53 protein-coding genes and 3 pseudogenes (2 of these 56 running past the window's edge) are annotated in these 55,985 nt (G+C 64.3%); 16 read left to right on the forward strand and 40 right to left on the reverse strand.

The annotated features are described in order from the left end of the window. The 8 genes from DEM25_RS15660 to DEM25_RS15695 form a co-directional block, all read right to left on the reverse strand. A protein-coding gene (locus DEM25_RS15660) for a TrkH family potassium uptake protein (RefSeq protein WP_196780407.1) crosses the window boundary here: on the reverse strand, window positions 1-935 show its 5' portion. It extends 412 nt beyond the left edge of the window; only the first 935 of its 1,347 coding nucleotides appear in the window; its start codon is at window positions 933-935; its stop codon lies off the left edge, out of view. A 9-nt stretch (window positions 936-944) separates the two neighbouring features. Further along, window positions 945-1,607 carry a potassium channel family protein gene (locus DEM25_RS15665; RefSeq protein ID WP_109767586.1) on the reverse strand — a complete coding sequence of 221 codons (663 nt, stop codon included), beginning with the start codon at window positions 1,605-1,607 and terminating at the stop codon, window positions 945-947. Between the two features lie 67 nt (window positions 1,608-1,674). Beyond that, entirely contained in the window at window positions 1,675-3,357 is a 1,683-nt protein-coding gene (locus DEM25_RS15670; RefSeq protein ID WP_109767518.1) for an L-lactate permease, read from the reverse strand. Between the two features lie 71 nt (window positions 3,358-3,428). Continuing rightward, window positions 3,429-4,286 carry an ABC transporter permease gene (locus DEM25_RS15675; RefSeq protein WP_109767519.1) on the reverse strand — a complete coding sequence of 286 codons (858 nt, stop codon included), beginning with the start codon at window positions 4,284-4,286 and terminating at the stop codon, window positions 3,429-3,431. Window positions 4,287-4,298: 12 nt separating this feature from the next. Continuing rightward, window positions 4,299-5,588 (reverse strand): ABC transporter permease, encoded by a 1,290-nt coding sequence (locus DEM25_RS15680; protein WP_109767520.1) that lies wholly within the window; start codon window positions 5,586-5,588, stop codon window positions 4,299-4,301. Between the two features lie 93 nt (window positions 5,589-5,681). After that, window positions 5,682-6,824, reverse strand: a complete 1,143-nt coding sequence (locus DEM25_RS15685; RefSeq protein ID WP_109767521.1) for an extracellular solute-binding protein — start codon at window positions 6,822-6,824, stop codon at window positions 5,682-5,684. A 101-nt stretch (window positions 6,825-6,925) separates the two neighbouring features. After that, window positions 6,926-8,062, reverse strand: coding sequence for an ABC transporter ATP-binding protein (locus DEM25_RS15690; RefSeq protein ID WP_109767522.1), 1,137 nt, complete (start codon window positions 8,060-8,062; stop codon window positions 6,926-6,928). Between the two features lie 110 nt (window positions 8,063-8,172). Then, window positions 8,173-8,538, reverse strand: coding sequence for a hypothetical protein (locus DEM25_RS15695; protein WP_147393342.1), 366 nt, complete (start codon window positions 8,536-8,538; stop codon window positions 8,173-8,175). A gap of 79 nt (window positions 8,539-8,617) precedes the next feature. Here DEM25_RS15695 and DEM25_RS15700 point away from each other — a divergent pair, with 79 nt between their 5' ends. Both DEM25_RS15700 and rpoH read left to right on the forward strand, forming a co-directional pair. Next, on the forward strand, window positions 8,618-9,610 hold the full coding sequence (locus tag DEM25_RS15700) for an RluA family pseudouridine synthase (protein WP_109767524.1): 993 nt from the start codon (window positions 8,618-8,620) through the stop codon (window positions 9,608-9,610). A 143-nt stretch (window positions 9,611-9,753) separates the two neighbouring features. Beyond that, window positions 9,754-10,662 carry an RNA polymerase sigma factor RpoH gene (gene rpoH, locus DEM25_RS15705; protein WP_109767525.1) on the forward strand — a complete coding sequence of 303 codons (909 nt, stop codon included), beginning with the start codon at window positions 9,754-9,756 and terminating at the stop codon, window positions 10,660-10,662. 102 nt (window positions 10,663-10,764) lie between these two features. On the opposite strand, the gene DEM25_RS15710 is transcribed toward rpoH, so the two are convergent. Both DEM25_RS15710 and DEM25_RS15715 read right to left on the reverse strand, forming a co-directional pair. After that, complete coding sequence (locus DEM25_RS15710; RefSeq protein WP_109767526.1) at window positions 10,765-12,726, reverse strand: hypothetical protein; 1,962 nt, start codon at window positions 12,724-12,726, stop codon at window positions 10,765-10,767. Between the two features lie 39 nt (window positions 12,727-12,765). Beyond that, window positions 12,766-14,064, reverse strand: coding sequence for an adenylosuccinate synthase (locus DEM25_RS15715; RefSeq protein WP_109767587.1), 1,299 nt, complete (start codon window positions 14,062-14,064; stop codon window positions 12,766-12,768). A 169-nt stretch (window positions 14,065-14,233) separates the two neighbouring features. Between DEM25_RS15715 and DEM25_RS15720 the strand changes: the two genes are divergently transcribed. Continuing rightward, window positions 14,234-15,151: a DMT family transporter gene (locus tag DEM25_RS15720; protein WP_109767527.1), complete on the forward strand. Its 918-nt coding sequence runs from the start codon at window positions 14,234-14,236 to the stop codon at window positions 15,149-15,151. Between the two features lie 24 nt (window positions 15,152-15,175). On the opposite strand, the gene serA is transcribed toward DEM25_RS15720, so the two are convergent. From serA to DEM25_RS15760, 8 genes are all read right to left on the reverse strand, one after another. Continuing rightward, window positions 15,176-16,771, reverse strand: coding sequence for a phosphoglycerate dehydrogenase (gene serA / locus DEM25_RS15725; RefSeq protein WP_245412938.1), 1,596 nt, complete (start codon window positions 16,769-16,771; stop codon window positions 15,176-15,178). Window positions 16,772-16,944: 173 nt separating this feature from the next. After that, window positions 16,945-18,123, reverse strand: a complete 1,179-nt coding sequence (locus tag DEM25_RS15730) for a phosphoserine transaminase (protein ID WP_109767529.1) — start codon at window positions 18,121-18,123, stop codon at window positions 16,945-16,947. Window positions 18,124-18,349: 226 nt separating this feature from the next. Then, window positions 18,350-18,607 carry a hypothetical protein gene (locus DEM25_RS15735; protein WP_147393343.1) on the reverse strand — a complete coding sequence of 86 codons (258 nt, stop codon included), beginning with the start codon at window positions 18,605-18,607 and terminating at the stop codon, window positions 18,350-18,352. A gap of 99 nt (window positions 18,608-18,706) precedes the next feature. Next, window positions 18,707-19,684, reverse strand: coding sequence for a hypothetical protein (locus DEM25_RS15740; RefSeq protein ID WP_109767531.1), 978 nt, complete (start codon window positions 19,682-19,684; stop codon window positions 18,707-18,709). A 272-nt stretch (window positions 19,685-19,956) separates the two neighbouring features. After that, window positions 19,957-20,805: an outer membrane protein gene (locus DEM25_RS15745; protein WP_245412939.1), complete on the reverse strand. Its 849-nt coding sequence runs from the start codon at window positions 20,803-20,805 to the stop codon at window positions 19,957-19,959. Between the two features lie 201 nt (window positions 20,806-21,006). Continuing rightward, window positions 21,007-22,359, reverse strand: coding sequence for a phosphoglucosamine mutase (glmM, locus tag DEM25_RS15750; RefSeq protein ID WP_109767533.1), 1,353 nt, complete (start codon window positions 22,357-22,359; stop codon window positions 21,007-21,009). A 123-nt stretch (window positions 22,360-22,482) separates the two neighbouring features. Next, window positions 22,483-22,998: a protease adaptor protein RcdA gene (gene rcdA / locus DEM25_RS15755; RefSeq protein WP_109767534.1), complete on the reverse strand. Its 516-nt coding sequence runs from the start codon at window positions 22,996-22,998 to the stop codon at window positions 22,483-22,485. A 316-nt stretch (window positions 22,999-23,314) separates the two neighbouring features. Continuing rightward, a complete protein-coding gene (locus DEM25_RS15760; RefSeq protein ID WP_109767535.1) occupies window positions 23,315-23,503 on the reverse strand; it encodes a DUF1192 domain-containing protein in 189 nt (62 codons plus the stop codon). Window positions 23,504-23,597: 94 nt separating this feature from the next. On the opposite strand from DEM25_RS15760, the gene DEM25_RS15765 reads away from it, so the two are divergent. Then, the gene (locus tag DEM25_RS15765; protein WP_109767536.1) at window positions 23,598-24,578 is read left to right on the forward strand and encodes an NAD(P)H-quinone oxidoreductase; all 981 of its coding nucleotides are present in this window, start codon (window positions 23,598-23,600) and stop codon (window positions 24,576-24,578) included. Window positions 24,579-24,648: 70 nt separating this feature from the next. On the opposite strand, the gene DEM25_RS15770 is transcribed toward DEM25_RS15765, so the two are convergent. Beyond that, window positions 24,649-26,835: an esterase-like activity of phytase family protein gene (locus tag DEM25_RS15770; protein WP_109767537.1), complete on the reverse strand. Its 2,187-nt coding sequence runs from the start codon at window positions 26,833-26,835 to the stop codon at window positions 24,649-24,651. A 230-nt stretch (window positions 26,836-27,065) separates the two neighbouring features. Between DEM25_RS15770 and DEM25_RS15775 the strand changes: the two genes are divergently transcribed. Next, entirely contained in the window at window positions 27,066-27,779 is a 714-nt protein-coding gene (locus tag DEM25_RS15775) for a DUF1013 domain-containing protein (RefSeq protein WP_109767538.1), read from the forward strand. Between the two features lie 30 nt (window positions 27,780-27,809). Here DEM25_RS15775 and DEM25_RS15780 read toward each other — a convergent pair whose 3' ends face one another. Continuing rightward, a complete protein-coding gene (locus tag DEM25_RS15780) occupies window positions 27,810-28,355 on the reverse strand; it encodes a GNAT family N-acetyltransferase (protein WP_109767539.1) in 546 nt (181 codons plus the stop codon). Between the two features lie 259 nt (window positions 28,356-28,614). Between DEM25_RS15780 and DEM25_RS15785 the strand changes: the two genes are divergently transcribed. After that, window positions 28,615-29,607: a glutathione S-transferase family protein gene (locus DEM25_RS15785; protein ID WP_109767540.1), complete on the forward strand. Its 993-nt coding sequence runs from the start codon at window positions 28,615-28,617 to the stop codon at window positions 29,605-29,607. A 6-nt stretch (window positions 29,608-29,613) separates the two neighbouring features. On the opposite strand, the gene DEM25_RS15790 is transcribed toward DEM25_RS15785, so the two are convergent. After that, window positions 29,614-30,066 (reverse strand): NUDIX domain-containing protein, encoded by a 453-nt coding sequence (locus tag DEM25_RS15790; protein ID WP_109767541.1) that lies wholly within the window; start codon window positions 30,064-30,066, stop codon window positions 29,614-29,616. 99 nt (window positions 30,067-30,165) lie between these two features. On the opposite strand from DEM25_RS15790, the gene DEM25_RS15795 reads away from it, so the two are divergent. Further along, entirely contained in the window at window positions 30,166-31,080 is a 915-nt protein-coding gene (locus DEM25_RS15795; RefSeq protein ID WP_109767542.1) for a metallophosphoesterase family protein, read from the forward strand. A 13-nt stretch (window positions 31,081-31,093) separates the two neighbouring features. On the opposite strand, the gene DEM25_RS17980 is transcribed toward DEM25_RS15795, so the two are convergent. The 10 genes and pseudogenes from DEM25_RS17980 to DEM25_RS15835 form a co-directional block, all read right to left on the reverse strand. Next, entirely contained in the window at window positions 31,094-31,756 is a 663-nt protein-coding gene (locus DEM25_RS17980) for a hypothetical protein (protein ID WP_196780408.1), read from the reverse strand. Between the two features lie 107 nt (window positions 31,757-31,863). Then, window positions 31,864-32,529: a hypothetical protein gene (locus DEM25_RS15805; protein ID WP_109767543.1), complete on the reverse strand. Its 666-nt coding sequence runs from the start codon at window positions 32,527-32,529 to the stop codon at window positions 31,864-31,866. Between the two features lie 139 nt (window positions 32,530-32,668). Then, window positions 32,669-34,345 (reverse strand): 2-isopropylmalate synthase, encoded by a 1,677-nt coding sequence (gene leuA / locus DEM25_RS15810; protein WP_196780423.1) that lies wholly within the window; start codon window positions 34,343-34,345, stop codon window positions 32,669-32,671. A gap of 193 nt (window positions 34,346-34,538) precedes the next feature. After that, the gene (locus DEM25_RS18315) at window positions 34,539-34,664 is read right to left on the reverse strand and encodes a hypothetical protein (RefSeq protein ID WP_281004550.1); all 126 of its coding nucleotides are present in this window, start codon (window positions 34,662-34,664) and stop codon (window positions 34,539-34,541) included. A gap of 44 nt (window positions 34,665-34,708) precedes the next feature. Further along, on the reverse strand, window positions 34,709-35,017 hold the full coding sequence (locus DEM25_RS15815) for a c-type cytochrome (RefSeq protein ID WP_109767545.1): 309 nt from the start codon (window positions 35,015-35,017) through the stop codon (window positions 34,709-34,711). Continuing rightward, window positions 35,014-37,141: pseudogene (locus DEM25_RS15820) on the reverse strand (anthranilate synthase). The gene DEM25_RS15815 and the pseudogene DEM25_RS15820 overlap by 4 nt, the downstream one beginning before the upstream one ends. Before the next feature lie 285 nt (window positions 37,142-37,426). Next, a pseudogene (locus tag DEM25_RS18535) lies at window positions 37,427-37,732 on the reverse strand (formate--tetrahydrofolate ligase); the annotation flags it as partial. Window positions 37,733-37,736: 4 nt separating this feature from the next. After that, window positions 37,737-39,035: pseudogene (locus DEM25_RS15825) on the reverse strand (formate--tetrahydrofolate ligase); the annotation flags it as partial. A gap of 327 nt (window positions 39,036-39,362) precedes the next feature. Then, a complete protein-coding gene (locus DEM25_RS15830; RefSeq protein WP_109767547.1) occupies window positions 39,363-40,466 on the reverse strand; it encodes a DUF2333 family protein in 1,104 nt (367 codons plus the stop codon). A 21-nt stretch (window positions 40,467-40,487) separates the two neighbouring features. Then, entirely contained in the window at window positions 40,488-41,771 is a 1,284-nt protein-coding gene (locus DEM25_RS15835) for a DUF6638 family protein (RefSeq protein WP_109767589.1), read from the reverse strand. A gap of 66 nt (window positions 41,772-41,837) precedes the next feature. On the opposite strand from DEM25_RS15835, the gene DEM25_RS15840 reads away from it, so the two are divergent. Next, entirely contained in the window at window positions 41,838-42,035 is a 198-nt protein-coding gene (locus DEM25_RS15840) for a type II toxin-antitoxin system HicA family toxin (RefSeq protein ID WP_109767590.1), read from the forward strand. Continuing rightward, on the forward strand, window positions 42,032-42,427 hold the full coding sequence (locus DEM25_RS15845; protein WP_109767548.1) for a type II toxin-antitoxin system HicB family antitoxin: 396 nt from the start codon (window positions 42,032-42,034) through the stop codon (window positions 42,425-42,427). The genes DEM25_RS15840 and DEM25_RS15845 overlap by 4 nt, the downstream gene beginning before the upstream one ends. 51 nt (window positions 42,428-42,478) lie before the next feature. On the opposite strand, the gene DEM25_RS15850 is transcribed toward DEM25_RS15845, so the two are convergent. From DEM25_RS15850 to DEM25_RS15875, 6 genes are all read right to left on the reverse strand, one after another. Beyond that, a complete protein-coding gene (locus tag DEM25_RS15850) occupies window positions 42,479-42,901 on the reverse strand; it encodes a type II toxin-antitoxin system VapC family toxin (protein WP_109767549.1) in 423 nt (140 codons plus the stop codon). Beyond that, a complete protein-coding gene (locus tag DEM25_RS15855) occupies window positions 42,898-43,155 on the reverse strand; it encodes a type II toxin-antitoxin system Phd/YefM family antitoxin (RefSeq protein ID WP_109767550.1) in 258 nt (85 codons plus the stop codon). Before DEM25_RS15855 ends, DEM25_RS15850 begins: the two co-directional genes overlap by 4 nt. 72 nt (window positions 43,156-43,227) lie before the next feature. Then, a complete protein-coding gene (locus tag DEM25_RS15860; protein ID WP_109767551.1) occupies window positions 43,228-45,138 on the reverse strand; it encodes an AAA family ATPase in 1,911 nt (636 codons plus the stop codon). A gap of 138 nt (window positions 45,139-45,276) precedes the next feature. Then, a complete protein-coding gene (locus DEM25_RS15865) occupies window positions 45,277-46,434 on the reverse strand; it encodes a hypothetical protein (protein WP_109767552.1) in 1,158 nt (385 codons plus the stop codon). A gap of 18 nt (window positions 46,435-46,452) precedes the next feature. Then, complete coding sequence (locus tag DEM25_RS15870; RefSeq protein WP_109767553.1) at window positions 46,453-47,541, reverse strand: coiled-coil domain-containing protein; 1,089 nt, start codon at window positions 47,539-47,541, stop codon at window positions 46,453-46,455. 88 nt (window positions 47,542-47,629) lie between these two features. Next, window positions 47,630-48,244 (reverse strand): thymidine kinase, encoded by a 615-nt coding sequence (locus tag DEM25_RS15875; RefSeq protein WP_109767554.1) that lies wholly within the window; start codon window positions 48,242-48,244, stop codon window positions 47,630-47,632. Between the two features lie 110 nt (window positions 48,245-48,354). On the opposite strand from DEM25_RS15875, the gene DEM25_RS15880 reads away from it, so the two are divergent. Genes DEM25_RS15880 through DEM25_RS15890 form a run of 3 tightly spaced genes read left to right on the forward strand, consistent with a single transcriptional unit; the run spans window position 48,355 to window position 50,787 of the window. Beyond that, entirely contained in the window at window positions 48,355-49,122 is a 768-nt protein-coding gene (locus DEM25_RS15880; RefSeq protein WP_109767555.1) for a HugZ family pyridoxamine 5'-phosphate oxidase, read from the forward strand. Window positions 49,123-49,126: 4 nt separating this feature from the next. Next, entirely contained in the window at window positions 49,127-49,966 is an 840-nt protein-coding gene (locus tag DEM25_RS15885; RefSeq protein WP_109767556.1) for an isocitrate lyase/PEP mutase family protein, read from the forward strand. After that, window positions 49,963-50,787, forward strand: a complete 825-nt coding sequence (locus tag DEM25_RS15890) for a TrmH family RNA methyltransferase (protein ID WP_109767557.1) — start codon at window positions 49,963-49,965, stop codon at window positions 50,785-50,787. The genes DEM25_RS15885 and DEM25_RS15890 overlap by 4 nt, the downstream gene beginning before the upstream one ends. On the opposite strand, the gene DEM25_RS15895 is transcribed toward DEM25_RS15890, so the two are convergent. Then, a complete protein-coding gene (locus tag DEM25_RS15895; protein ID WP_109767558.1) occupies window positions 50,779-52,056 on the reverse strand; it encodes a coiled-coil domain-containing protein in 1,278 nt (425 codons plus the stop codon). The genes DEM25_RS15890 and DEM25_RS15895 overlap by 9 nt on opposite strands. Window positions 52,057-52,166: 110 nt before the next feature. Continuing rightward, the gene (locus DEM25_RS15900; RefSeq protein ID WP_109767591.1) at window positions 52,167-52,748 is read right to left on the reverse strand and encodes a DUF1134 domain-containing protein; all 582 of its coding nucleotides are present in this window, start codon (window positions 52,746-52,748) and stop codon (window positions 52,167-52,169) included. Window positions 52,749-53,030: 282 nt separating this feature from the next. Here DEM25_RS15900 and chpT point away from each other — a divergent pair, with 282 nt between their 5' ends. Continuing rightward, the gene (gene chpT, locus DEM25_RS15905; RefSeq protein WP_109767560.1) at window positions 53,031-53,660 is read left to right on the forward strand and encodes a histidine phosphotransferase ChpT; all 630 of its coding nucleotides are present in this window, start codon (window positions 53,031-53,033) and stop codon (window positions 53,658-53,660) included. A 137-nt stretch (window positions 53,661-53,797) separates the two neighbouring features. Beyond that, complete coding sequence (locus DEM25_RS15910) at window positions 53,798-54,157, forward strand: response regulator (protein WP_158585291.1); 360 nt, start codon at window positions 53,798-53,800, stop codon at window positions 54,155-54,157. Between the two features lie 75 nt (window positions 54,158-54,232). Here the strand turns inward: DEM25_RS15910 and ctrA are convergent, their stop codons facing one another. After that, window positions 54,233-54,934 (reverse strand): response regulator transcription factor CtrA, encoded by a 702-nt coding sequence (ctrA, locus tag DEM25_RS15915; RefSeq protein WP_109767562.1) that lies wholly within the window; start codon window positions 54,932-54,934, stop codon window positions 54,233-54,235. A gap of 411 nt (window positions 54,935-55,345) precedes the next feature. Here ctrA and DEM25_RS15920 point away from each other — a divergent pair, with 411 nt between their 5' ends. Together DEM25_RS15920 and DEM25_RS15925 are read left to right on the forward strand one after the other, a co-directional pair. Then, entirely contained in the window at window positions 55,346-55,741 is a 396-nt protein-coding gene (locus tag DEM25_RS15920; protein WP_109767563.1) for a flagellar export protein FliJ, read from the forward strand. A gap of 51 nt (window positions 55,742-55,792) precedes the next feature. Continuing rightward, on the forward strand, window positions 55,793-55,985 hold the beginning of the coding sequence (locus DEM25_RS15925; RefSeq protein WP_109767592.1) for a paraquat-inducible protein A. It continues 287 nt past the right edge of the window; 193 of the gene's 480 nt are visible here — the first part of the coding sequence; it begins with the start codon at window positions 55,793-55,795; its stop codon lies beyond the right edge, outside the window.

The following is a 55,985-nucleotide window of genomic DNA, read 5'->3' on the forward strand; positions in this document are numbered from 1 at the left end:
GAGGTCGATCCGCCGCCGATCAGCATCAGCGAGATGAACATGACGGACGTGGAATCGTGCAATGCGCCGATGTCGGTGGTGTTGAAGCCGGCGGTGCGCGTCGTCACCGCCTGAAACCAGGCGACCATGGCCCTGACACCGGCGGACTCATGGGCGCCCAGCGTCGCAGGATTGTTCCATTCCAGAAGCGCCACCATGGCGACCGACCAGAGGATCAGGACGGCCGTCCCCGCGAGCATGATCTTGGTGTGCAGCGTGTAGCGGCTCCATTTTGCGCGTTCCCGGAAAACATCGGAGAAGACGACATAACCAAGCCCGCCGGCAATGAACAGCAACGGCACGACGAGGTTGACCAGCGGATCGGCTGAATAGGGCACAAGGCCGGGCGTGAAGGTTGAAAAGCCGGCATTGTTGAACGCCGAGATCGAGTGGAAGATCGCGTGCCAGATGCCCATCCCCCAGCCGAAATCGGGCACGAAGGAGAAGGCAAGCAGCACCGCGCCCGCCGCCTCGAACACGAGCACCACGCGCAGGATCGTGCCGACCAGCCGTGTCAGGTTGCGCATCGAGGTCTGGTTGAGATCCTCGCGCAGATAGAGCTGCGGCGTCAGTCCGACCGGCAGGCCGAGCGCCTGCAACACCAAGACGGCAAACGTCATCAGGCCGAGCCCGCCTAGCTGGATCATCACAGCCAGGATCATCTGGCCCCAAAGGCTCAGCACGGTGCCCGTATCGACGACGATCAGCCCCGTCACGGTGACTGCGGATGTCGATGTGAACAGCGCATCGGACCAGGTGATCGGCTCGGTCGTCGCGAACGGCAGCTTGAACGCCCCCGCGCCGATGGCGATCAGAACGCCGTATAGGCTTGCCAGGATCATCGGCGGCGGCATTGTCGTGAACCGGTGGCGCATGCCACGGATGGCCGATCGCATCGCCGCGGCCTAAAGCGAATCGCCGAATCGGCGCAGATCGGCCCGCTTGCCGAGCACCAGCAGCTTGTCCTTTTCCCGCAATGTCAGACCGCCATTGTCGCAATCGACATAGTCGGTTCCGCGCATCAGGCCCAGAAGCTGCAGGTCGTGGCTCTTGCCGATCTTCAAGGCGTCGAGCGTCTTGCCCTCCAGCCGTTCGGGCACGAGGATGTTGACCACGTGAAAGCCGTTGCCGAGACTCACATAATCCTGGACGGCCGGATTGTTGAGCATCTGCGCGATGTGGCGCCCCATCTCCTGTTCGGGCTGGATGACGCGGTCGACACCCAGCTTGGACAGGATGCGGTGATGGGCCTTGCCGGCGGCCTTGACCCAGATCGTCTCGACACCCACCAGCTTGAGGTTCATCGTCGTCAGGATCGACGCCTCTATGTCGTCGCCGATCGCCACGATCGCCGCCCCGTATCCGTCGATGCCGATTTCGCGCAGCGCATCCTCGTCGGTGGCGTCGAGAATGGCCGTCGAAGACAAATGTTCAGCGACCCGCGAGACACGCTTCTCATCGATGTCGATGCCGGCGACCGTGTTGCCCGAGCGTTGCAGTTCGGTGGCGACGGTCGAGCCGAAGCTGCCAAGTCCGATCACGGCGAAGCTGCGGGAGGTTACGGCCATGGACAAGGTCCTTTCGGTCAGGGCATCGGGTTACAATGCGCCGCATGCAGGCCGGTTCCGGATCGGATCACGGCGTCGATACCACGCCGACCGCCACCAGCCCCATCAGGCCGACAAGCGTGACATAATAGAGCGTCGGCACCAGCGTCAGGCGCAGCACCTGCCCTTCCCGGCCCAGATAGCCGACCGTCGCCGACGCGGCGACCACATTGTGGATGGCGATCATGTTGCCGGCGGCGGCGCCGACGGCCTGCAGCGCCACGACGGTGACCGTCGGCATCGACAATTGCCCGGCCACACCGAACTGGAAGGCGCCGAACATCAGATTGCTGATCGTGTTGGAGCCGGCGATGAACGCGCCAAGCGCGCCGATCGAGGGCGCAAAAAGCGGCCAGACACCGCCGACGGACTGCGCCACCCAATCCGCCATGGCAAGCGGCATCGAGGCGAGCGCCAACTCGTTGAAGTCCGAATTGACGTAGATGCGCACCATCGGGACCGTGAACATCAGGACGACACCGGCACCGAGCAGCGTCCTGGTGCTCTCGCCAAAGGCGCGCGCCATCTCCGACGGCCGCATCCGGTGCAGCCAGAAGGTGACGAGAACGGTGGCGATGAACACCGTGGCCGGCAGATAGAGCGGTGTGCTGGCCGCCGAAATGCCGGTGCCGAAAATGTCGGGAAAACTGATCCGGAGCGACTTCAGCCAGTCGCCGAAGGGAAGCGCCGGCAGACGCGTCAGCACCAGAAGGATCGCGATCAGCAGATAGGGTGCCCAGGCCCGCCACAGGGACGGCCGCGTGCCGGCGGGCGGCGCCTCCCCCGTATCCGCCTGCACCGATCCCAGCCAGTAGACCGGCCAGTCCGCGCGCGGCGGAAACGTCCAGAGCGACTTCGGCACCAGAAATCCGGCGCGCGCGGCCATGATTATCACGGCAAGCCCGGCCAGCCCGCCGATCATGGACGGGAACTCCGGCCCCAAGAGCCAGCCGATCAGCGCATAGGGCACGACGAACGCCACGCCGCCGAACAGTGCAAAGGGCACAGCCGGCAACGCTTCGCGCCACGACCGGTTGGCGCCGAAAAATCGCGTGGTCATCAACACCATCAGCACCGGGATGAACAGGCCCGCCACGCCATGGAAGATGACGACCTGATTGGTGACCAGTTGCAGATAATCGGCCAGCGTGAGCCCGTTCTCGGCCAGAAGTACATCGAGCTGCGGCCCGTCCAGCCCGCCGGCCAGGCCGACGAGCACGGGCGTGCCCGCCGCGCCGAAGGTCACCGGGGTCGATTGCAGCGTCATGCCGAGCATGACGGCGGCCATGGCGGGAAAGCCAAGCGCGACGAGCAGTGGCGCAAGGATTGCGGCCGCGGTGCCGAACCCTGCCGCCCCCTCGATGAAGGCGCCGAACATCCACACGATGATGACGATCTGAATGCGCGGGTCCGGGCTGATCGCCGAGAAGCTGTCCTTGATGACCGCCAGCGCGCCCGAATGTTTGAGCGTGTTCAAAAGCAGGATCGCGCCGAAGACGATCAGCAGGATGTCGAAGGTGATGACCAGCCCCTGCAGAGACGCGGCTACGACACGAAGGGCGGGAACCTGCCACACGAACAGCGCCAGCAGCGCCGCGACCACATAGACCACCGGCATCGCCGACCGGGCGGGCATGCGCAGGCCGACCAGAAGCAGGCCGGCGACTAGGATCGGCAGGGCGGCGACAAACGCCTGAAGCCCGAGGCTCATGGGAGAAACGCCCGCAACGCGTGTTCGATGCGCCCAGACCTAGCCGGTTCGGACGGCTGCGAAAAGGGGCGTCAGCCCGGCGACAGGCCGCGCAGACGTTCCGAACGCCGCCGCAGCATCTCCAGCGTGAACAGCAAGGCGATCGAGAGCGCCACCATCACCGAGGCGACGGCGAGAATGGTCGGCGATATCTGCTCGCGCAGGCCGATGAACATCTGCCATGGCAGCGTCTTCTGGCTGGCCGAGCCGAGGAAGAGGACGACCACAACCTCGTCGAACGAGGTGATGAAGGCAAACAGCGCCCCTGAAATGACGCCGGGCATGATCAGCGGCATCTGCACCTTGAAGAAGGTCGTCACCGGATCGGCGCCCATGCTCGCCGCCGCGCGCACCAGAGACCGGTAGAAGCCGACCAGCGTCGCCGTCACGGTGATGATCACGAACGGCGTGCCGAGCGCCGCGTGGGCGAGCACGACGCCGATATAGGTGCCCTGGAGCCCGAGCCGCGAATAGAAGAAATACATACCCGCCGCCGAGATGATCAACGGCACGATCATCGGCGAGATCAGGATCGCCATGATCGCCGACTTGTAGGGCACATGCGCCTGGGAAAGGCCGATCGCCGCCAGCGTACCGAGCACCGTGGCCAGGATCGTCGCAGCCGGCGCGATCGTCACCGAATTGTAGAGCGCCTGCTGCCAGTCCGGGTTGGTGAAGAAGTCGACATAGTGCTTGAACGAGTAGGCATCCGGATCGAGCCGCAGCATGCCCGGCGTGAAGGTGAAGAAGTTCTCCGCGTTGAACGACAGCGGCACGATCACCAGGATCGGAAAGATCAGGAAGAAGAAGATCAGCCCGCAAATGACCCGGAACGCATAGAACCAGGTGAGCTGCAGCGTCGAGGCATAGGGCGGCAAGGGTGATGACATGTTTGCTGCTCCCTAGCCCAGCTTCACATTGTCGATGCCGACGATCCGGTCATAGACATAGAACAGCGCCATGACGAGCAGCAAAAGGATGGTGCCCAGCGCGGCCGCCAGTCCCCAGTTCAGGCTCGTCGATATGTGATAGGCGATGCGGTTGGATATGAAGATACCGCTTGTGCCGCCGACCAGTTCGGGTGTGATGTAGTAGCCGATCGCCAGAATGAAGACGAGGATCGCGCCGGCGCCGATGCCCGGCACGGTCTGCGGGAAATAGACCCGCCAGAATGCCGTCCAGTCGCTCGCGCCAAGGCTCTTGGCGGCGCGCACATAGGACGGCGAGATGGTCTGCATCACCGAATAGAGCGGCAGGATCATGAACGGCAGGAGGATGTGCGTCATGGCGATGATCGTGCCGGTCTGGTTGTTGATCATCACCAACCGCCCGGCATCGTCGATCAGGTTGATCCAGACGAGGAAATCGTTGATCACCCCCTGCTGCTGCAGGAGCACCTTCCAGGCCGAGGTGCGCACCAGAAGCGAGGTCCAGAACGGCAGCAGCACCAGGATCATCAGAAGGTTGGCCGAGCGTGCCGGAAGGTGCGACAGAAGATAGCCGATCGGATAACCGAGCAGCAGGCACGACAGCGTGATCATCAGGCTCATCACGAGCGTGCGCCAGAACAGCGTCAGATAGATGCGCTCGTTCTCCGGCTTCATCTCGACGCCCTCGGCGGTCAGTTCCGCATCCACCGCGTTGAGGAAGTAGCCCGGCGTATAGGGCGGGCTGTAGCGCTTGATCACCGCCCAGACCTCGATATCGGCCCAATCCTCGTCGATCTCGATGAACCGCTCCCTGAAAGGCCCTTCGGCCTCCAACCGGCGCACCTCCCGCCCGGTCTTGCGGAACAGGCCCGACATGCCGGATTTTTCATAGTTCAACCGCGAGCCGAGCCGGGTGTGAATCCGTTTTTCAACGGCGATCTGCAGATCGCGGTAAAGGGCCGCAAAGACGCGCTCGTCCGGAAGTTCGCCGCTGTCGGCGTCCCAAGAGGCCAGCGTCTGCACGGTCTCCGGAATCGTGTCCCGGACGATGTTGTTCTCGACCGACCGGAACAGCATGTCGGCGATCGGCAAAAGAAAGGAAATGACGACGAAGGCCAGAAGCGGCGCGATCAGCAGGAAGGACCGCAGCTTTTCGCGGCGCAGCGCGCGCGCCAGGCTGCGCTTGAGCGGGGTTCCATCGGCGGCGCGCACGATGCCGTCGCCCGCAATTGCATCGGTCGGTGTGTCGGTGGCGCTGCTCATCGCAATCCCCGCTGAATATCCGGGTCGTCAGAAAATGCTCTCAAAATCTGGATCGGACACGGCGCGGGGCGCCGTGTCCGGTTGTCGTTGGCCTTACTGAACCAGCCAGGCCTGGAATTTCGCGTCGATGTCGTCGCGATTGTCGGCCCACCAGGTGTAGTCGTAATTGTGGACGTTGGCAGCGTTCGCCGGATCGGTCGGCATGTGCGGCGCCATGTCGATGCCAAGCTCGGCATGGGTGCCCACCAGCGGCGCGGACGATGCACGAGCCGGGCCGTAGGAGATGTACTTGGCCTGGTCCGCCAGACGCTGCGTGTCGGTGGCGAACTTCAGGAAGTGCTTGGCGCGGTTGAGGCGTGCCTCGTCCAGGCCCTCCGGAATGATCCAGCCGTCAAGGTCGAACGACTGCATGTCCCACATCATGGCGATGGGCTGGTCCTGCTCGGCGATCGCCGAGAACAAGCGGCCGTTGAACGTCGAACCCATCACGACTTCGCCGTCGGCCAGCAGCTGCGGCGTCTCGGCACCGGCCGTCCACCAGACGACCTGGTCCTTGATCGTGTCGAGCTTGGCGAGCGCGGCTGCGATACCCTCGTCGGTGCTCAGCACATCGTAGATTTCATCTTTCGGTGTGCCGTTGCAGTATGTCGCCCATTCCATGTTGTCGATCGGACGCCTCTGCAGTGACCGTTTGCCCGGGAAGGTTTCCAGGTCGAAGATGTCGCAGATGTCATCGGGCACGGCACCGTTCCACTCGGCCACATCGGTGCGATAGCCGAATGTCGTCGAATAAACGATCTGCGGCACGAAGCAGTCGTTGACGCGCAGCACGCCGAAATCATCGTCGGCCGACGTGCCGTCCGGAGCGGGGGCCAGTTCGGTCGCGCCGTCGATCTCGATCGCAAGACCCTCGTCACACAGGCGGATTGCATCCGAAGCCACCACATCGACGACGTCCCAGGTCACGTTGCCGGCTTCGCTCATGGCGCGCAGCTTGGCAACGGCCTCGGCCGAGGATTCGTCCCAAACGAAGGTGACGCCCGTCGCCTCGGCATAGGGCTCCGAATAGGCCTTGATCTGCGAATTCTGATAGGCGCCGCCCCAGGAGACGACGGTCAGTTCATCGGCGCAGTTCTCGCAGGGCGCCTCGGCCAGCGACATGTCGCCTTCGGCAAACGCCGGCAAAGCCAGCACGCCAGCCGCCGCGGTCGCCATGAGAATTGACTTGAGTTTCATTGATTGCTCCCTTTTTTGTCCGGGACAGCCCCGGCGGATGGCCGAACGCGCTGTCCCCATTGCCCCGGGCACCACTGCCCGCGGTCAATTTCGTTGCGCGCTCACGCCACGGCGTCGAGCGCCTTGCAGTCCGAGGCCGACCACCCGACCTTGACCATGTCGCCTTCCGAGATCGGCCGCTTGTCGCGCCGGTTGCGGACCTTGACGATGAACTCGTCATTGCCGGCCACGTTCATGCGCACGCGAATGTGATCGCCCAGATAGATCAGTTCCTCGATCTTGCCGTCGAGCACGTTTTCCGGCTCGTCGGATGGCGCCAGTTCGATCCGCTCGGGCCGCAGCGAAACCGTGGTCCTGCTGCCGGCGCCCTTGACATTGACCGGATCGGCAACCAGCAGCGTTCCATCGTCGAGCCGCACCTCGCAATTGGCGCCGTCCATCGCGACAACCTCGCCCGAAAGCTTGTTGTTCTCGCCGATGAACTGGGCGACGAAGGAGTTTTGCGGGCTCTCATAAAGAACGTCGGGCGACGACAATTGCTGGATCACGCCGTCATTGAAGACCGCCACACGATCCGACATGGTCAGCGCTTCGGTCTGGTCGTGCGTCACATAGACGATGGTGACGCCAAGATTTTCGTGAATGTGCTTGATCTCGTACTGCATCTGCTCGCGCAGCTGCTTGTCGAGCGCGCCCAGCGGCTCGTCCATCAGCACCAGTTCGGGATCGAACACGAGCGCGCGCGCCACCGCGACGCGCTGCTGCTGGCCGCCCGAAAGCTGCGCCGGCCGCCGGCCGCCGAACGCGCCCAGTTCGACCATGTCGAGGGCCCGCCTGATGCGGTCTTCCTGTTCGGCCTTGCCGACCCCGCGCACCTGCAGCGGGAACGCGAGATTCTCGGCCACCGACATGTGCGGGAACAGAGCGTAATTCTGGAACACCATGCCGATGCCGCGCTTGTGCGGCGGCACATTGTTGATGCCCTGCTCGTTGAGATAGATCTCGCCATGCGTCGCCGGCTCGAAACCGGCCAGCATCATCAGGCAGGTGGTCTTGCCGGAGCCCGAAGGCCCAAGCATTGTCAGGAATTCGCCCCGGGCGATATCGAGATTGAGGTCTTTGACGACGAGCGTTTCACCGTCGTAGCTTTTCTGAACACCGTCGAACTTGACTGCTGCGCCTCTGGAAATGGCTTTCCACTCCGCTTTTTGAACCCCGTCGCCGGCGAAAACTTCCATACCGCCGACACCCTCATCAAATCGAACATCGCCCCCGGTTGTAAAGGGGTACAATCAAATCAATTTGGCGTTGACGACGAAATTTCTGTCGAGAATGCGACAATTTGGGTCTAACGGGCGGACGGCACACCATCGCCGGCGATGATCGCGAAATCGCCGGTCAGCGTCCCCGAGGCGCGGTCGAAGATCAAGGCCCGCTGCGCGCCGTTGCCGTCCGTGCCGCGCAGCATGATGGCATCGGCCGTCAGATCGCTCTCAAGGACCGCGAAACCGTCCGGCACGATCAGATCGCCGCGCGTCAGCGAAGATGTGGTCGCCTCGCCCAATTGCCAGACGATCGCCGCCAGCACGGCGAAGACACCGACGAACATGATGCCGATCGACACGGCCAGGAGGCGCACCATCTTGCGCCGCACGCGCTCGGCGGCGGGATCGAGCGGCGCTTCGTCGGCAAGCTCCGGCGGCAACTGGTTCATCTCGGTCCTATTGATTGCGGCGCCGGCGCCCGATAGCACCGGCAGACAATGGCCCTGCCCTACAGAGGAACGCGGCAAAATGGAAGACGTGACCGCCGGGCCCGACGATGCCGGCCAGCGCCTGGACCGGTTTCTCGCCGCCGCATTGGACGGCACGGTTTCCCGCAGCCGCCTGAAGGCGCTGATCGAGGACGGGCGCGTGACGGTCAACGACACCGTGGTGCGCGAGCCGCGACGCTCGATGCGCAAAGGCGATGTCGCGCGCATCGACCTGCCGCCGCCCGCCGATCCCGAGCCACAGGCCGAGGCCATCGCGCTTTCGGTGGTGTACGAGGACGATACGCTGATCGTCATCGACAAGCCGGCCGGCATGGTCGTCCATCCCGGCTCCGGCAACCCGACCGGAACCCTGGTCAACGCGCTGATCCACCATTGCGGCGACACCTTGTCGGGCATTGGCGGCGTCAAGCGCCCGGGCATCGTGCACCGGCTCGACAAGGACACGAGCGGCGTCATGGTCGTCGCCAAGACCGACGCCGCCCACAAGCACCTGTCCGGGCAGTTTGCCGACCACGGCCGCACCGGCGCCATGGAACGGACCTATCAGGCGCTGGTCTGGGGCGCGCCGGACCGGAACGCCGGCACGATCGCCACCCATCTCGGCCGGTCCGGCAGCGACCGCACCAAACAGGCCGTCGTCTCCGAAAGCCAGCCGGACGCGCGCCACGCCGTGACCCGTTTTTCGGTGGAGACGCGCTTCGGCCCGCCGGCGAAACCCGTCGCCAGCCTTGTCGCCTGCACGCTGGAAACGGGCCGCACCCACCAGATCCGCGTGCACATGGCCCATATCGGCCATCCGCTGATCGGCGATGACGTCTACGGCGCCGGCTTCCGCTCCAAGGCGCGCGCGGTGCCCGAAACGGCACGCGCGGCGGTCGAGGCGCTCGGCCGGCAGGCGCTGCACGCCAGGACGCTCGCCTTCATCCATCCCTCGACCGGCGATCTGATGCGGTTCGAGGTCGCCATGCCTGCCGACATGGCACGTGTCGCCGAGGAATTGAGGCGCATCTAGAAACACTTGAAATCATTGGCATTCGCCACCATTTATAGCGCAAAGCCGCGTTCAGCGGCGGCATAGGCGTGCATGAATTGGCGCATATGCCTCTTGCTTGCCGCATTTCTGCGGGAGCCATCATGGGAGAAAGGGTGCTAACTATGGCCCAGAACACACTACCGAGCCTTGCCGGCGGCAGTAACGGACTTTCGCGGTACATGGAGGAAATCCGCCGCTTTCCGATGCTTCAGCCCGACGAGGAATACATGCTCGCCAAGCGCTATCACGAGCATGACGACACCGACGCCGCCCACAAGCTTGTGACCTCGCATCTGCGACTGGTCGCCAAGATCGCCATGGGCTATCGCGGCTACGGCCTGCCGATGGGCGAGGTGGTCTCCGAAGGCAATGTAGGCCTGATGCAGGCCGTCAAGAAATTCGATCCCGAGCGCGGTTTCCGTCTCGCCACCTACGCAATGTGGTGGATCAAGGCTTCGATCCAGGAATATGTCCTGCGCTCGTGGAGCCTTGTGAAGATGGGCACGACCGCCAACCAGAAGCGGCTGTTCTTCAACCTGCGCAAGGCCAAGAGCCGTATCCAGGCACTGGGCGATGCCGACCTCAACGAGGAGCAGGTCAAGAAGATCGCGACCGACCTTCAGGTCTCCGAGGAAGAGGTCCTGTCGATGAACCAGCGCCTCAGCGGCGACGCCTCCCTGAACGCGCCGATCCGCGCCGCCGAGGGCGAGAGCGGCCAGTGGCAGGACTGGCTCGTCGACGAGAGCGACAGCCAGGAGAAGATGCTGATCGAGGAGGACGAACTGGACCATCGCCGGGCCATGCTGCGCGAGGCGATGGAGGTGCTCAACGAACGCGAACAGCGCATCTTCAAGGCCCGCCGCCTGTCCGAGGATCCGCTGACGCTCGAGGAACTTTCCGGCGAATTCGACATCTCGCGCGAGCGCGTCCGCCAGATCGAGGTCCGCGCCTTCGAAAAAGTGCAAAAGGCGATGGTCGCGGCCGCCGCCAAGCTGAACGCGCCGCCGGCCCAGCTCGAACACGCGGGCTGAGCGGGAACGTCCGGCAGCGGCAGCGCATCTACCAACAGCCCCCGCCTGGCCTTTGCCGGACGGGGGCTTTTTTGTACCAAGGAACCAGGTTGTCGCCGGGGCTCAGCCCCCGCTTGCATCACCCAGCGGCGCCGCTTCCCACGCCTCGAACACCTCGCGGAAGACCGCATCGCCCGCCGCGCCCTTTTCCAGCGTGATCAGCGCCCGCCGCCCCGACACATACTGCATCGGAATGTCGACCCAGCCCTGACTGAGCATCAGCGAGGTGTTGGTCTGCACGGCCGTTTGCGCGTCGGTCAGCGCAACCAGGAAGATGTTGGTGTCGATCGGCGCGGGCACCGCGATCAGCGCGCTGCCGGGGTCCTGCTCGGTGTTCTTGAACGTGATGCGCTGCACATCGGCGATGCCGCGCCCCTCGAACGTGTCGGGCACAGTGAAGAACAGTTCGACGATATGGCTGGCCGGGAAGGTCACATCGCCATTGCGGCGGATGGTGACTTCGAGCGCCAGTCCCAGATCCGGGATCGACGACTGGGCACGGATCGCCGGTTCGAGCGGCAGATCGCCGCCGGGCGATTCCTGCACCACCGACCAGACGGTCGAACCTTGCATCGCGGTGCCCGGCTGGGTTCCGGTGCGTTCCTCGTAGAAAATGGTGCGCTGGCCGACGGCAATGCCGTCCTGCGCGTCGGTGGCCGGTGCCCCGGGCGTTCCGGCATCGGGCGCGGTCGCATCCTCGCTGCCCGCCGTCTGGCCGGCAACCGAACTGCCCTCGCCGGGGGCGACCGCCCCCGGTGCCGGGCCTTCGTCGATCTCGCGGCCATCCTCGGTCAGGCGCTGCGTGAACTTCTGGATGCCGTCATCGCCGCTGCCGGCATCGACCGTCTCGGGAGGCGTCGCTTCGGCGGGCGCATCTTCGCCCGCATCGCCGCTGTCCGCATTGACGGGCGTCGTTTCCACCGTGCGCACAGGCACGTCGCCCTCATCGGTTTGGGACGCCGTGCCCCCAAGGCCCGACAGGAAGGCGCGAAGCGGCTCCTGGTTGACATAGGCCGCATAGCCGCCACCGGCCAGCAGGACGACAAGCACGGCAGCCGCGATCAGCCAGCCGCCGCGGCGGGGCTTTTCCGCCGGTTCCGCAACATCCGCGTCGGCCGGCTCGCCGATCAGGTCGTTGCCGGCTCCGCTCGTGGCGGCCACGTCCGGAGCAGTGCCGGCGACCGGTTCGCCGAACAGCACATCGACGGCCCGGTCGGCGTCGCTGTCCGCTTCGGCCATGGTCTCGCGTTCCTCGCTGAGGAAATCGAGCAGCGGGTCATGGTCCTCGGCGCGCGGCATGGGCGGTTCGGCGTCGGCATCCGGCGGCCGTTCCAGCCCGCCGCCATCGGGCGGCGTGTCGAGCGCAAACGGGTCTTCTGGAACCGTGTCCGCCTGCCCGGCGACCACGTCGTCGAGCGATGAAATCACATCGTCGACGGTGGGGTCCGGTTCGGCCGGCGTATCGAAAGACGGCGCGTCGGGCACGACCGGTTCGTCGAAAACCGTCTCATCCGCCGACACGTCAGCCGAAGGCGCCTGCCAAGGATCGGCCGGCTGCTCGGCAACGGTGTCCGCGGCACCTTCGGGTTCGGGCTCCGGCGCCGCATCCGGCTCTGGTTCGAGCTCCGACGCCTCATCCGGCTCTGGTTCGGGCTCGGCCTCGGGCACCGTTTCGCCAACGAACACGGCTTCCGGCGCGGGCTCCGGCTCGACCGTGGCTTCCGGTTCGGCAGGCTGGTCCGGTTCGGCCGGTTCCGGCTCTGCGGCGGGCGGCTGGTCCGGCTCGGCGTCTGCTGGTACCTCGTCCGGGATCGGCGCCGCATAGCCGGCCTCGATTTCGGCGATCGCCGATTCGAGTTTCTCGAACTGTCGGTCGATGGCCGCCTGCGGCGGCTGGCTGGCCATGGCGTCGATCTGCCGCTGCACCGTCTGGCGCGCCTTGTCATAGACCTGGGCGCGCACCTCCGGCGTCGTTTCCCCCATCTTGTCGAGGGTCTTTTTCAGAATCGCAGCAAAATCTGCCATGAATTCAATCCGCTATGCGCCCGTTCTTGAGGTGCCAAACTAGTCTTGAAACGGGTCGGTCACAAGTATCGTGTCGTCCCGCTCCGGAGAGGTGGACAAAATGGCCACCGGCGCGCCGATCAGTTCTTCGACATGACGCACATATTTGACCGCTTGCGCGGGAAGATCGTTCCAGGACCGCGCGCCTGCGGTCGTCCCGCTCCATCCTTCCAGCGTCTCATAGACCGGCGTCAGCCGCGCCTGCGCGCCCTGGCTCGCCGGAAGATAGTCGATCCGCGCGCCGTCCAGCTCGTAGCCGACACACACCTTGATCTCCTCCATGCCGTCGAGCACGTCGAGCTTGGTCAGCGCGATGCCGGTGATGCCGTTGACCGCAACCGCCTGGCGCACCATCACCGCATCGAACCAGCCGCAGCGGCGCTTGCGTCCGGTGACGACGCCGAACTCGTGGCCGCGTTCGCCAAGATACTGGCCCACCTCATTGTCCTGTTCGGTCGGGAATGGCCCCTCGCCGACACGCGTCGTGTAGGCCTTGGTGATGCCCAGCACATAATCGATGGCGCCAGGACCCATGCCCGATCCGGTCGCCGCCTGGCCGGCGATGGTGTTGGAGGAGGTCACGAACGGATAGGTGCCGTGATCGATGTCCAGATAAGTGCCCTGCGCGCCCTCGAACAGGATGCGCGCGCCGGCACGGCGCTTGTCGTCGAGCACCTTCCAGACCCTGTCCACAAACGGCAGGATCGCATCGGCGACCGAAGACAACTCCTCCATCAGCGCATCATGGCCGATCTCGGGCTGGTTCAGGCCGCGTCGCAGCGCATTGTGGTGTGTCAGCAGCCGGTCGACCTTGGCCGGCAGCGTCTCCATGTTGGCCAGATCCATGACGCGAACCGCGCGGCGGCCCACCTTGTCCTCATAGGCCGGGCCGATGCCGCGCCGGGTCGTGCCGATCTTGGTGCCCGAATTGGACGCCGCGTCCTCGCGCAGCGCGTCCAGTTCGCGATGCACCGACAGGATCAGCGCGGTGTTCTCGGCAATGCGCAACCGGTCGGGACCGATATCGACGCCCTGCTCGGCCAGCCGGCCAAGCTCTGCGACAAAGGCGTGCGGGTCGAAAACAACGCCATTGCCGATGACGCTCATCTTGCCCTCGCGAACGACGCCCGAGGGCAGTAGCGAGAGCTTGTAGACCGTGCCGTCGACCACCAGCGTGTGGCCGGCATTGTGCCCGCCCTGGAAGCGCACCACCACATCGGCGCGCTCGGACAGCCAGTCCACGATCTTGCCCTTGCCTTCGTCGCCCCATTGCGAGCCGACAACCACCACATTGGCCATGCCGCCGTCTTCCCCTTGCCGGTTTGAAACAAACGGGCCGTCTATAAACGCGCCGGAGCCAAAGCGCGAGGCCGCGACGCCGGCGAATTGCCTCGGTGACGGGTTTTTCCTCGCAAATCGGCCGATGCTGCGCCATGTAGGCCGTCCGACCGCCGAACACGGAGCCTTCATGCCGGCCCAGGACGCACCGACCGCCCAGGTCAACCGCCTCGCCTATCTGCTTTTGGTGATGACCACCATCTTCTGGGGCGGCAATGCGGTGGCCGGCAAGCTCGCCGTCGGCCACATCTCGCCGATGATCCTGACCAGCGTGCGCTGGATGATGGCCTTCACGATCCTTCTGGTCATTGCCGGCCCGCAATTCTGGGCCGACCGGCAAAAGATCGTGCGGCACCTGCCGCTGCTGTTCATTTACGGCGCAACCGGTTTTGCCGGCTTCAACGTCGCGCTCTATTCGGCGCTCAACCACACATCGGCGATCAATGTGGCGATCTGGCAGGCCGGCATTCCCATGTTCATCTTCCTGCTCAATTTCGCGGTCTTTCGGACCCGCGTGACCCCGGCGCAGATCGTCGGTTTTCTCCTGTCGCTGATCGGCATCGCCTTCGTTGCGTCCAACGGCAGTCTCGATCAGCTTGTCGGACTGGTCATCAACCGGGGCGATGCCTTCATGGCGCTGGCATGCCTGCTCTATGCCGGCTATTCGGTGGCGCTGCGCTACAAGCCCGACCTGCACTGGAAATCGATGATGCTTGCCATGGCGTTTTCCGCCATGGTCGTGTCCTGGCCGTTTGCCTTTCTCGAGTGGCGCTCGCCGGCGGGCATCGTGCCGGACATGCAGGGCTGGCTCGTCGCCATCTACACCGCCGTCTTCCCCGCCATCTTCGCCCAGGTCTTCTTCATGCGCGGCGTCGAGATGATCGGCTCAAACAGGGCGGGCCTGTTCGTCAATCTGGTCCCCGTGATCGGCACCGTCATGGCCGTCCTGATCCTCGGCGAGGTGTTCGGCGTGCACCACGCCATCGCCATGGTCCTGGTGATCGGCGGCATCTGGCTGGCGGAACGCAAGCCGGCCGGTCAAGGCTGAGCGGCCGGATCACGCTATCCAATCCTAGACGTCGAACACCAGCGGCTTGGCCGACAGGATTTCCGGGAACCCGCGCACCTTGTCGAGCACGTGTTCGGGCACCGGATCGTCGACATACAAAAGCGCGATCGCATCGCCGCCGGGCCGGTTGCGGCCAAGCTGGAAGTTGGCGATGTTGACGCCATTGTCGCCGAAGGTCGTGCCCAGAATGCCGATGATGCCCGGCGCGTCATTGTTGGTCGTATAGACCATGTTGCGGCCGATCTCGGCGTCCAGATTGATACCCTTGATCTGGATGAAGCGCGGCTTGCCGTCGGCGAAGACCGTGCCGGCCACCGAGCGGGTCTGGTTGGCGCTCTTGACGGTCAGCTTGATGTAGCCGTCGAACACGCCCGACTTGTCGCGCTTGACCTCCGAGACGATGACGCCGCGCTCTTTGACCATGACAGGCGCGGAGACCATGTTGACATCGGCCACCTGCGGCCGGATCAAGCCGGCCAGCGTCGCGCTGGTCAGCGCCTTTGTGTTCAGCTCCGCCGTCAAGCCGTCATAGAGGATCTCCACTTCGAGAATGGCCGACTCGGCGACCTGGCCGACGAAGGCGCCGAGCACCTCGGCCAGTTTGACGAACGGCTTGAGGATCGGCGCTTCCTCGGCGCTGATCGACGGCATGTTGATCGCATTCGTCACCGCGCCCTTGACCAGATAGTCGCTCATCTGCTCGGCCACCTGCAGCGCCACATTCTCCTGCGCCTCGGTGGTCGAGGCGCCCAGATGCGGCGTGCAGACGACATTGGGGATCTCGAACAGCGGGCTTTCGGTCGCAGGCTCGATCTCGAACACATCGATGCCGGCGCCGGCCACCTTGCCGGCCTTGAGCGCCTCCGCAAGAGCCGCCTCGTCGACGAGCCCGCCCCTCGCGCAGTTGATGATGCGCACGCCGTCCTTCATCTTCCCGATGGCGGCGGCGTCGATCACGTTGCGCGTCTTGTCGGTCAGCGGCGTGTGCAGCGTGATGAAGTCGGCACGCTCGAGAAGTTCATCCAGTTCCACCTTCTCGACGCCCAGATCCATGGCGCGCTCTTCCGACAGGAAAGGGTCGAACGCGATGACGTTCATCTTCAGCCCGATCGCGCGCTGGGCGACGACCGAACCGATATTGCCGCAGCCGATCACGCCCAGTGTCTTGCCGGTGATCTCGACGCCCATGAATTTCGATTTTTCCCACTTGCCGGCGCGGGTGGAGATGTCCGCGGCCGGAATCTGCCGCGCGACGGCGAGCATCATCGAAATCGCATGTTCGGCGGTGGTGATGGAATTGCCGAACGGCGTGTTCATGACGATGATGCCGCGGCGCGATGCGGCGGGAATGTCGACATTGTCGACGCCGATTCCGGCGCGGCCGACCACCTTGAGATTGTCGGCTGCGGCGATCAGCTTTTCAGTCACCTTGGTCGCCGAGCGAATGGCGAGGCCGTCATACTGGCCGATCACCTCCAGCAGCCTGTCCTTGTCCTTGCCAAGGTCGGGGTGGAAATCGACGTCGACGCCGCGATCCCGGAAGATCTGAACGGCGGTGGGCGACAGTTTGTCGGAAACGAGAACACGGGGTTTTGTCACGGGTCTTTTCCTGTGTGTTTGGAACGGGATGGCGAGCCTTCGGCAACTGATCCATCCCCTCATGCTGAGGTGTGAGCAGCCATTCCCGCGCCCTTCAAGGTTCGCTACGCTCGCACCTCACGATGAGGGAATGGTTGCGAGCCTCGAAGCACGAGGGGATGGCGCAAGGGGAATCAGGCCGCCTGTTTGAGCGACGCCTTCTGCATGTCGAAAGCCCATTGCAGCCAGGGCATCAGCGCCTTGAGATCGGCGGTCTCGACAGTGCCGCCGGCCCAGATGCGCAGGCCCGGCGGCGCGTCGCGATAGGCGCCGATGTCGAGTGCCGCGCCTTCGGCGTCCAGCGCCGAGACCATCGCCTTGGCGAACGCGGCCTGCCCGGCCTCGTCCATGGCCGTGACAGCCGGGTCGGTGATCTTCAGGCACACGGACGTGTTGGAGCGCGTCTGCGGATCGGCGGCGAGATTCTCCAGCCAGTCGACACTGTCGACAAAGGACTGGATGGCATCGAGATTGGCGTCGGCGCGGGCGATCATCGCGTCCAGCCCGCCGATCGATCTGGCCCATTGAAGCGCATCGATATAGTCCTCGACGCACAGCATGGAGGGCGTGTTGATCGTCTCGCCCCTGAAGATGCCCTCGATCAGCTTGCCGCCCTTGGTCAGGCGGAAGATCTTCGGCAGCGGCCAGGCCGGCGTGTAGGCTTCGAGGCGTTCGACGGCACGCGGCGAAAGGATGATGACGCCATGGCCGCCCTCGCCGCCCAGCACTTTCTGCCAGGAGAAAGTGGTGACATCGAGCTTGGCGAAATCAAGCCGCTGGGCGAAAGCGGCCGACGTGGCGTCGCAGATCGTCAGGCCTTGCCGGTCGGCCGGGATGAAGTCGCCGTCCGGCACGCGCACGCCCGATGTCGTGCCGTTCCAGGTGAAGACGACATCGCGGTCGAAATCGATCTGAGACAAGTCCGGCAGTTCGCCATAATCGGCCGAGATCGTGCGCGCATCGTCCAGCCTGAGCTGCTTGACGACATCGGTCACCCAGCCCGAGCCGAAACTCTCCCAGGCAACCATGTCGACGCCGCGCGCGCCGAGCAGCGACCACATGGCCATCTCGACGGCTCCGGTGTCGGACGCCGGCACGATGCCGATGCGGTAATCGTCCGGAACGCGCAGCAACTCGCGCGTCAGCTCGATCGCCAGCTGGAGCCGGGCCTTGCCGATCCTGGATCTGTGGGAACGGCCAAGCGGAGCCGTTTCGAGCCGGTCGGCAGACCAGTTCGGACGCTTCGCGCAGGGGCCGGATGAAAAACGGATATTGGCCGGACGAATGTCCGGCTTGACGGGGTCAGCTGTCATGTCTCTACCCTTTCAGATAGCTGCCTCCCGTTGGGGGGAGGTGTCCCGCCGCCGCGCATACCGGAACCCTTGCATTCCTTCAAGTCTGATGGTCTCTTACCGTGCAAGTTTTGCAGGTTTGGGACGAACGGTGCATGAACATGTCGGGAAAAGTGGCACAGAACTGACACAGCAGGTTGCATGGATGTTCCATCATCCGACCGGGTGAACCTGCCAAGGCCACCGGTCAACCCTTCGGCCAGCACTGCGCGGTGATTCGGCCCAGATCGGCGCGCTTCTCGACCTCGCGCTTGGCCTCTTCCTTGCTCGCCTTCAAACCCCAAGCACGATCGCCGCAATAACTGGTCCAGACCCAGCCGGTCGGCCCGCGGTGCACGCGCCCCATCTTCAGGCGGCACTGCCAGAACAGCCCGTCATCGGGATCGCGGTGCCGGGGGTGCCGATACCAGCCCCGGCGCTCCAATTTTCGGGTGCGCTGCGGCATGGCATCCATCCCTGTTCAACAACGGAACATGAAAGAAACAAAATCGTACTTGGCAATCAAAAAGGGGCCGCAAAGGCTTCGGCATCGACGCAATCCAAACTACTGCTCCGTCTCGCCTTCCTGCATGAGTTCGCGCACGCTGAAAGACGCTGGCAGCAAGTCGCATTCGGGGAACGGAAACGTCTCGACCAGCTCGACCGCGATGTCAGTCGGACCAACTGGCCGCACTGCATTTGCAAACAAGGGCGTGAACACCGTCCTCAGATGCGGCGGATCACCACGTACGATTGCCACAAACCTGTCATACTGATCGCAACTGTTGAACTCTGCTCGATACCGGAAAGGCATTACGACCCCGACGGTTTGTCCGACAGGAGATACCTCTTTGACGACAGTTGGCCGGGACGCATTACTCAAAATTGCCCTGTAGAACAATGGGCTATCTTCCCTCAAGTCACTGAACACACGAGTGAATATTGATTGATGATCCCACTCAATTCCGGATAGCACCAGATCACCAACCCGATCATCGATAGAATACATTGACATGTTACCAATAAAAACAAGCTCAGCGGCCTTTCGATCTTCGCTATAAATACTTCTACCATTCCAATACATTTGAAAATTGTTGTCGATGAATTCACCGTCAAGCCTGTATCCGGTAAACCCAGCGCCCCCGGTCAGTTTTTCAATGTCCTCTCGACCTTGATCGAGAACGGCCTCGATCTGCTCAAAGTACGTATTTGACTGGGACAACTGAATGAACGCGACCGTCGCGAATATCACGCTGATGAACACAATGAACAGCGACACCATCCAACGGGCGTGATTGTAGAGTTTGCGCGCGGCTGCCAGCTCATCATCCTCGAGTCGCGCCACCCGCTGCTCCATCTCGCGCAGTGAAACGGGCGAAGATTGATCAGAATTGTTGGACATGCGCTCGGCTCGATTGGCTGGGATCAGCTCCAAATAATCAGCAAGCTGTCCGGAAAGGCAACTCCCCCTAACAGCTCCTTGCATGGGCATGGCTGACACGCGTATCGACGAAACCAGTTTGAGACCGACAAAAAAGCCCACGGCGGGATAGCCACGGGGCAAGTTCAGCGTTGATGTCGATGGTTGGTCATGATGGACAAAACATCATGAGCTGGTCAGGTTCTATCAGCCGTCACCGTCACACACTCCCGCCTACGGAAAAAACCGCCAGCCGGCCGACGGCTCGTGGAACCCGGTGCAGACCGGCCCGAACAAACGCTACCGGTCGTACGCATCGGCATCACCGCCTGGGCAGACGGCAAAAAGCCCGGCTGCAGGACAGCCGGGCTTCTGCGATGATGGCGGAAGGCCGCTTACTTGTAGACGACCGGCGGCTCGTAGACCGGCGGCGGCGGCGTGTAGGGCTGGTGCGATTCGCCGAACTTGTAGCGCAGGCCTGCCCGCACTTCGTGGACATTGATCGCGCGGTCGAAGCCCGGGCCGGTGGCGCTGGCATATTCGAACATGCGTCCGCCGGAAATGTGCTTGTAGCGATAGCCGAGATCGACCGACAGCCGATGGTTGACCGCATAGGAGGCACCGGCCATCAGCGCGTAGGCAAAGCGCCAGTCGGACGTACCGCTGTGGGTGATCGTGCCCGACTGGTCGAAGCCCGGCCCGATCGTGTTGTTCAGATCGTCCCACTTCATGTAGACGCCGCCGAGACCTGCGCCGACATAGGGGGTGATGCCCTTGTAGGTGCCCAGATCGACATAGGCGTTCGCCAGCAGCGTCCAGGCGTGGTAGCCGGTGGTGTCGGTGGACGAGCAAGCCGCGGGTCCGCCGCCGCCGACGATCGTGCAGGTGCCGGACGAGGTACCGGTGAAATCGGACTTGAAGTTGTAGTCGAGCGTCAGATCGGTGCGCAGATAATGGCTGATCTGGTAGCCGACGCCGCCGCCGACGGACAACGAGCCCTTGAGTTCACCCTCCAGCAGGCCGGGATGACCGGCAACGCCCGCGCCGTAGGTCAGATAGTCCGCGCCGCGAAAGTCGCTCCAAAGATAGCCCACATCGCCACGGATGTACCAGCCTGACACCTTGGCCGGAACGGCTTCGGGGTAATGCACCGGCGTCTCGATGACGACCGGCTCTATGATGTCGGCCGCGTTTGCGGACATGCCAAGCGTGACCACCATGGCGGCCGACGCAGCAAGTTTCATGGCTGCATGGTTCATACTCGTTCCCTCGAACAACCCGGCATGTTCGTCTGCGGGCAAGGTTAAAGCTCTCGGGAAGAATGACCATGAAAGGTTAAAGTGCACTTAACCGTGTCTGTTGACCATGTTTGTTGACCATGAACAGGCGACAACGAGCACTGACAGGCACCTGCGCGCCGGCGGAGCGATGTGCGGAAGGTTTGTTCAGGCGGCCGTCTTCAGATCGGCGATGACGCCGACGATCCCGTCGACAACGCTCTCGACCAGCACCGGATCGTCGCCCTCGGCCATCACGCGGATCAGCGGCTCGGTGCCCGACGGGCGGATGACGAGACGGCCCGTATTGCCGAGCTTTTCGCGGGCATCGTCGACAGCGCTCTTGACCCGCTTGTCTTCCAGCGGCTTGCCGCCGCCGAACCGCACATTCTTGAGTACCTGCGGCACCGGCTCGAACTTGGCGCACACCTCGCTTGCCGGTTTTCCGCTTCCGACGATGCAGCCCATGATCTGCAAGGCGCTGATCAGCCCGTCGCCGGTCGTCGCATAATCGGACAGGATGATGTGTCCCGATTGCTCGCCGCCGACATTGTAGCCATGCGCGCGCATGTGCTCGACCACATAGCGGTCGCCCACCTTGGTGCGCGCCAGTGCCAGCCCCTGCGCATCGAGATAGCGTTCCAGGCCGAGATTGGACATCACCGTCGCGACGATCCCGCCGCCGCGCAGCATCTCGTTGCGCTTCCAGTCATCGGCGATCGTGGCCATCAACTGGTCGCCATCGACCACCGTGCCCTTTTCGTCGACGATAAGCATGCGGTCAGCATCGCCATCGAACGCGATGCCGAGATCGGCGCGCACTTCCAGCACTTTGGCACGCAGCGAGTTGGGGTTGGTCGAGCCGCAATCGCGGTTGATGTTCATGCCGTCGGGCTTGTCGTGGATGGGCACCACATCGGCGCCCAGTTCCCAAAGCGCGGAGGGTGCGGCCTTGTACGCCGCGCCATTGGCGCAATCGACGACGACGCGCAGCTTGGACAGCGACATGGCGCGCGGGAAGGTCCGCTTGGCGAACTCGATGTAGCGGAACAGATCGCCATCGACGCGCTTGGCCCGGCCGATGTCGGCCGGTTTGGCCATCTTGCCCGACAGATCCTCGTTCATGTGCCGCTCGATCTTCATCTCGATCTCGTCGGACAGCTTGTGCCCGTCCGGCCCGAACAGCTTGATGCCATTGTCCTGGAAGGCGTTGTGCGACGCCGAGATCATCACGCCGATATCGGCGCGCAGCGACCGCGTCAGCATGGCAACGCCCGGCGTCGGCACCGGGCCGAGAAGGAACACGTCCATGCCCGTGGCGGTGAAGCCGGCAACCAGCGCGTTCTCGATCATGTAGCCGGACAGGCGGGTGTCCTTGCCGATCACCACGCGGTGGCGGTGCCGGCCGCGCTGGAAGGCGACGCCGGCGGCCATGCCCACCTTCATCGCGATCTCCGGCGTCATCGGCGACTTGTTGGCGGTGCCGCGAATCCCGTCCGTGCCGAAGTAGCGTCGTGTCATGCCGATATCCCCGAAAATGCCCCTGCCATTGCCCTGCGCGCCATATTACAGCGCCGCGCTGAAACAAAGGAACAAATAGTTTTCAGCCGGTATCGGCGCGTGATCGGACGGCGGACCAGAGGGTCACCGGTCACCAAAGGCCGTCTTGAGCAGGTTGATCTGCGTGTTGACCGGATTGTCGGCGGAGATGTCGTCGAACCGGGCGGCATCGTCGGCGCCAAGATCGAGATCCATGCGCTGCATGCGCGCCTGCAGGCGCAGCGACCGGTGAACCAGCGCCCGGAACCGTTCGGGCAGATTGTTCCAGTTTTCCAGATCGGCAGCCGGCGAGATCGTGTCGAGGCGGATCTTGCTTTTTTCGCTGTCCACCTGGTCCGATGTCATTTCGCCGTTGGCGAGCGCCCGCTGCAGCAGCAGCCAGGATGCCATCTGCATGAGCCGGGTCGTCAGCCGCATCGACTCGGCCGCATAGAGCGTCGCCGTCGACCGGCCCAGCCGTTTGGCCTCCTTGCGGCCTTCCCCGTCCAGATAGGCCGCCGTTTCCTCGACCAGTTGCATCCCCTCGCCGTAAAGCTCGGTGAAGGACGACGATGCCACCTTGTGGTCGATGAAACGGATGGTGTTTGAGCCGCCTGACATGCCGATCGATCCCTGCTGACGTTCGCAGGCACCTTTTGGCGCGCCGCGCTGCTGAACGCCACGATTGTCCGACTTTTCGCACAGGAGGGCAAGCGCATCCTTAACGGAGGGTTAACGCCCCACGCCGCCGGTCCCATCCCAGATCAGGTAAAAAAAAGAGCCGTAAAAACGGCTCTCAGGAGTTAAACAGGGAGGCGTCAAACAAAGCAACGAAGTCACTCTGGTTGAATTCGAACAAAATTCGAACCATTCCAGTTAACACCCGTAAAGCTTAACACACGGTTAACGGGTTTGCGAATTGGCCGGCACTGACGCATTATTTTCGAAAAATTGCATCGGCGGCACTGCGCGTGACCGCGCGGGCGTCGATTTCGGCCTCGATCCGCGCGATTTCCTCGCGCAGGCGGTCGATAGTCCGTTCCAGCTCGTCGACCGACATCGACGCAATGTCCCGGCCGATCACATGAGCGGCCGTCGAGGCCGTCTGCTTTTCATCGTCCATCATGTCCGCCTCCCAAATCTTCGCCTGTTGCCACTCGCAACCATCTCGTCAACAGACGCCCCAATTCCAGACCTCAGGATAATCAGACATGCCGCAAATGAACGCAATCGCCATCACGGAACCGGGTGGCCCCAAGGTCCTTCAACCCGTCCAGCGACCGATCCCCGAACCCGGACCCGGCGAGGTGCGCATTGCAGTGCGCGCCGCGGGCGTGAACCGTCCGGACATGCTCCAGCGGCAGGGCGCCTACCCGCCGCCCAAGGGCGCAAGCGACCTGCCGGGGCTTGAAGTCTCCGGCACGATCGACGCGCTCGGCGAGGGCGTCTCGCGCTGGTCCGCCGGCAACCAGGTCTGCGCGCTGGTTCCCGGCGGCGGCTATGCGGAATATTGCATCGCCCATGCCAGCAATTGCCTGCCGCTGCCCGCCGGCTTCACCTTCACCGAAGCGGCCGCCGTTCCGGAAACCTTTTTCACCGTCTGGCACAATGTGTTCGAGCGCGGCGGCCTCGGGCGCGGCGAGACAATGCTGGTGCATGGCGGCGCATCGGGGATCGGCACGACCGCGATCCAGCTTGCCGTCGCCTTCGGGGCACGGGTGATCGTCACCGCGGGCACCGACGAAAAATGCAAGGCCTGCGTCGCGCTTGGTGCCCACCGGGCGATCAACTATCGCAGCGAGGATTTCGTCGATGCGGTCAGGAACGCGACCGACGGGCACGGCGCCGACGTCATCCTCGACATGGTCGGCGGCGACTATATCGACCGCAACTATTCGGCCGCAGCCATTGACGGGCGCATCGTCCAGATCGCCTTTCTGAAAGGCCGCAAAGCGGAGGCCGACTTCTCCAAGCTGATGATGAAGCGGCTGACGCATACCGGTTCGACGCTGCGCGCCCGCTCAGTCGAGTTCAAGGCACGGCTGGCCAGCGAACTGGACGAGGCCGTCTGGCCGCTTCTCGAACAGCGCAAGGTCGCGCCGGTCATCGACATGATCTTCCCGCTCGCCGACGCATGGCGCGCCCATGAGCGGATGGAGGAAAGCGCCCACACCGGCAAGATCGTGCTCGACGTCGCCTGAGCCTCGGCAAAACAAGGAAGGCCGGGCGCATGGCCCGGTTTTCATTTCTGATACGACGGGCAGCCTTTGATCAGGAGCCTTCGAGCTGGCCGAGGCGCATGAACAGCGTCTCGCCGTTTGAGTCGTCCACGCCGTCATTGTCGGTGACCGCGAAGAAGTCGCCATTGGTGTCCACCGCGAGCCCCTCGACCTTGTCGAGCGCATAGCCGCCGAAGGCCGCCATATCGGGCAGAAGGTCGCGCACCTCTTCCTTGCTGACGACCGGAAGCTCACCGCCAAGTGCGGCCGGCTGCATCTCGGCCAGCGGCACGCGGAAAATCTTCTTCAGCGCGGCCGCAGCGCCGATCTGGTTGTCGCGCTCGATGATGTAGACATGGTCGCCATGGGCGACGATCTCCGACAGGCCGACCCAGCCGGCGCCCTTTTGCTCGAGCGGATAGCGCACCGCGCCCCATTCTTCGGTTCCGGTGTTGTAGGCGACCAGCTTGACGAAACCGTCCTCGTCATCGGCCCATTCGCGCTGGATGGCGACCCACAGCGTATCGCCGACCCTGGTCACGCCTTCGGCGCCGAACCGCTTTTCGACCGCCAGCAGTTCGGGCGGGAAAGCGACGCTTTCCTCGATCTCGCCATCGGCGTTCACATGGTAGAGCCCGTGCGGGATCATCCGGTCGGTGCGGCCTTCCGAGGCCAGCCAGAACCCGCCCTCTCCGTCCGGTGTGATGCCTTCCAGATCGAGAAGCTGGGCGTTGGCCCCGCCGCGCGTCACGCGCGTTGCCGCAATGATCCGGGCCGGTGTCTGGTTGGCGTCGATCGTGAAGATCGTCGGCTGCATCGCGTAGAACGAGTCGTTGACAGCGTACAGAATGCCCGGCTGCTCGGGATCGGCCGCCAGTCCCGACAGGGCGCCAAAGCCGACCGGGCGGCCCGCATCGTCCATCATCGAGCGGATCGTCGGATATTGCGCTTCACCCTCGCCCAGCTCGTAGATCGTGACATGGCTGCGCACGCCGCCATCCTCGATCAGGTCCACTTCATTGGCCACCGCCACGAGATTGCGTCCGGGGATGGCCACCGCGCCTTCCGGGCCCAGCGCCGTCGGCAGGATCTGCACCAGTTCCGGCTCGCCCTCCGGATTGTCCCGGTAGACGCCGATCACCGAGCCGCGTTCGCTGAGGAGGAAGATGTGGGTCGCGCCACCGATCTCGGCGACCTCCATGCCCTCGGGCTCGACACCCTTGTTGCCGGAGCGACGCTCGGGATAGTGGCCGATCATCGCCACTTCATATTCAAACGAAAGGCCGCTTTCGTAGAGCGCGTCGCCGTCCTTGGAGAAGATGGTGAAGCCGCGCGATCCGCCTTCATAATCGCCCTCGTTCGCCGTGACGATCCGGTTCTCGTCCAGCCATTTCACCGCATCGGGCTCGCGGACGACGCCTTGGAGCGTGCCGTCGAAGGTCAGCGCGCGCTCTTCGTCGATATCGACATTGTCGAGATCGACCGCGCCCGCGGAAAAGTGCGAGACGATCTCTCCGGTCTCGCCGTTGAAGATGGCGATATGGTTGTTCTCCTGCAGCGTGACGACGACTTCATTGGCCGCGTTGATGTCGACGAACTCCGGCTCCGGATCATCGCCAGCCACCTCGGCCAGGCCGGTCAGATCGGCAACGACCCGGCTGTCGCAATCGATCGCACTGCCATCGAGCGCAAAGGTGACGGCAAAGCCGGCCGGCATTTGCGGGATGACGCCGTCATCGAGGTCCTCGTCGCGCTCGTTCTCGATGGCGATCGCCACCAGCGAACCATCGGGCGACACGGCAACCGAATCGGGTTGACCGCCCAGATCGCAGCTATGGGCGACTTCACCCGAAGAAAGATCGACCGAAACGATCGTGCCGGACGGTTCGGTGTAGCTTTCCGACGTGTTCAGCCCGACAATGGCATGGCCGGCCCGCACGGCGACGGCGGTCGGCTCGCCGTCGAGCGCGACAAAGCCGGCGGCGGCCGGATTGGCCGGATCGGAAATGTCGATCATGCCGATGCCGCCCAGCGGGCTGTCCGAATAGACCAGCATCATGCCGTCCTCGGTCGCATCGATGATCTCGGCGGAGCTTTCGCTCTCCTGCCCCATTTCGCCGGGGATGTTCGCGTTGACCGGAAAGGAAGCGACACGGTTGAAGGCGTCGGCATGGGCGTGTGCCGCAAGGGCGGCGGACAAGGCGACAGCGGCGGCGGACGACAACAGGATTGTGCGCATGGTGGAAGCTCCCTCGGGTCAGCGATGGAGCCGTCTTTTCCCGGACCGGTGACAGTCGCGTGACGCTTTGATGAAACAAAGATGACTGTTCACAGCCATGCGCGGCATTGCACTCGGGCGCCGCGCGGCGTATATCGGCAAAATCTTCCGGACATTGGTGGCTCAGCCCACGCCCGCGACACCGGCGCGGACGAACGGCAAAGCTTTATTCGCACGAAAGGTTCACGCAGATGGCAAACCAGCTTCTCATGCCCAAGGCGACCGCCGTTTGGCTGGTCGACAATACCGGCCTCACCTTCGACCAGATTGCCAGATTTTGTGCGCTGCATCCGCTCGAGGTCAAGGCGATCGCCGACGAGGAAGCGGCGCAGGGCATCAAGGGGCTCGACCCGGTGACCACCGGCCAGCTTTCGCGCGAAGAGATCGAAAAGGGCGAAGCCGACCCCAACCATGTCCTCAAACTGTCCGATCCCAAGGTTCGCGTGCCGCAGGCCAAGCGCAAGGGCCCGCGCTATACGCCGGTCTCCAAGCGTCAGGACCGGCCCAACGCAATCCTGTGGCTGGTGCGCTACCATCCCGAGCTGAAGGACGCGCAGATCTCGCGTCTCGTCGGCACCACCAAGAACACGATCGAACAGGTGCGCAACCGCACTCACTGGAACTCGGCCAATCTGCAGCCGGTCGATCCGGTGGCGCTCGGCCTGTGCTCGCAGATCGATCTGGACATGGAAGTGCAGAAAGCCGCCAAGAACCGCCCGGCCGAGCCCGAACCCGAGGCCGGCGACACGCTGCTGCCCGCCGCTCAGACCGAATCCATGCCGGTCTTTCAAAGCGGCGACACGCATACGCCGGCGCCCGCGAGCGACGAGGACGAGATCGATGCCGATGCCGTCTTCGCCAAGCTCAACGCGCTGAAAAAGGACGATGAGGGCAAGGCGGAGTAACGGTCCGCCCCGGTCGTATGCGGCTCCAGGTCAGCCGGCGCAGCCTTGCGCAGCCGGAAAGGCTTGCCCGTGGTCGTAGCCGACCAGACCGGCCAGCTCTTGGATGATCTCATCGTTGCCCGACGGATGAGCCAGAAGCCGGCGCGGATCGACCGGGCCGGGCAGCCGCAGGCGCCCGGCAGGCACCTGCCGGAAACCGAGCGGCGCGTAATAGGGCGCATCGCCCACCAGCAGCACGTAAGCGCTGCCCGGCGTCGCCGACGCGGCATCCACCGCGCGCCGCACCAGCGCGCGCCCGAAACCCTGGTTCTTGTAGTCGGGCGCCACCGCCAGCGGCCCCAGCAGATGGCCGCGATGGCCGCTTTCCGCCGTGACGACCGGTGTCAGCCGCACAGAGCCGAGCAGATCGCCGCCCGGCGACAGGGCGACGAAGGAAAGCGCGGGATCGTGCGGTCCCTGCTCGCGCAGCCGGAATGCCGCGCGGGTGAAGCGGCCGGGCCCGAACGCCTCGGCATGCAGGGCTTCGATCGCGTCGGCGCACTCCGCCCGTTCGGGCGCAATAAGATGGTCGGTCATGGGAAAAGGGTCCGGATACGGAAAAACGACGTCAGCAAGGGGCCGGAAAACCGGCAAAATTCATCGTCGTGGTCGTCGCATCGGGATCGTCAACATGATCGGATCGGGCTAGCACCGTGCACGCGGTCCGTAAAGCGAAAATGTCGGCGGGAACCGGATCGGTTGACGGTGCGTTCGCCATAGGGGCGGTGACCCTGAGCGCACTTTGTCCTATCTCCGGCCTGAGACGGCATACGGGACAGCAACGGAGGAAACGGCGATGGGCCTGTTGATCGACGGCGAATGGCACGACCAGTGGTACGACACCAAAAAGACGAAGGGCCGTTTCGTCCGCAAGGATTCGTCTTTCCGAAACTGGGTGACGCCGGACGGTACGGCGGGGCCGGGCGGCGACAGCGGCTTTGAGGCGGAGGCCGGCCGCTATCACCTCTATGTGTCGCTGGCCTGCCCCTGGGCGCACCGCACGCTGATCTTTCGCAAGCTCAAAAAGCTCGAAGACATGATCGATGTGTCCGTCGTCCACCACTTCATGGGCGATCAGGGCTGGACCTTCGAAACCGATGATGCGGCCACCGGGGACAGGCTGTTCGGCGCAGACCGTCTGCACCAGATCTACACCCGCGCCAAATCGGACTATACCGGCCGGGTCACGGTCCCGGTGCTGTGGGACAAAAAGACCGGAACCATCGTCTCCAATGAATCCTCCGAAATCATCCGAATGTTCAATTCGGCGTTCGACGGACTGACCGGCGACACGCAGGATTTCTATCCCGAGGCGCTGCGCGCTGAGATCGATGCCGTCAACGAGCGCGTCTACGACACGGTCAACAACGGCGTCTACAAGTCCGGCTTCGCCACCACCCAGGACGCCTACGAGGAAGCGGTGACGCCGCTGTTCGAGACGCTGGATTGGCTGGAAGAGCGCCTGTCGCGGCAGCGCTATCTGGTCGGCGACCGGATCACCGAGGCGGACTGGCGGCTTTTCACGACGCTTGTGCGTTTCGACCCGGTCTATGTCGGCCACTTCAAATGCAACATCCGCCGCATCGCGGACTATCCGAACCTTTCGGCCTATACGCGCGAACTCTACCAGGTGCCCGGCGTCGCCGGGACGGTGAACATGCACCACATCAAGGCGCACTATTACGGCAGCCACGAAACGATCAATCCGACGCGCATCGTTCCCGCCGGGCCTGATATCGATTTTTCGGAACCGCACGGCCGCGACCGTCTGGACGCAAAAGCGGCCTGACGCGCGTCACCAGCGTGCGGCCGGGGGATGCCCCGTCCGCCATTCCTCGATGCGCCGCCGGGTCGCCGGCGTCGTGCCTTCGGGCAGACCGTCGAGCGCAAAGAAGTCGGCGGCGGCGATCTCCCGGTCCGGCCGCTTGGGCGCGCGCCGTGTGATGGTCCGGCACACATAGACCGCCACATGGTCGCGCCGCGACGCGCCGTTGTTGTGGAACAGGCCGTGCAGCACCATCTCGCCATCGACCACCACATTGCCCTCCTCGCGCACCTCGCGGATCACGCAGTCGAGCGCGGTCTCGCCCGGCTCCACGCCGCCGCCCGGCAGGTGCCAGCCGGGCACATAGGTGTGCCGGACCAGAAGCACGCGCTCGTCGGCATCGATCACCATGGCGCGGGCGCCCAGCGTGACCGGCCGGGTCAGGATGAAGAACAGGTGAAAAAGGCGCGTACGGAACGACATGGGCGGCTCGACGGCTCGATATGGGGCCGAATCGCCCGCCGGCCCGCACGCCGATCATGCCGGTTTTGACTTCCCGGAAAAACCCCTTACCAAGCCGCGATGACTTTCTCGCTCGCCCATTTGTCGGACATCCATCTGGGGCCGTTGCCGGCGGTCTCTGCGCGCGAACTGATGTCCAAGCGGCTCACCGGCTATATCAACTGGCATCGCGGCCGCGCCGGTGCGCTGGCAGAATCCACGCTCGAGCGGGTGACGCGCGCCGCCGCCGAGAGCGGCGCCGACCATATTGCCGTCACCGGCGATCTGACCAACCTGGCGCTCGAGGCCGAATTGCGCGCCTCGGCGCTGTGGCTGGAAGAACTGGGTGTGCCCGACAGGGTCAGCATCGTGCCGGGCAATCATGACGCCTATGTGCGCGGCGCGCTCGACCGTGCCTTTCACGCCTGGGCGCCCTGGATGACCGGCGACGATGGGCGCGCGCCCGCCTCGAACGACGACTTCCCGTTCGTCCGGGTGCGCGGCCCGGTCGCCATCATCGGCGCATCGAGCGCCGTGGCGACACCCGCCTTCGTCGCCGCCGGCCGGTTCGAGGGCGAACAGGCGCGCAATCTGCGCAAAGCGCTCGAACAGGCGGGCAATGCCGGCCTGTTCCGCATCGTTCTCATCCACCATCCGCCGGTGCGCGGCGCGACGATCCCGCGAAAGCGGCTCTACGGCATCTCGCTCTTCCAGAACGTGATTGCCCAAGCCGGCGCGGAGCTCGTTCTGCACGGCCACACCCACCTCGCCCAGCGTCACCAGATCGCCGGACCCGGTGGTGGGCGCGTGCCGGTGATCGGCGTGCCGGCGGCCGGCCAGTCCCCCGGCGCCAGGCGGCCGCCCGGCGCCTACAATCTGTTTTCGATCGACGGCGACCCGAAACGCTGGACCTGCACGCTGCAGGAATGGTCGGCGACGACCGGCACGGGTCCGCTGGAACTCACCGACAAGCGGGACCTGCATCCCGGCGACTGAAACGATGGCCGGTCTACGGGACCAGAAGATCCTGGAAATAGAGCGCGGCGGCGGCAAGCGCGATGAAACCGCCGATCAGCAGCCAGCCGACCCGGCTCATGCGGGTGACGCTGGTGCGCTCGCGCCGCGACAGCGGCGCCGCCTCGGCGACGCTTGCATCATCCCCCGCCCGCTCTGCCTCGCCGGGGCCTGATGCGGTTTCCGCGGCATCCTCGACCGGCGCAGGCCCGCGCTGGCTGACGCCGGCCCGATAGGTCACCATCTCGTCCGCCGCGAACGCCATCTCGCGTTCGTGCAAGCGCTCGGCAATATAGGTCGTCACCGCCGACATCACCGGATCGACCGCCGTCGCCTCGGCAAGGATCGTCCGCCCCAGCCGCGTGTCGCGCACGAAACGGTAGGTGCGCCGGTCGCGGCCCATCATCACGTGCGCGGTCGCATCGATCCACAAGCGCGGCTGCAGGCCCGACGAGATGGCGAAATCGAAACGCTCATCGTCGGCCGGCACGTCGTCGAACACCGGCTTGAGTTCCTGTGCGAGGATTTCCAGCCGCGCGCGGTCGGCCTCCTTCATGTCCACGACGACATCGTTGCGCTCGGCGGCGGCGATCTTGACCTGCCGCACCGCGTCCACAAGGCGCGTGTTGGGATTGTCTTTGTGCTCGTCGGCGCTCATGGCGGCCCTGCCCGTCAACAAATGGTTAACGCGAACCTAACAAGTTTGCCGGCGCAATGCGAGAGCCCCGCCCGCATTTGCACCGCAACCCGGCGCTGACCGGCGCGTCAACGCCAGACCAGGAACAGGATCACCGTCAGCAGCAGCACGATGATCGCGAGCGCCAGCCAGAATCGCTTGACGTTGCGCACGATGAAGGGGCTCAGAAGCGCATCCTGAGCGCCGGCCGGCGGCTTGTCGGACAGGGAGCGCGTTGCCGCCAGCGGCGCGTCCTCGATCGTGCGGTCCAGCTTGAACGCGCTCGCCGAAGCTCCGAAATCGACGATCCGGGGCGCCTCGGGGCGGCCGCCGCTGCCGTTGGGTCGCGCCGCCGGAGCGCTGGCGGCGCCCGCCGCGCTCGGGCGGCGGACATAGCAGGGCACGTAGGTGCCCTTCGGCACGGTGATGCGGACCGGTTCGTCCTTGCCCTCGCCGGCATAAAAGCTCGTCAGATGTTCGCGCAGCCGGCCGGCCTGAACGCGCACGACCGCATCCATCGCGGGATCGAAATCGTCATCCTTGCCGAACACGTCCTGGGCAATGGTGAAACCCTTCAGGCGCGCGGCCTCGCCGTTCTGCTCGGCCTTGACCAGATAGGCCAGAAGCGAACGGGCCCGGTCGGCGCGGGCCAGGGTCTCGCTGTTGACGACCACTTCAAGCGCGGCGCGAACCTCTTCCGGGCTGACGGCCGGTTCGTTCTGGCTGCCGCTTGAAGTCCCGTTTGCCGTGTTCATGATCCCTGGCTGAATGGTTGTTCATTGACGGGCCGCCCCCCGGCCCGTCCCGACCCTAGTCCAAAACCCGCGCCGATCACAACAAAGCATAAAGCAGCAGGTCGCAATCGGCGGGTGTTTTTCACAGGCAGGGCGCAACCTAGCCTTGCGGAGCCGCCCGAACCCGATTGACGGCCGACACGATCGCTTCGAGCGAAGCGGCGACGATGTTCTTGTTGATGCCGACGCCGAAGACGCGTTTGTCGGCATTGTCCATTTCCATGTAGCAAATGGCCGCCGCGTCCGAACCGTGCTGAAGCGAGTGCTCGGAATAGTCGCGCACCGTCATCGACAATTCGTAATGGCGATTGATCGCATCGACGAACCCGTCGATCGGCCCGGTGCCGAAACCGCGAATTCCGATTTCCTCATTGCCGTCTATCAGCACCGCATCGACGATCCGCCCTTCCGGATCGTCCGGATCCGGCGCCGTGGTGTGGCCGACGAAGCGGATGCGCGGGCTGGGCAGATCGACATAGGTTGCCATGAACGCCTGGTGGATGCGCTCCGACGACAGCTCGATCCCTTCGCGGTCCGTGATCTCCTGGATTACCTCGCGAAACTCGACCTGCAGATTGCGGGGCAGGTTCAGCCCGTAATCGGCCTGCAATATATAGGCGATGCCGCCCTTGCCCGACTGCGAGTTGATGCGGATGATCGCCTCGTAGCTGCGACCCACATCCTCCGGATCGATCGGCAGATAGGGCACCTCCCAAAGGTCCGACCTGGCCTCGCGATGGGCTCTCATGCCCTTGTTGATCGCGTCCTGGTGCGAGCCGGAAAAGGCCGTGTAGACCAGTTCGCCGACATAAGGGTGTCGCTCGGGTATGGCGAGCTGGTTGCAGTGCTCGTAGACATCGCGCAGCGCGTTGATGTCGCTGATGTCCAGCTTCGGATCGACCCCTTGCGTGAACATGTTCAGCGCCAGCGTGACCAGATCGACATTGCCGGTGCGCTCGCCATTGCCGAACAATGTGCCTTCCACCCGGTCGGCGCCGGCCATCAGCCCCAGCTCGGTCGCCGCGATGCCGGTGCCGCGGTCATTGTGCGGATGCAGCGAGACGATGACGCAGTCGCGCTTGTCGATGTTGCGGCACATCCATTCGATCTGGTCGGCATGGATGTTGGGCGTCGACATCTCCACCGTTGCCGGCAGGTTGAGGATCAGCTTGTGGTCGGGCGTCGGCTGGACGATCTCGGTGACCGCGTTGCAGATCTCCAGCGCCACTTCCAATTCCGTGCCTGTGAAGCTTTCGGGCGAATATTGGAACCGGTAGCCGCCGCCGGCCTTAGCCGCCATGTCGGTGACCAGCTTGGCCGCGTCCGTGGCAATCCGCTTGATGCCTTCGACATCCTTGCCGAAGACGACCCGGCGCTGCAATTCGCTGGTGGAATTGTAGAAATGGACGATCGGATGACGCGCGCCTTCCAGCGATTCGAAGGTCCGTTCGATCAGTTCGGGACGGCACTGCACCAGCACCTGCAGGGACACGTCGTCGGGCACATTGCCCTCTTCGACGCACCAGCGCGCAAAATCGAAATCGGTCTGGCTGGCCGAGGGGAAGCCGATCTCGATCTCCTTGAAGCCCATTTTGAGCAGATGGGCGAACATCCGCGTCTTGCGCTCATGTCCCATCGGCTCGATCAACGCCTGGTTGCCGTCGCGAAGATCGACCGAGCACCAGATCGGCGGTGTCGTGATCGTCTTCGACGGCCATGTCCTGTCGGGCAGGTCGACCGGCGGATAGGCGCGGTATTTTCGGGCCGCGTCGGGCATGCCGGCACTGGTCGGCGTCTTGGCGGCTGTGACGTGCGTGTTCATGATCTTCATCCTTCGCCCGCCCCGGCGGCGACGCATAGTCGCCTCTCAAGCGGTGTCTGATCCATTCGATTGACGATGTAAAGAAGACGGGGCGAAACGGCGTCAAACGGAGCCGTCTGATACGGCCACCGGGCGCCCTGTCGCAAGATCAGGCCCGGCAGCCGCCGATAAGAAGGAGAAGGCCGAGTGCGCGACCGAACGCATCCTTGCCGCCGGCGCGTGCCGGGCGGGTGTTCACGCCATCGGAGGCGGAAATGGTGCGGGCGTCGATCATGACGCCCTGTGTAGGCCAGCGATGCAACGGTTGCAAGCGGCACGTCACCGCTGGATCGATTCGATATAGCCGATGATCGCGCCGATCTGCTCGGGCGTCGCCGTGAATTCCGGCATGTCCGGATGGCCGGTGACGATCCGTTCGGCGAACGCCTCTTCCAGCGCGTCCACCGGATAATCGCGCAAGAGGGTGCGGAACGCCGGCGCTTCGTCGTGGGCGCTTGCATCACCGGCGTCGATCGCGTGGCACCGGGCGCAATTGTCGGCGACCAGAGCCCGGCCAAAGGCCAGCTCATCGGCCGAGACCGGTCCGGCCGCGGCCACAACGACAGGCACAGCCAGCCACCATCTCATCGCGGCGACCCCGTCGCCTGTCCCCGCTCCACCAGCCGCCCGACCACATTTTCGATCATCTTCATGCCCGCATCGCCGCCGAGCGTCATGATCGATTCGGGGTGGAACTGGACGGCCGCCACCGGCTCGGACCGGTGTTCGATGCCCATCACGATCCCGTCCTCGGTCTCCGCCGTCACTGTGAACGCCTCGGGCAGGCGCGACGGATCGGCGAAGATCGAGTGATAGCGACCGACGACGATCTCGCGCGGCAGATCGGCGAACACCGCGCCGGGCTCGTGCACGCGGATGCGCGAAGGCTTGCCATGCATCGGATAGCCGAGCTGACGGAGCGATCCGCCATAGGCTTCGGTCAACGCCTGCAGCCCGAGGCAGACACCGAACATCGGCAGGTCCCGCGCGCGGGCCTTTCGGATCGTCGCCTTGCAGTCGAAATCCTTCGGCTTTCCCGGTCCGGGCGACAGCACCACCAGATCGGGCCGGAAGTCGTCGAAGGCGGCATCGGGCACCGGCGCGCGCACCGTGCGCACATCGGCGCCGGTCTGGCGGAAATAGTTGGCCAGCGTGTGCACGAAACTGTCCTCGTGGTCGACCAGCAGGATGCGCTTGCCCTCGCCGACGCGCNTTGAGTTCGGTTTCGGCCTCCTCGGCGTCCGGGTCGGAGTCGAACAGCAGCGTCGCGCCGGCCCGCACCGACGCGATGCCGTCCCTGATCTGGATGGTCCGCAGCGTCAGCCCGGTGTTCATGTCGCCGTTGAACTTGACCATGCCGATCGCGCCGCCATACCAGGCGCGCGGGCTCTTTTCGTGCTTTTCGATGAAGCGCATCGCCCACAGTTTCGGCGCGCCGGTGACGGTCACCGCCCATGCGTGGCTCAAGAACCCGTCGAACGCGTCCATGCCTTCGCGCAATCGCCCCTCGACATGGTCGACCGTGTGGATAAGGCGCGAATACATCTCGATCTGCCGCCGCCCGATGACCCGCACCGAGCCCGGTTCGCACACCCGGCTCTTGTCGTTGCGGTCGACATCGGAGCACATGGTCAGCTCGCTCTCGTCCTTCTTCGAGTTGAGCAGCTTGAGGATCTGCTCGGAATCCGAGATCGCATCGGTGCCGCGCGCGATCGTGCCCGAGATCGGGCAGGTCTCGATGCGCCGTCCGGTCACCCGGACGAACATTTCCGGCGAGGCGCCCACCAGGAACTCGTTCTCGCCGAGATTCATGAAGAAGGAATAGGGCGCCGGATTGGTCGCCTTCAGCCGCCGGGCGATCGCCGAGGGCTTCGAATCCACCCGCTCGTAGAACATCTGGCCGGGCACGACCTCGAAAAGGTCGCCGCAGGCGAAGCGCTGCTTGGCCCGGTCGACCAGCCGCGCATATTCGCCCGGCTCATGGTCGCTGCGCGGCGGCACGGTCTCGGTGGGCACGAAAGGCGCCGGCGTTTCGGCGCGGGCAATGCCCTCGGTCGACACGCCGCCGGCCGAGAATTCGTAGCAATCGATCCATGCGCGCGCCGCGTGATTGTCGGCGACCAGGATGCGGTCGGGGAAGAACAGCACCAGATCGCGCTGTTGGGGATCGCGCGGCAGCGTCTCTTCGACAGGATCGAACTGGAAGGCGATGTCGTAGCCGAACGCGCCGACCAGCATCAGATCCTCGTCCTCGTCCGACGAGAAGTGAGAAACGATGGCGCGCAGTACCGAAAAGACCGAGGGGTTCCGCGACCGGTCCTCCTCGGTCAGAATCTCGCCCGGTTCGGTGATCGCGATATCCAGTCCGCCATCGGCCCGGTCCAGCGTTTCGATGTGGGGATGTCCGGAAAGCGCGGTGCCGATCATCGCCACCAGCGGGATGCCGCGCGCGTTCAGCGCCTCGATGCGCATCTGCCGCTTGCGCGCCGAGATCATCACCGGCGGATCGATGATGCCCGTATCCCAGCGGGTATAACGGCCCGGATATTCATAGTTGGACGACAGGACGGCGCCCATGCGGCTGTCCAGATCGTCCGTCATCCGGTCGATCGCCGTGTGGTAATCGGCCTGTTCCTGCCGGCGCGCAACGCGCACGCCCCCGGCGGTGACATAGGCATCGACCGGCGCCGTGGCTGCGATATGGGCGGTCATCTCCAGGTCCTTTCATGCCCGCCGGACGGACACAAAAAAACCGCCACGGCAATCGGGCGGTTGTTGGACATGCATATGCGTGAACCCCCGCCTAGAGCGAAGCCCACCACCAAGCATGTGCGTTCGGGTTGATCATGGCGCGAGCTTAGCGCCACCGTGTTCGGAACGCAATCGGCTTTGCCGTTGTATGGCGATGATCGGCGGAAGGGCGACCGGCTCCATCACGCGACCGATCTACCGTCCGCGGCAGATACCGAGGAGCCATGTCCGCCGGCCGGCCGGGCCTCAGAACAACCCTTCGATCAGCCCTTGCTCGTTGAAGCGGATCACTTCGGCCGACGGCGTGCGGGGCAGGCCGGGCATGGTCATGATCGCGCCGGTGATGACGACGATGAAGCCCGCGCCGGCGGACAGGCGCACCTCGCGGATCGGCACGGTATGGCCGGTCGGCGCGCCGCGCAGAAGCGGGTCGGTCGAGAAGGAGTATTGCGTCTTGGCCATGCAGATCGGCAGGTCGCCATAGCCCTTGGCTTCCCAGTCGCGAAGCTGGTCGCGCACCGCCTTGTCGGCGATCACCTCCTCGGCGCGGTAGANCGCCCGCTTCGGCCAGTTCGGCCACGCGGGTGGCCAGCGCCTCGATGCCCGCCGAGCCCTCCGCCCAGTGGCGGCAGACGATGGCTTCCGATCCCATCCGCTCGGCATAGTCGGTGATCACCGCGATCTCGGCATCGGTGTCCGAATGGAAATGGTTGATGGCGACCACGGCGGGCACGCCGAACTGGCGGACATTTTCGATATGCCGGCCCAGATTGGCGCAGCCCTTTTCGACCGCCTCGACATTCTCCGCGCCCAGATCCTCCTTGGCGATGCCGCCATTCATCTTCAGCGCCCTGACCGTCGCGACGATCACCACCGCGTCGGGCGAAAGCCCCGCCTTGCGGCACTTGATGTCGAAGAACTTCTCGGCGCCCAGATCGGCGCCGAAGCCCGCTTCGGTCACCACATAGTCGGCGACCTTGAGAGCCGTCGTGGTCGCCATGATCGAGTTGCAGCCATGGGCGATGTTGGCGAACGGGCCGCCATGCACGAAGGCGGGATTGTTTTCGAGCGTCTGCACCAGGTTGGGCTGGATCGCGTCCTTGAGCAGCACCGTCATCGCGCCCTCGGCCTTCAGGTCGCGGCAATAGACCGCCGACTTGTCGCGCCGGTAGCCGACAATGATCCGGCCAAGCCGCTCTTCGAGATCGGCGATGTCGGTGGCAAGGCACAGGATCGCCATCACCTCGGACGCCACCGTGATGTCGAACCCGCCCTCGCGCGGAAAGCCGTTTGCGACACCGCCGAGTGACAATACCATCTCGCGCAGCGCCCGGTCGTTCATGTCGACGACCCGCCGCCAGACGACGCGGCGCATGTCGATGTCGAGCGCATTGCCCCAATAGATGTGGTTGTCCACCAGCGCGGCGAGCAGATTGTGCGCCGAGGTGATCGCATGAAAATCGCCGGTAAAATGCAGGTTCATGTCCTCCATCGGCACGACCTGGGCATAGCCGCCGCCGGCCGCGCCGCCCTTGACGCCGAAACAGGGGCCGAGCGACGCTTCGCGGATACAGATGGCGGTCTTCTTGCCGATGCGGTTCAACCCGTCGCCAAGCCCGACCGTGGTCGTCGTCTTGCCCTCGCCGGCCGGCGTCGGGTTGATCGCGGTGACGAGCACCAGCTTGCCGGTCTCATTGCCCTGAACGGACTTGATGAACTCGGCCGAAACCTTCGCCTTGTCATGGCCGTAGGGCAGAAGATCGTCGGACGGTATGCCCAGTTTCGCGCCGATCTCCTGGATCGGTTTCTTCGCCGCCGCGCGCGCGATTTCGATATCGGTCTTGAATTCGGCCATCGGGCTCCCCCACTCGGTGTCGGCTGGGCAGCCATGCCCGCGCCCGGCCATTGACCACCGAGTGAGGGGCCACCGCAATCGCAATAGAGCCACGCGTTAGGCGAATTGCGACACGCAAGCGCTGTGCCGGGTCTGGTTCAAACGACCCCCACCCTTCATCCCTCCCCACCAGGGGCAGGGAGGGAACAAACATGCCAGTTCGCTCTGCAGCGTCGGCGCCTCGCACGGCGACAGCAACGAGGCACCGATGCAGAGGGCTTCCCTCCCCCTTGTGGGGAGGGATGAAGGGTGGGGGTCAAGCCGGCTGGTGCAGAACGCAGCGAAGTCCTACCGGTCCAGAACGTCGCGCATCTCGACCAGGTTCGAGCGGACGCGCAGCAGATCGAAACCGATCGATTCCAGATGCGATTTGACCAGGCTCGACGCGCTGCCATTGGCGACAAAGGGCGGCCGCACCTGCAGCGCATCGCTCATCTGCTCGTCGATGCGCGCCCAAAGGCTCGTCAGGTTGCGCTGGGTGAACACGTCCTGAAAGTCGACACTCGCCGCCGACAGGATGCCGTAATAGGCGTAGAGCTGGCCATAGGTGAACCAGAAGCGGTCGTCGGCGCGGCGGTCGAAGCCGAAAAAGCTCGCCGCCTCCATGCGCCGCTGCAGGATTTCCGAGGTCGAGCCGATATCGGCGGTCACACGATCGATGAATTGCAGGAGGTTGTCGGCGCGCACATCGAAATCGGCCTCACAGGCCGAGAGCTCGGCGTTGAAGGCAAGCAGTTCCTGTCGTGCCTCACGCAGCTTGGCCTGCGTCGAGGGCTGCAGGAAGGGCGGGCTGAAGGTGAATATCCACGCATCCTCGCGGTAGTTGGCCGCTTCGCGCGCTTCCTGAAGGTTCTGGTTGACCGACGATGTGCCGCGCACGCGCCCCAGCCGGTCGACCAGTTCCACCGCCGTGCGCCGGATCGCCTGGTTGGTGCCGAGCTGGAACGCCGCCTTGTTGTCGAAGAACGGCGTGTCCTTCCAGTCGGCAACGAAGAAAAAACCCGCCTTGTGCAGCGGATTGGACGGCACCCAGATATCCTGGTTGACGTTGCGGTCGATCAGGTCCGCCGTCATCTGCACCATGGCCGAAGGTTGGCACGTGCCGTCGGGCAACTGTTCGCCGGCGGCGGTGGTGATCTCGGAATAGTTGTAGCTGGCGACATAGTTGGGATCGTCGCCGCGCCAGAACTGGGTGATGTAGAACAGATAGCCATAGCCGGCGATCAGGCCCAGCAGGATGGCGAAAACCGGGATCTTGATGATCCAGCCGCGCCCGCCGAGCCACGCCCAGAAGGCAAGGAACGGCCACAAGAGCCAGCCGATGGCGACGCCGATGCCATGGCCGATCGCCTCGAAGATGCGCCGGAAGAAGGCGATGATGGGATCAAGCATCGGCTGGGCTCCTCAGATCAATCAATCAAGTCCGAACAGCCGGGCGCGCAGGCCGGCCTTGTCCGTCAGATAGGTGTTTTTCAGCGTCTCCACAACGAAGCCGCGAAAACCGTCGTCCCATCTTTCGTACTCGGCGTAGAAGCGCTGCTTGTTGAAGACGTACCGCGTCACGAAATCGCGCGGCACGTATTCGCTGATCAGACGGTTGGTCAGCCAGGCATCGTGATGGTCGGGCTTGCCCCGGACGATCTGGAAGCGAAGTGCGTGCGGCACGTCGCGAATGTCGATGCGGCCGGTGCGCGCCAGTTCCCGCCGGGCGGAATTGAGGAACGGATAGGTGCCGTCCTCGCGGATCGGCCCGGCGTTGCGCGACACGAAGGTCTGCAGCCAGACAGGGTCAGCGGCGGTCAGATCGGCATCGGGATCAATGGCATGCACCAGCCCCTTGAGTGCCAGATCGGCGCGGTGATCGATGAAGCCGCCACCCTCCAGCCAGGACGCGCTCGGCAGGTCGATCCGGCCCGAACGCGACAGGAAATCGAACACCCGCCGATGGTCGCCAATGTCCAGATAGCTAACCTGCCAGGGACGGGACCGCCGAAAACCCGGCGCGTCGGCATCGCAGATCACGGTCGTCATCTTGTCGTCGACAAACACGTAGGTGCCGCCGAAATGCGATGTCCAGAAGGCCGAATGGCGGAAGACGACCTGGTCGGGCACCAGCCGGTTCGAGCGGATGTCGCCGGTTGTCTGGGCGAGCGTCACCATCTGTTCGAGCATCGCATCGTCGCGCCAGGCGTCGGGCTCGGTCTTCAGCCGGTCAACGAGGGTGCGCAGCTCGGCCGCCTTGGCAAGAACGTTCTCCGCCGACAGGACCTTGAACTGCACCTGCTCGATCGACAGCAGGTCCTCGATGTCCTCGATCGCCGACACATTGTCTTCGATCTCGCCATAGATGACGTCCTTGATCGTCAGCGCGTGGATGGCGCGGGCATTGGCGGTGTAGAATTCGTGCATCAGCCCGCCGGTGTTGGAAAAGCGCGTGTGGACGACCGGCAGGCTCGCCTGCCCCGGTGTCAGGATGATGAAGCGCCGGTTGATGCCCGCCGGGTCCAGATAGTCGAAATCGCCCAGTTCCTCGGCCACCTGCGGCGAAAAGCCGGTGCGGTCGATGTCGAAGCGGTCGAGCTTTGTCGGCGGCAGGCGGAAGGCCTCAAGCGCCTTGTTGTAGCGCTCGACCAGATGCGGCCGGTCGACCGTGAACAGCCGGCCATAGATCAGCGCGTTTTCATAAAGGCGTTTCATGGCAGCGGTGCTTGGAAAGGGACCCAAAAGTGTGTATATAAGTGTGCACGAACGAGGCGCCCCGTGCTGGAAACCAATTCACGCAAGATCATCGCCCGCCTCGAAAAGGAAGGCTTTGAACTGGTAGCGGTTCGCGGGTCGCACCACAAGTTCCGCAAAGGCTCGGTGATGCTTGTCGTGCCACATCCGAAGAAGGATTTGCCCAAGGGTACGGCGCGCGCGATTGCCAAACAGGCGGGTTGGCTGAAGGACCAAAACAGATGACCCATTACTTCGCATTGGTGCACAAGGATGCGGAAAGCGCCTACGGGATCAGCTTCCCGGACCTGCCCGGCTGCTTTTCCGCCGCCGACACGCAGGACGACATTATTCCCAATGCGATGGAAGCCATCGAACTTTATCTCGATGATGTGCCGGAAGCGCCGCACTCGCGCGACCTCGAGGCGCTGACCGCCGATCCCGGCATTGCCAGTGAACTCGCCGCTGGCGCCTATCTGATTGCCGTCCCGCATATCGCCAACACCAACAAGACGACGCGCGTGAACATCACCCTGAACAAGGGGCTGCTGGACGCCATCGACGCCGAAGCGTCCAAGCGCAAGATGACCCGGTCCGGCCTGATCGCGCAGGCGGCCGAGCGGGAGATTCTGGGGTAGGTCAGCCCGATAACAACGCGCTGATGAGCAGGGCCGTCGCGCTCGGAAATGTCACGGGTTTGCCGATTGGAAAATCGGCACGCCAGCGACTTGGGCCGCCCTTTGAAGCGCCTTGTCGAAGGTCGCCAAGGGCAGTCCGCGACGCATCGCAGTTTCCAGATAGAGCGCGTCATAGACCGACAATCGATGCTCCTGGCCCAGCGATATCGCGGCGTCCTTTGCAGCATGCCGACTTTCATCGTCGATGACGATTGTCAACTCTTCGAACTGGGCAAACGCACGCCGAATGAACCCGTAGGCAATGCGTCCACGCCGCACCGCCATAAGCAGGCCATTGGCCATTTCGGCGTGCCAATGGAAGGGAATGACCGCGCCATGTTCAGCCACATGGTCCTCGATGAGGATCGAAAGCGGTTCCGTCTCGTCGTCCAGATACCAGGACAGCGTGACCGAACAATCCACGACGACGCTCAATACCTGCGGCCCTCTTCGATCAGTTCCTTGATCGTGATGTCGCCAAGCGGTTTGACCTCCTTGCGCATTTCGCGGATCGCCTTGATCGCCTCTCGCGCCCGTCTGCGGCGCTCTTCTTCGTCTGCGGGCTCGACCGCAACCATCTTGACCACCGGCTTTCCGTGACGGGTAATGATCACCTCGTCACCCTTCTCGACGCGCTCGACAAGCGCGCTGAGATTGTTGCGCGCGTCGAGAATTCCGATCTCGTCCATGACTGACCTCCATTCTGGCCATTGTGGCTAGAGTTTATGTGCACGAGCAACCAATCACAAGATGGTACCGCCTCACCCCTCCCAAATCCCCTTCTCCTTCCGCTCGGTGATCTCGCGGGCGGCGCGTTCGGTCTGGCGCTGGCGGCGGATGATCTCGGCGACCGCCGCATCGTCGGCCTTGTCCGAATAGCGGAACTCGGAATCGGCGTAGCGGTTGATCTCCTGCATCACCATGCCGATGGTGAACGGCTCGCGCAGTTCGGAAATCATCGCCAGCTTCTCGTCGTAGGACTTGTGCAGGAAGGTCTCGGGCGTTTCGAACCATGCGTCGGGCAGTTCGATGTCCATCGCGCGCATCTTGATCGCATCGGTGACGTTCTTGATCGCCCGGCCGGTGAAGCGCGGCTCGGCCTCCTTGATCATGTGCAGATAGGTGCCGATGTCGGCGATGGTCTTGGGCGCCCCATGGGTCTCGATGAACCGGTCGTAGATGGTCATCAGCCCGTCCTCGGCCGGCCGGTCGTGGCCCTCATAGGCCGCCCGGACAGCGTCGCGGATCTGCTGGTCGGCGTACAGCTCGTGATCGCCCAGCGGAATGGCATGGTTCTTTCCGGCGAGCAGGTGGAAGATGTCGATATAGTCGTTGCGCGTCTGCGGCCCGTCGACCAGCCAGCGCGCACCGGCCCGCTGGCGCAGCGCATCATCGACGTTCTCGGGGTAGTTGGAAAACATGCCGAACGAGCAATTGCCGCGCACCACCGTCATCGCGCCGGCAAAGCTCTCCATCAGGACCGCCGTCACCTCCTGCTGGCCGGCCGACGCACGGTCGTCGGAGCGGCGCGCCGCCACCTGGTCGATATCGTCGATTGTGCCGAAGCCGATCGCCTTGGGATCGAGCACGTTGGAGACGAACTGCTTGCAGTTCTGACCCGACTTGCCCTGATAGGACGAAATCTGGTCGACGCCGAAATTCTCGTAATGGAACGGATAGCCGGCGACCTGGCAGTAATCGTTGACCAGCCCGGCGATCATCTGGATCATGATCGTCTTGCCCGTCCCCGGCGCACCGTCGCCGATGAAGGTGAACAGGAACCCGCCCAGTTCGACGAACGGGTTCAGCCCGCGCTGGAAATCGTGGCATACCAGCATCTTGGCCAGCTTCATCGCCTGATACTTGGCGATGTGGTTGCCGATGATCTCCTCGGGCTTCTTGAAGGTCATAGTCAGCGGCTTGCGGCGAGCGCCGGGCGCCACGTCGAACCCGTCGAGCGTGAAATCGTCCTTTTCGATGCGCACATGGCTGTCCTCGAAGGCGCCGAGCGCCTCGAACCGTCCCTTGCGCTGCAACAGCCCCTCGACGGTGACGCGCGCGAACGCCTTGGCCCGCTGGCCCATCGCGACATCGTCGGGCGCGCCCTCGATGGCCGCGGCCAGTCCGGCCAGCACGGATTTGACCGCATCCTGCGGCGTGTCGAAATCATAGTCCGGCTCGGACAGGTCTTCGCCCGGCTCGGTGTCGGTTTCGAGCATGGCGAGCAGATAGGCGGCGAACGCGAAGGCCGACACATAGGCCGAGGCGCCCAGCAGCGCCCGAAACCGGTTGGCGTCATCGCCTTCCAAAGGCGCAGTGGCATTGCGTGCCTTCAGGCTCTCGAGATCGGTCTGCCGGGCGAACATGTCCGAGACGGCCAGCGCGATCGCCGCGCCGCGCCGCGCGCGATACAAAAGACCATGCTGCGCCGGCGAGAGCATCTGGTCGTCGGCGCGGATCGCGCCGATCTGCCTGGCCAGTTCCACCTCGCGGGTACGCCGCGTACCGCCGGTCGAAACCGTCGAGACGAACCGGCGTCCCGTCCCGGCCAGTTGCGTGGAAGAGCGCCCGTCGGTGCGTTCCATGACGACGAACCGCGTGACCAGCGACTGCGCCGTGGCGCGGTGCTTCTCGATGTCCTTTTCGTCGATCTGCGTCAGGCCGGTGTCCATTGGGAACGCTCCTATTCCACACCCTCATCCTGAGGTGCGAGCAACCATCCCCTGCCCCTTCGAGGCTCGCCAAGCTCGCACCTCAGGATGAGGGGATGGGGCGAGCCTCGAAGGGCGAGGGTGTGGCCAGTCATCATCTCAAACATCGGAAATCACGTGCCCGCCGGAGACGATGTGCGTTTTGTATCCGGCAAAGACCGCATCGGTCTGGCCCGCCGCATAGAGCGCCTGATAGGCCTCGTGCGGGATCAGCGCATGCTTTTCGAACGAGGAAACCCCCATGCGTGCGGCTTCCAGATCGTCGGTCTCGATGTGGAATTCCTCGCGCGGCGGCGACGATGACCACAGCCCCTTGCGGCCGGGCCGCTCGTGCTTCGAATAGATGTCCTGGATCGTCCAGCTCAAAAGCCAGGCATTTTCCGCTTCGCCGACCTCGTCCAGGATCGCCGAGACCGTGTCATTGTTCTGCGTGATGCCCGCCGAGTAGAACGGCCCCAGCACGATGCGCCGGAGCTGCTTGGGATGCAGCGTCTCGAACTGCTCGTCCATGTTGGCGGCGACCGTCGCCGGCGTCAGCGAAAAGGCCGAATTGGCCTCGGCCCACTGGTCGAAGGCGCGTGCCAGCGCCGGGTTCAGAAGCCCGCCCACCGGCAGCGGGATGTCCACGTCCCGGTTCAGCTTGCCGTCCTTGCCGACCAGGGTCTGCACCATGTCGGGCGTCGAATCCTCGACCACCACCGAATAGATCATCGGCAGGGTCGCCGACCCGTCGAAGACGCCCCAATGGGTGACATAGAAGGGCCGGCCCGTCTTCGGGTTCACCGAGACCTTGATCGTCTCGGGCAATACGAACGGCGTGAAGAAGGAGCCGTCCCTTATCGTTTCCAGATAGAGCCGCTCGGCGAGCCGGTCCTGCAATTCCTTCGGGAACGCCTTGTGACGCAGGATGAAGTCGGCCATGTCGGCACGCAGCGTCTCGGGATCGGGAATGGCGTCGAGCCGGCTTTCCGCCGAGCGCCGGTCCTTTTCCAGCTCAAGCACGTTCTGATAGACCGGAAATCCGCTGTCGGCGCGCGAAATGCGGAACTTGTCGGAAAAATCGAGCCGGTTGCGCCAGCTGTCGAACGAGGCGGCGAGCCGCGCCAAATAAGGCACGACGGTGCGCGCCACCAGTTCATGCTGATAAAGCGGCGAATTGTCGTCGCGCAGGAACACGTCCAGCCCGTCGAGCGCGGCCCCGATCGAACTGAAATAGCGCAGGACCGGACTGGCGGCGGCGTGGGTGGCCCGGCTCACCGGCGCCCTCCCCCAGCCTTACGGCTGAACATAGTTGGCGGCGTTGTGCTTTTTCAGCACCTCTTCGAACCGCCGCGCGAACGCGTCGTCCGCCAGCTTCTTGCGGCGCTGAATGTCCTGTGTCGCCGCCATGTTGCCTTCATGCATTTCCAGAAGGTCGCCGATGTGGCTCTGCGCCGCCGCGCCGATGCCGGCCATCGTCGTTTCGGCAGCCGTGTCCACCTGGCTACCCAGCGTGTTGATCTTGTGGGCGACATCCTGCTGGGCGGCGGTCTTCAGCGAATCCTCGAGCGCCTTGTAGAGGACGATGCGCTGTTCGGTGTCGATGGTCAGCTTGTTGATCAGCGTCGACTGCGCCGCCTTCTGATTGTTGAGCGAGTCGACGAACGTCTGGAACATGGAGGTGTAGCGTTCCAGCGTCTGGCTCTCGGCGAGCAGCGTCTGCTCGCGCGCCTGCATTTCATTGTATTCGGTCGCAAGTTCGGACCGCTTGCCTTCCAGTTCGGACCGTTCCTTCTGGTTGGTCGAGGCGGCGATCTGGTTTTCGATGTCGAGCAGCATCGGGTTCAGTTCCTCGATCCGCTCCTGCGTCTTTTCGAGCTGTTCCATCGTGCCCGTGCGCCGGTCGATCACCTGCCGGAGGCTCGCTTCGGACGAACCATAGCGCTCGTCGAGGATGGTGCGCTGGCCGTCGAGAATGCCGACGATCGTGTCCGACTTGGTCAGAAGCTCCTGCAGATTGCCGGCCAGCGACATGTTGCGCACCCGCTCCGAGCGCATCCGCTGCATGCGCTGCTTGGAGAACATGCCGACAATGCTCTCCCAGGTCGTGTACGACTTCATCGACTCAAATTCCTGGCCGAACACGTTGGTCGCGTCCTCGAGCCCGATGATCAGGTCGGCAATGTTGGCTTCCATCACCGATTGCTGCTTGAGCACGTCCTGGATGCGGGCGTTTTCGATGTCGAAATCGGCGTCGCCGATGGCCGCGTCCGCCTTGGCGAACCGGTCGAGCACGTCGCTCGACTGCTCGATCCGCGTCTGCATCTGCTCGACCGCCTGTTTTGTGCGTTCGATCTCGGAATCGAAATTCTGCAAGCTTGCCATGGACCAACCCCTCTGAGCGACTTCACGCCGCATATAAGTTGGTGTGATGACAATTGAAAGTCGGCCTTGCGTCAAGCGCGGGGCACGATCACCGCGCGGTAAAGCCGATCATGTCCTCGGCGTCGATGCGGCCCATCTCTTCCTCCCAGTGGCGCCGGCACAGCGACACGTAGCGGTCATTGCCGCCGATGGCGACCTGATCGCCTTCCCGCACAACCTTGCCGTCCGGCCCGAGCCGCACCACCATCGACGCCTTGCGCCCGCACCGGCAGATGGTGCGCACCTCTCGCAGATCGTCTGCGATCGCCAGAAGCGCCAGCGAGCCGGGAAACAGCTTGCCCTGAAAGTCCGTGCGCAGGCCGTACGCCATGACCGGTACGCCCAGCCGGTCGGCGATCCGCGCCAGCTGCCAGACCTGGTCTTCGGTGAGAAACTGCGCCTCGTCGACGAAGACGCAATGCACCGGCGCGTTTTCGGCGTGGTCGCGCACGATGGCGAACAGATCGTCATCGGGCGCAAAGGTCAGTGCCTCGTCGCCCAGCCCGATCCGCGAGGCGATCCGCCCCTCACCCGCCCGGTCGTCGAGCCGCGCCGTGAACAGGAGCGTCGTCATATGCCGTTCGCGATAATTGTGCGAGGCCTGCAGCAGCATGGTCGACTTGCCGGCGTTCATTGCCGAATAGTGGAAATAGAGCTTGGCCATCGCCGCACCGTTTCGTCGCTTTGCCTGCCGGTCGCCAGAAGGGATAGACCACGGGCGCGCGCCGTGCCACGCATTGGACGGCGTTCTCAACAGGCAAGCGGCGGGATGTGATGGCCGAAGCGGAAAAGAAAAGCGTGCTGCGCGAGACCGACGACGAGGCGATCCGCCTCGCCAAGACCCTGATTGCGACGGCACGGCACGGTGCGCTGGCCGTCCATCCGTCGGGCGGCGGCGCTTTTCCCGGTGTCAGCCGCGTGCAGCTTTCCACCGATTTCGACGGCACGCCGGTGATTCTGGTCTCCGCCCTGTCGCCGCATCTGGGCGCGCTCGAAACCGTGCCGGAAAGCGCGCTTCTGATCGGCGAGCCGGGCAAGGGCGACCCGCTGGCCCATCCGCGCATCACGCTGCGCACGGTCGGTGCGCGGGTCGCGCGCGGCACGGATGACCATGGCCGAATCCGGCGCCGGCATCTGGCGCGCCACCCCAAGGCCGCGCTCTATGCCGATTTCGGCGATTTCGCCTTCTTCCGGCTGAATGTGCATTCGGCAAGCCTCAATGGCGGGTTCGGCAAGGCCTATGAGTTGGGCGCGGCCGATCTGGCGCTGGCCGGCGATCTCGAGGGCATCGCCGCGCTGGAGCATGGCGCGGTCGTCCACATGAATGCCGACCATGCCGAGGCCATCGCGCTCTACGCGCAGAAGCTGGCGCGCAAAAGACCCGGCGGCTGGCAGTTGCTGACCATCGATTCAGAAGGCATGGATCTGGGCGATGGCGACGAACGGGCGCGAATCTTCTACCCTGAGCCGCTGCAGCGCGCGGGCGATCTGCGCAAGGTGCTCAAACAGATGGCCGATGCGGCCCGCGCAATGGAGGATTGATGCCATGAACGCACTGGCCGAACGGCATGCCGGTTTCGAAGCCCTGCACGCATCGGGCTGCTTCATCATTCCCAATCCGTGGGACGTGGGCTCCGCGCGGCTCATGGCCGCCTGCGGCGCCAGGGCCCTGGCGACGACCAGCGCCGGCCACGCCTTCACGCTCGGCAAGCCGGACGGGGGCCGGGTGACCCGCGACGAGGCGCTCGCCCATGCCCAGGACCTGATCGCGGCAACGCCCCTGCCGGTCTCGGGCGATTTCGAGAACGGCTTTGCCGACGATCCCGATGGCGTTGCCGAAACGGTGCGGCTTGCCGGCGAAGCCGGGCTTTCGGGCTGTTCGATCGAGGACACGCAGATGGTCGGCGGCAACCCGCCCTATCCGTTTGACCTCGCCATCGAACGGGTGCGCGCTGCTTGCGCCGCCGCGCGGGCACTCGGCCGGCCGTTCGTCTTCTGCGCCCGCGCCGACGGCATCATGAACGGTCACTACGACACCGAAGAGGCAATCCGCCGTCTGCGCGCGTTCGAAGGGGCCGGTGCGGATCTTCTCTACGCGCCGCTGCCGCCGGACATGGCCGCGCTCCGGCGCATCGTCGCCTCGGTGACGAAACCGTTCAACGCGCTGGCCGCCGGCTCCTTCACATCGGTGAGCCTGCAACAATTCGCCGAAGCCGGCGTGAGGCGCGTGTCGATCGGTTCTGCAATGGCGCGCGCCACGCACAAGCTGATGATCGATGCCACCCGCGCCATGCTCGACCATGGCGACTTCACGCCCCTCTCGAACGGTGTGTCGGGCAGCGTGGTGGACGATCTTCTCATGCATGGTGCCGACCGCACCCCATGACGGACGCAAGAAGACCGCTACAGATCGTGGATCCGGACGATCCGCGCATCGCGGCCTATCGCGGCATCCGCGAGCGGGACCTGGTGCGCCATCAGAAGCGCTTCATCGCCGAGGGGACGAGCGTGCTGCGCGTCCTGGCGGGGCAACGGCGTTTCGGCATCGAAAGCGCCCTGATCCTCGAAAACCGGTTTGCCGGCGTGGCGGACATTCTCGGCATGCTGCCGGCGAAAACGCGCGTCTATGTCGCATCGTCCGACGTCATCGACGCCATTGCCGGTTTTCCGATGCATCGCGGCGTTCTGGCGGTCGGTCTTCGGCGCGACGATGCCGATGCCGCACCGGACACTGCGCGGCGCTGGCGAACGGTGGTTGCCCTGTCGGAAATCGCCAACCACGACAATATGGGCGCGATCTTCCGCAACGCGGCGGCGCTTGGCGCCGATGCGGTGCTGATGGACGCGCAAAGCTGCGACCCGCTCTACCGCAAGGCGCTGCGCGTCTCGGTCGGCGCCGTGCTGACCGTGCCATGGCATCGTTTCGGCCATGCCGACGCAATGCTCGACTGGCTTGAGACAAACGGCTTCGCCCTGGCCGGCCTGTCGCCCCGCGGCGATGCGGCACTCGAGCATTGGGAACCGCCCGCAAAGGCGGCGCTTGTCCTGGGAACGGAAGGACCGGGCCTGCCCGATCGCGTCATGGACCGGACGCAGACATTGCGCATCGCCATGGCCAACGGGTTCGACAGCCTCAATGTGGCGACAAGCGCGGCACTGGTCCTGCATCATGTGCGCAATGCGCGCACCGGACCGGCGTCAGGATGACACCGCGTCCGTTTCCGCCGCCTTGCCGTTCTCGCCAACGGGCGGCGGGGCGCCCGTTCCGCGCCGTGCCTTGGCCTGCAATGCCCGCACGCGCGCGGCGAGGCTGACCGTGCCCTGCGGCGCGCCATCGTCGGCTTCGGCGACAAGATCGGGGATCGGCGAGCCCTCGCCCTCGAGCAGCGATGCCATATGGACGATCTCGGCGGCCAGCGCGCCGATTTCGTCGCGCAGCGCGGCTTCGCCCTCATCGGCGGAGGTCGCTTCGTGCTTTTCCAACTGCTCGGTCAGCGCCTTGACGCGCTTGCGTTCGGATTTCAGATCCGCTTCGAGCTGCGCGATCTTCACATCGCGCGCGCCGATCACCGCCTCCGGCTCCTGACCGTCCAACTGCTTGGTGATGCGTGCGACGCGCACCGTCAGGTCGCCCAGTTCCTCCTCGAGCGCGGCGCGTTCCTGCTCGGCGTCGAGCGCGCGCTGTTCAAGCTCCTGGAGGTCCGCCTCCTCGCCTGCCTGCGCGTCGCGCAGCCGGGCAATTTCTTTTTCGCGACGCGCAAGCTTGTCTTCCAGATCGGAGGCGCGCGCGATGGCGCGTTCGAGCCGGGTGTCCATCTCGGCCGACTTGGCGCGCTCGGTTTTCAGCAGTTCGGCGGTCTGGCGCGCTTCGGCGCGGCTGTCGCGCGCCTTGCCTTGCTGGGTGCGCAGCTTTTCGCGGGTCTCCCCCAGACGGTCTTCCAGCGCGCCATAGCGTGTCTGCTGATCGGCAAGGGCCTGGGCGGCTGCGGCGGCCTGCTTTTCCGCTTCGGCCCGCAGGCGCGCCGTGCTTTCCAGTTCGGCCGCGCGCGCGCTGAGCGCCGCATTGGTGGTGTTCAGTTCGAGCCGCGTCGCCTCCAGATCGGCCCGGGTGCGGCCAAGTTCCTCGCGCGTTGCGTCCAGCTGCCCGGTCAGATCGCCGATCGTCGCATCGCGCTCGGCAATCGACGCGTCCCTGTCCTTCAAGGTGGCCTTCATGTCGCTGATCTCGGCGGCCTGCCGTGTCGAGAGGTCGCGCTGCTTGCGCAGCGCCACGTCGAGCTTCTTTTCGGCGACGGCGTGTTCGGCGCGCAGACGGTCCTTGTCCGCCTGCAACTCGCTGACCGTCAGCGGCACGGACGCCTCGATGCGCTTGCGGGTCAGATAGACGGCGCGGCGCCAGATCGCCGGAGCAACGATCATGGCCGCCAGAACGGCCGCCAGAAACCCTGTTGCGATGTAAAGAGCCGCTTCGATCAAGGGACCAGTCTCACCCGCGTGCCGATTGCTGCGGGCCGGTCTGCCACGGATCGGCGCGACAATCCAGCGTGGCGCCGATCGACAGGGCGTACCCCGTCAGGGCCTCGCTGTCAGAACGGGTTCCAGGTCGGTCGGTTGGTCAGCTTCAGATAGCCCACAGACACGCCGAGCCGGGCGCCGACACCGGTGCGCACAGGCACCAGCAGCACATTGTTGCGCTTGAGCACGTGCATGCCAACGCCGGCGACCAGATAGGCCGAGCCGGCGACGCCGCCATAGCGGCCCTGAAGATTGTCGACCGACGGCAGGTGATAGACGAGCATCATCGTGCGCGCGCCCTCGCCGCCGAAATCCCAGCCCAGCGACGGTCCCTGCCAGAAGACGCTGTGGTCGCCGGCATTCTTGGTGTAGAGCGTGCCTTCGCCATAGGTCAGCCCGCCGACGAACGCGCCGCCGGCTTCCTGGCCCAGAATGTAGCCGTTGGGCAGGCCGTACATGGAAAAGGCGCGCTCGATCGCCGTGGCGATGGCGCCCGATGTCGAACCGAAGAAGCCGTGGCCCGCCGCCACCACCTCTTCGAGACCGTAGGGGCTCGGCTGCGCCTGGGCATTTTGCGCATGCGCCGGTGCGGCGAAGATCAGCGCCGCGGCAACGGCCAGCGCGCCCAGCACCGTCATGGCAAGGCGACGCATCGTCTCTTCGGCGGATGCCCACCGGGTTGCGATCGCGTTCATGGATGACCTCCTGGCAATTGGTTGACGTCACGACCAGCGTGACCGCCAATTCGGGCGCGCCCTTGGCGCGGCCGCTCATTGCTCAAACTTTAGGGAATTCTGGTTTCCGCTTTGTTAAGCAACCCCTTGTTAAGCAATGCCTGCGGTTGCCGCCCGCACCATTGCCCCTACCCAGCCTGCCCGCTAACCTCCGTCCCGGGGGCGGGGCCATGATTCCTTCAAGAAATTCCGGATCGTAAAATGCACCAACTCAAAGACCTTGCGCCATCGGAACTGGCTTCGCTCCTGTGCAGCCGTGTCTGTCACGACATCATCTCGCCGGTCGGCGCGATCAACAACGGTCTTGAACTGCTCGACGATGGCGGCGCCGACGAGGACGCCATGGACCTGATCCGCACCAGCGCGGTCAACGCCTCGGCACGCCTGCAATTCGCCCGCATCGCCTTCGGCGCGGCCGGCTCGGCGGGCGTCGAGATCGATACCGGAGACGCGCAGGCTGTCGCGTTGGCCTTCATGAAGGGCGAAAAGGCCGACTTCACCTGGACCGCCGAGCGGGCGTTGCTGCCCAAGAACCAGGTCAAGCTGGTGCTCAACCTCATCCTTGTCGCCAATGGCTCGATCCCGCGCGGCGGTACGCTCGACTGCGCCATGCAGACCGGCGACGACAGGCCCGTCATCACGCTGCGCGCGGCCGGCAAGCTGATGCGCATTCCGCAGAAATTCGCCGATTTCCTCGACGGCCGGTTCGACGACGAGCCGATCGATGCCCATTCCGTGCAATTCTACTACACGCTGCTGCTGGCCAACGAGGCGGGCATGACCGTTACCGCCGAGATGAGCGACGACGCCATCACCTATACGGCGCGATAGGCTCCGATCGGCGATTGCGCCGGATTTTACCGGTTGCGTTATGCCGGCGTAAACCACGGCGCTTAAGCCGATGGCAAACCGGCGGTGATAGAACCGTCCCCGAACAACACGAGTCGGGGGTGACAATGTCACGCTGCATGATCGTTGAGAAATCGGCCGTCGTCCGCAAGGTCTCCAAGCGCATTCTTGGCGCTGACGACCGATCCATCATCGAAGCCGAAACGGCCGCGGAGGCGCTGGCCATGTGCGACGCGCAGATGCCCGACACGATCATCGTGGAGGCCGACCCGGCCGACATGGAACTGGTCGAGTTCATCCGCGCGCTGCGCCAGATGGAAGGCGGCGCCGTACCGGTTGTCATCGTTGCCATGATCGAGATGGACCTTGTGTGCATGACCAAGGCCAAGCGCGCCGGCGCCGACGACTATCTGCTCAAGCCGTTCGACCGGGCACAGCTTCTGTCGCGTTTCGAACAGGTGACGGCCGCCGCCGCCTGAGAGCCATGCGATTGCGAACATCAAAAAGCCCGGCGCATGGCCGGGCTTTTTTGTTGGTCGGGAGAAAACCGCCTGTCAGCCGGTTTCGGCCATCTGGGCGGGCTCGGGATCGCGCAGCACATAGCCGCGACCCCACACGGTCTCGATATAGTTGACGCCGCCGGACGCCGCATCGAGCTTCTTGCGCAGCTTGCAGATGAAGACGTCGATGATCTTCAGTTCCGGCTCGTCCATACCGCCATAAAGGTGGTTGAGGAACATTTCCTTGGTGAGCGTTGTGCCCTTGCGCAGCGAGAGCAGCTCCAGCATCTGGTATTCCTTGCCGGTCAGGTGCACCCGCTGCCCGCCGACCTCCACGGTCTTGGCGTCCAGATTGACGACGAGGTCGCCCGTGGTGATCACCGACTGGGCATGGCCCTTCGATCGGCGCACGATGGCGTGGATGCGCGCGACCAGTTCGTCCTTGTGGAACGGCTTGGTCATGTAATCGTCGGCGCCGAAGCCCAGGCCCCGCACCTTGTCCTCGATGCCCGCCATGCCCGACAGGATGAGGATCGGCGTCTTGACCTTCGACAGGCGCAGCGTGCGCAGCACTTCATAGCCCGACATGTCCGGCAGGTTCAGGTCCAGAAGGATGATGTCGTAATCGTAGAGCTTGCCGAGGTCGACGCCCTCTTCGCCCAGATCGGTGGTGTAGACATTGAAGCTCTCGGACTTGAGCATCAGCTCGATGCTTTGTGCGATCGCACTGTCGTCCTCGATCAGCAAAACACGCATTTTTATCCCCTTGACGAGTTCGAAAGCGTGCGGTGGCCCGTCCCGGCTTGCCCACAATCGCGCAAATCACCCTGCATCGAAATGGTTAACAAAACCTGTTCCGGAAATGCAAGATCACTCAGCAGATTAATCACCGCCTCGAAATGATTGATTTTCACACATTTTTTGCGTCGGGAACCTGAATCAATCTGTCAGGAATTCCCGGTAACCCAATCATTGGATTCCACAAACCGATGTCGGCACCATTGCCGCCTTGGGCGGCGGGTCGGTTTACCCGCCCTTAAAGGTTAGCGCCTATCATTAATGCAGGACGTAAACGAAGTGTTACCAATCCCGTATCTGTGAGCGGGATTGGCGGCTGCGTCCCGCGTCACCGGGCCCTGCCCGGCTTTATGGTTGGAGTATTGAGTAATGAAGCCGAAAGACAGCCTGATCAGGGTCAAACAGTTCCAGGTGACCGAGAAGCATCGCCAGGTGAACCAGCTCGAAACCATGATTGCCGAATTCGAGCGCATGGCCGGCGAACTGGACGTCCAGATCCAGAACGAGGAGAAGAAGAGCGGCATCACCGATGTCGATCACTTCGCCTATCCGACTTTTGCCAAGGCGGCGCGCACCCGGCGCGACAATCTGTTCAACTCGATCAGGGACCTGCAGTCGCAAAAGGATGCCGCAGAGGCGGCCCTGATGGACGCCGAAGCCGAGTTGCAGAAGGCCGAAAAGCTGGACGTTCGCGAGGCGCGCCGCGTCGCCGAGGAACAGTCGGCGCGCACCAGCGCCTATGACCGGCAGGCCATGATCGGCTGACATTTGGGGCCGGCGGTTGCAGCCGGCCCTGCCCGCCTCTATCGCTTGGGCATGAAGCTTGCCCTGACCGGATTGCTGCTGGCGGCCGCCGCCTTTTGCCTCGCGCTCGGGATTACCTTGCCGCTGCTCGAGATGGAGCGGCTGTTCGTCCTGACCGACCGGCCCTCGCTGATCGACGTGGTGGCGGGCCTGTGGAACAGCGGCGATCCGCTGCTCGCCGCGATCATCGCGCTGGCCTCGATCG

The organism is Oceaniradius stylonematis (genome assembly GCF_003149475.2).
GTDB lineage: Bacteria > Pseudomonadota > Alphaproteobacteria > Rhizobiales > Rhizobiaceae > Roseitalea > Roseitalea stylonematis.

Excerpts from the sequence above, each read along its gene's own strand:
- DEM25_RS15770 (WP_109767537.1), bottom strand. The coding sequence starts at position 26,835 with ATGCGCACAATCCTGTTGTCGTCCGCCGCCGCTGTCGCCTTGTCCGCC.
- DEM25_RS18315 (WP_281004550.1), bottom strand. The coding sequence starts at position 34,664 with ATGATCGACGCCCGCACCATTTCCGCCTCCGATGGCGTGAACACCCGC.
- DEM25_RS15760 (WP_109767535.1), bottom strand. The coding sequence starts at position 23,503 with ATGATGGACGATGAAAAGCAGACGGCCTCGACGGCCGCTCATGTGATC.
- DEM25_RS15880 (WP_109767555.1), top strand. The coding sequence starts at position 48,355 with ATGGCCGAAGCGGAAAAGAAAAGCGTGCTGCGCGAGACCGACGACGAG.
- DEM25_RS15805 (WP_109767543.1), bottom strand. The coding sequence starts at position 32,529 with ATGAACACGGCAAACGGGACTTCAAGCGGCAGCCAGAACGAACCGGCC.
- DEM25_RS15745 (WP_245412939.1), bottom strand. The coding sequence starts at position 20,805 with ATGAAACTTGCTGCGTCGGCCGCCATGGTGGTCACGCTTGGCATGTCC.
- rcdA (WP_109767534.1), bottom strand. The coding sequence starts at position 22,998 with ATGTCAGGCGGCTCAAACACCATCCGTTTCATCGACCACAAGGTGGCA.
- DEM25_RS15790 (WP_109767541.1), bottom strand. The coding sequence starts at position 30,066 with ATGTCGTTCCGTACGCGCCTTTTTCACCTGTTCTTCATCCTGACCCGG.
- DEM25_RS15875 (WP_109767554.1), bottom strand. The coding sequence starts at position 48,244 with ATGGCCAAGCTCTATTTCCACTATTCGGCAATGAACGCCGGCAAGTCG.
- DEM25_RS15870 (WP_109767553.1), bottom strand. The coding sequence starts at position 47,541 with ATGGCAAGCTTGCAGAATTTCGATTCCGAGATCGAACGCACAAAACAG.
- DEM25_RS15780 (WP_109767539.1), bottom strand. The coding sequence starts at position 28,355 with ATGACCGACCATCTTATTGCGCCCGAACGGGCGGAGTGCGCCGACGCG.
- DEM25_RS15860 (WP_109767551.1), bottom strand. The coding sequence starts at position 45,138 with ATGGACACCGGCCTGACGCAGATCGACGAAAAGGACATCGAGAAGCAC.
- DEM25_RS15910 (WP_158585291.1), top strand. The coding sequence starts at position 53,798 with ATGATCGTTGAGAAATCGGCCGTCGTCCGCAAGGTCTCCAAGCGCATT.
- DEM25_RS17980 (WP_196780408.1), bottom strand. The coding sequence starts at position 31,756 with ATGAGCGCCGACGAGCACAAAGACAATCCCAACACGCGCCTTGTGGAC.
- glmM (WP_109767533.1), bottom strand. The coding sequence starts at position 22,359 with ATGACACGACGCTACTTCGGCACGGACGGGATTCGCGGCACCGCCAAC.
- DEM25_RS15795 (WP_109767542.1), top strand. The coding sequence starts at position 30,166 with ATGACTTTCTCGCTCGCCCATTTGTCGGACATCCATCTGGGGCCGTTG.
- DEM25_RS15815 (WP_109767545.1), bottom strand. The coding sequence starts at position 35,017 with ATGAGATGGTGGCTGGCTGTGCCTGTCGTTGTGGCCGCGGCCGGACCG.
- DEM25_RS15890 (WP_109767557.1), top strand. The coding sequence starts at position 49,963 with ATGACGGACGCAAGAAGACCGCTACAGATCGTGGATCCGGACGATCCG.
- DEM25_RS15835 (WP_109767589.1), bottom strand. The coding sequence starts at position 41,771 with ATGAAACGCCTTTATGAAAACGCGCTGATCTATGGCCGGCTGTTCACG.
- leuA (WP_196780423.1), bottom strand. The coding sequence starts at position 34,345 with ATGCCCGACGCGGCCCGAAAATACCGCGCCTATCCGCCGGTCGACCTG.
- DEM25_RS15920 (WP_109767563.1), top strand. The coding sequence starts at position 55,346 with ATGAAGCCGAAAGACAGCCTGATCAGGGTCAAACAGTTCCAGGTGACC.
- DEM25_RS15690 (WP_109767522.1), bottom strand. The coding sequence starts at position 8,062 with ATGGAAGTTTTCGCCGGCGACGGGGTTCAAAAAGCGGAGTGGAAAGCC.
- DEM25_RS15885 (WP_109767556.1), top strand. The coding sequence starts at position 49,127 with ATGAACGCACTGGCCGAACGGCATGCCGGTTTCGAAGCCCTGCACGCA.
- DEM25_RS15730 (WP_109767529.1), bottom strand. The coding sequence starts at position 18,123 with ATGACAGCTGACCCCGTCAAGCCGGACATTCGTCCGGCCAATATCCGT.
- DEM25_RS15855 (WP_109767550.1), bottom strand. The coding sequence starts at position 43,155 with ATGGACGAGATCGGAATTCTCGACGCGCGCAACAATCTCAGCGCGCTT.
- rpoH (WP_109767525.1), top strand. The coding sequence starts at position 9,754 with ATGGCCCAGAACACACTACCGAGCCTTGCCGGCGGCAGTAACGGACTT.
- DEM25_RS15700 (WP_109767524.1), top strand. The coding sequence starts at position 8,618 with ATGGAAGACGTGACCGCCGGGCCCGACGATGCCGGCCAGCGCCTGGAC.
- ctrA (WP_109767562.1), bottom strand. The coding sequence starts at position 54,934 with ATGCGTGTTTTGCTGATCGAGGACGACAGTGCGATCGCACAAAGCATC.
- DEM25_RS15765 (WP_109767536.1), top strand. The coding sequence starts at position 23,598 with ATGAACGCAATCGCCATCACGGAACCGGGTGGCCCCAAGGTCCTTCAA.
- DEM25_RS15680 (WP_109767520.1), bottom strand. The coding sequence starts at position 5,588 with ATGAGCAGCGCCACCGACACACCGACCGATGCAATTGCGGGCGACGGC.
- DEM25_RS15845 (WP_109767548.1), top strand. The coding sequence starts at position 42,032 with ATGACCCATTACTTCGCATTGGTGCACAAGGATGCGGAAAGCGCCTAC.
- DEM25_RS15830 (WP_109767547.1), bottom strand. The coding sequence starts at position 40,466 with ATGCTTGATCCCATCATCGCCTTCTTCCGGCGCATCTTCGAGGCGATC.
- DEM25_RS15735 (WP_147393343.1), bottom strand. The coding sequence starts at position 18,607 with ATGCCGCAGCGCACCCGAAAATTGGAGCGCCGGGGCTGGTATCGGCAC.
- DEM25_RS15900 (WP_109767591.1), bottom strand. The coding sequence starts at position 52,748 with ATGCGTCGCCTTGCCATGACGGTGCTGGGCGCGCTGGCCGTTGCCGCG.
- DEM25_RS15670 (WP_109767518.1), bottom strand. The coding sequence starts at position 3,357 with ATGAGCCTCGGGCTTCAGGCGTTTGTCGCCGCCCTGCCGATCCTAGTC.
- DEM25_RS15675 (WP_109767519.1), bottom strand. The coding sequence starts at position 4,286 with ATGTCATCACCCTTGCCGCCCTATGCCTCGACGCTGCAGCTCACCTGG.
- DEM25_RS15720 (WP_109767527.1), top strand. The coding sequence starts at position 14,234 with ATGCCGGCCCAGGACGCACCGACCGCCCAGGTCAACCGCCTCGCCTAT.
- DEM25_RS15710 (WP_109767526.1), bottom strand. The coding sequence starts at position 12,726 with ATGGCAGATTTTGCTGCGATTCTGAAAAAGACCCTCGACAAGATGGGG.
- DEM25_RS15715 (WP_109767587.1), bottom strand. The coding sequence starts at position 14,064 with ATGGCCAATGTGGTGGTTGTCGGCTCGCAATGGGGCGACGAAGGCAAG.
- DEM25_RS15665 (WP_109767586.1), bottom strand. The coding sequence starts at position 1,607 with ATGGCCGTAACCTCCCGCAGCTTCGCCGTGATCGGACTTGGCAGCTTC.
- DEM25_RS15775 (WP_109767538.1), top strand. The coding sequence starts at position 27,066 with ATGGCAAACCAGCTTCTCATGCCCAAGGCGACCGCCGTTTGGCTGGTC.
- chpT (WP_109767560.1), top strand. The coding sequence starts at position 53,031 with ATGCACCAACTCAAAGACCTTGCGCCATCGGAACTGGCTTCGCTCCTG.
- DEM25_RS15785 (WP_109767540.1), top strand. The coding sequence starts at position 28,615 with ATGGGCCTGTTGATCGACGGCGAATGGCACGACCAGTGGTACGACACC.
- DEM25_RS15685 (WP_109767521.1), bottom strand. The coding sequence starts at position 6,824 with ATGAAACTCAAGTCAATTCTCATGGCGACCGCGGCGGCTGGCGTGCTG.
- DEM25_RS15695 (WP_147393342.1), bottom strand. The coding sequence starts at position 8,538 with ATGAACCAGTTGCCGCCGGAGCTTGCCGACGAAGCGCCGCTCGATCCC.